55 protein-coding genes and 1 tRNA gene (2 of these 56 running past the window's edge) are annotated in these 56328 nt (G+C 65.3%); 24 read left to right on the top strand and 32 right to left on the bottom strand.

Going from position 1 to position 56328, the window contains the following annotated elements:
* Positions 1–188 carry the end of a GNAT family N-acetyltransferase gene (locus AB7M16_RS19455; RefSeq protein ID WP_453944931.1) on the top strand. Its footprint begins 439 nt before the window's first position, so the window shows 188 of its 627 coding nt (coding positions 440–627); its start codon lies beyond the left edge, outside the window; its stop codon occupies positions 186–188.
* Positions 189–225: 37 nt separating this feature from the next.
* Here AB7M16_RS19455 and AB7M16_RS19450 read toward each other — a convergent pair whose 3' ends face one another.
* The 12 genes from AB7M16_RS19450 to AB7M16_RS19395 all read right to left on the bottom strand — a co-directional run bounded on the left by AB7M16_RS19450 (position 226) and on the right by AB7M16_RS19395 (position 14985).
* On the bottom strand, positions 226–1065 hold the full coding sequence (locus tag AB7M16_RS19450) for an outer membrane protein (protein WP_172788619.1): 840 nt from the start codon (positions 1063–1065) through the stop codon (positions 226–228).
* Between the two features lie 226 nt (positions 1066–1291).
* Positions 1292–2311 (bottom strand): glycoside hydrolase family 5 protein, encoded by a 1020-nt coding sequence (locus tag AB7M16_RS19445; RefSeq protein WP_453944929.1) that lies wholly within the window; start codon positions 2309–2311, stop codon positions 1292–1294.
* A gap of 13 nt (positions 2312–2324) precedes the next feature.
* Positions 2325–3614: an O-antigen ligase family protein gene (locus AB7M16_RS19440; RefSeq protein WP_453944927.1), complete on the bottom strand. Its 1290-nt coding sequence runs from the start codon at positions 3612–3614 to the stop codon at positions 2325–2327.
* 33 nt (positions 3615–3647) lie between these two features.
* Positions 3648–6860, bottom strand: a complete 3213-nt coding sequence (locus AB7M16_RS19435) for an autotransporter outer membrane beta-barrel domain-containing protein (protein WP_453944925.1) — start codon at positions 6858–6860, stop codon at positions 3648–3650.
* Positions 6861–7074: 214 nt separating this feature from the next.
* Complete coding sequence (ptsN, locus tag AB7M16_RS19430) at positions 7075–7536, bottom strand: PTS IIA-like nitrogen regulatory protein PtsN (protein WP_063681444.1); 462 nt, start codon at positions 7534–7536, stop codon at positions 7075–7077.
* Between the two features lie 229 nt (positions 7537–7765).
* Complete coding sequence (gene hpf, locus AB7M16_RS19425; protein WP_260381515.1) at positions 7766–8371, bottom strand: ribosome hibernation-promoting factor, HPF/YfiA family; 606 nt, start codon at positions 8369–8371, stop codon at positions 7766–7768.
* An 81-nt stretch (positions 8372–8452) separates the two neighbouring features.
* Positions 8453–10075, bottom strand: coding sequence for an RNA polymerase factor sigma-54 (gene rpoN / locus AB7M16_RS19420; protein WP_453944923.1), 1623 nt, complete (start codon positions 10073–10075; stop codon positions 8453–8455).
* Between the two features lie 89 nt (positions 10076–10164).
* Positions 10165–11169, bottom strand: coding sequence for an LPS export ABC transporter ATP-binding protein (gene lptB / locus AB7M16_RS19415; RefSeq protein ID WP_172788625.1), 1005 nt, complete (start codon positions 11167–11169; stop codon positions 10165–10167).
* Between the two features lie 205 nt (positions 11170–11374).
* A complete protein-coding gene (locus tag AB7M16_RS19410) occupies positions 11375–12082 on the bottom strand; it encodes an LptA/OstA family protein (protein WP_212257743.1) in 708 nt (235 codons plus the stop codon).
* A 5-nt stretch (positions 12083–12087) separates the two neighbouring features.
* Positions 12088–12819: an LPS export ABC transporter periplasmic protein LptC gene (lptC, locus tag AB7M16_RS19405; RefSeq protein WP_172788627.1), complete on the bottom strand. Its 732-nt coding sequence runs from the start codon at positions 12817–12819 to the stop codon at positions 12088–12090.
* 163 nt (positions 12820–12982) lie between these two features.
* Positions 12983–13597, bottom strand: coding sequence for a ribonuclease D (locus AB7M16_RS19400; RefSeq protein WP_260373487.1), 615 nt, complete (start codon positions 13595–13597; stop codon positions 12983–12985).
* A 110-nt stretch (positions 13598–13707) separates the two neighbouring features.
* Positions 13708–14985, bottom strand: coding sequence for a UbiA family prenyltransferase (locus AB7M16_RS19395; RefSeq protein ID WP_453944920.1), 1278 nt, complete (start codon positions 14983–14985; stop codon positions 13708–13710).
* 308 nt (positions 14986–15293) lie between these two features.
* Here AB7M16_RS19395 and AB7M16_RS19390 point away from each other — a divergent pair, with 308 nt between their 5' ends.
* Positions 15294–16559 (top strand): MFS transporter, encoded by a 1266-nt coding sequence (locus AB7M16_RS19390; RefSeq protein WP_439401885.1) that lies wholly within the window; start codon positions 15294–15296, stop codon positions 16557–16559.
* Between the two features lie 141 nt (positions 16560–16700).
* Positions 16701–17144: a lysozyme inhibitor LprI family protein gene (locus tag AB7M16_RS19385; protein ID WP_246571451.1), complete on the top strand. Its 444-nt coding sequence runs from the start codon at positions 16701–16703 to the stop codon at positions 17142–17144.
* A 161-nt stretch (positions 17145–17305) separates the two neighbouring features.
* On the opposite strand, the gene AB7M16_RS19380 is transcribed toward AB7M16_RS19385, so the two are convergent.
* Positions 17306–17392, bottom strand: a tRNA-Leu gene (locus tag AB7M16_RS19380).
* Positions 17393–17543: 151 nt separating this feature from the next.
* On the opposite strand from AB7M16_RS19380, the gene AB7M16_RS19375 reads away from it, so the two are divergent.
* Positions 17544–18509, top strand: coding sequence for a complex I NDUFA9 subunit family protein (locus AB7M16_RS19375; protein WP_453944917.1), 966 nt, complete (start codon positions 17544–17546; stop codon positions 18507–18509).
* A gap of 149 nt (positions 18510–18658) precedes the next feature.
* Here AB7M16_RS19375 and AB7M16_RS19370 read toward each other — a convergent pair whose 3' ends face one another.
* The 3 genes from AB7M16_RS19370 to AB7M16_RS19360 all read right to left on the bottom strand — a co-directional run bounded on the left by AB7M16_RS19370 (position 18659) and on the right by AB7M16_RS19360 (position 21643).
* Complete coding sequence (locus tag AB7M16_RS19370) at positions 18659–19399, bottom strand: SDR family oxidoreductase (protein ID WP_453944915.1); 741 nt, start codon at positions 19397–19399, stop codon at positions 18659–18661.
* Positions 19400–19402: 3 nt separating this feature from the next.
* Positions 19403–20728, bottom strand: a complete 1326-nt coding sequence (locus tag AB7M16_RS19365; protein WP_453944913.1) for an FAD-binding protein — start codon at positions 20726–20728, stop codon at positions 19403–19405.
* A 108-nt stretch (positions 20729–20836) separates the two neighbouring features.
* Positions 20837–21643: an undecaprenyl-diphosphate phosphatase gene (locus tag AB7M16_RS19360; RefSeq protein WP_172789490.1), complete on the bottom strand. Its 807-nt coding sequence runs from the start codon at positions 21641–21643 to the stop codon at positions 20837–20839.
* Between the two features lie 169 nt (positions 21644–21812).
* Here AB7M16_RS19360 and AB7M16_RS19355 point away from each other — a divergent pair, with 169 nt between their 5' ends.
* The 3 genes from AB7M16_RS19355 to AB7M16_RS19345 all read left to right on the top strand — a co-directional run bounded on the left by AB7M16_RS19355 (position 21813) and on the right by AB7M16_RS19345 (position 24609).
* Complete coding sequence (locus tag AB7M16_RS19355; RefSeq protein WP_212257801.1) at positions 21813–22505, top strand: glutathione S-transferase family protein; 693 nt, start codon at positions 21813–21815, stop codon at positions 22503–22505.
* Positions 22454–23629: a tRNA epoxyqueuosine(34) reductase QueG gene (gene queG / locus AB7M16_RS19350; RefSeq protein ID WP_453944910.1), complete on the top strand. Its 1176-nt coding sequence runs from the start codon at positions 22454–22456 to the stop codon at positions 23627–23629. Before AB7M16_RS19355 ends, queG begins: the two co-directional genes overlap by 52 nt.
* A 182-nt stretch (positions 23630–23811) precedes the next feature.
* Positions 23812–24609: an acyl-CoA thioesterase domain-containing protein gene (locus tag AB7M16_RS19345; protein WP_453944908.1), complete on the top strand. Its 798-nt coding sequence runs from the start codon at positions 23812–23814 to the stop codon at positions 24607–24609.
* 91 nt (positions 24610–24700) lie between these two features.
* Here the strand turns inward: AB7M16_RS19345 and AB7M16_RS19340 are convergent, their stop codons facing one another.
* Positions 24701–25186, bottom strand: a complete 486-nt coding sequence (locus AB7M16_RS19340) for a nuclear transport factor 2 family protein (protein WP_453944906.1) — start codon at positions 25184–25186, stop codon at positions 24701–24703.
* A 191-nt stretch (positions 25187–25377) separates the two neighbouring features.
* On the bottom strand, positions 25378–26166 hold the full coding sequence (locus tag AB7M16_RS19335) for an alpha/beta hydrolase (protein WP_453944904.1): 789 nt from the start codon (positions 26164–26166) through the stop codon (positions 25378–25380).
* Between the two features lie 251 nt (positions 26167–26417).
* On the opposite strand from AB7M16_RS19335, the gene infC reads away from it, so the two are divergent.
* Complete coding sequence (gene infC, locus AB7M16_RS19330) at positions 26418–26957, top strand: translation initiation factor IF-3 (RefSeq protein WP_080134054.1); 540 nt, start codon at positions 26418–26420, stop codon at positions 26955–26957.
* Between the two features lie 65 nt (positions 26958–27022).
* Here infC and AB7M16_RS19325 read toward each other — a convergent pair whose 3' ends face one another.
* A complete protein-coding gene (locus tag AB7M16_RS19325; protein WP_439401879.1) occupies positions 27023–27427 on the bottom strand; it encodes a hypothetical protein in 405 nt (134 codons plus the stop codon).
* Positions 27428–27701: 274 nt separating this feature from the next.
* Between AB7M16_RS19325 and rpmI the strand changes: the two genes are divergently transcribed.
* The 5 genes from rpmI to AB7M16_RS19300 all read left to right on the top strand — a co-directional run bounded on the left by rpmI (position 27702) and on the right by AB7M16_RS19300 (position 32871).
* The gene (gene rpmI, locus AB7M16_RS19320; RefSeq protein ID WP_008539890.1) at positions 27702–27902 is read left to right on the top strand and encodes a 50S ribosomal protein L35; all 201 of its coding nucleotides are present in this window, start codon (positions 27702–27704) and stop codon (positions 27900–27902) included.
* A 79-nt stretch (positions 27903–27981) separates the two neighbouring features.
* Complete coding sequence (rplT, locus tag AB7M16_RS19315; protein WP_027550107.1) at positions 27982–28341, top strand: 50S ribosomal protein L20; 360 nt, start codon at positions 27982–27984, stop codon at positions 28339–28341.
* 216 nt (positions 28342–28557) lie between these two features.
* Positions 28558–29640 (top strand): phenylalanine--tRNA ligase subunit alpha, encoded by a 1083-nt coding sequence (gene pheS, locus AB7M16_RS19310; RefSeq protein ID WP_453944901.1) that lies wholly within the window; start codon positions 28558–28560, stop codon positions 29638–29640.
* Positions 29637–32045, top strand: coding sequence for a phenylalanine--tRNA ligase subunit beta (pheT, locus tag AB7M16_RS19305; RefSeq protein ID WP_453944899.1), 2409 nt, complete (start codon positions 29637–29639; stop codon positions 32043–32045). Before pheS ends, pheT begins: the two co-directional genes overlap by 4 nt.
* Before the next feature lie 55 nt (positions 32046–32100).
* Complete coding sequence (locus tag AB7M16_RS19300; RefSeq protein WP_453944897.1) at positions 32101–32871, top strand: sulfite exporter TauE/SafE family protein; 771 nt, start codon at positions 32101–32103, stop codon at positions 32869–32871.
* Here AB7M16_RS19300 and AB7M16_RS19295 read toward each other — a convergent pair whose 3' ends face one another.
* Positions 32872–34260 carry an FAD-dependent oxidoreductase gene (locus AB7M16_RS19295; RefSeq protein WP_439401876.1) on the bottom strand — a complete coding sequence of 463 codons (1389 nt, stop codon included), beginning with the start codon at positions 34258–34260 and terminating at the stop codon, positions 32872–32874. It lies immediately after the preceding gene.
* 192 nt (positions 34261–34452) lie between these two features.
* On the opposite strand from AB7M16_RS19295, the gene AB7M16_RS19290 reads away from it, so the two are divergent.
* Entirely contained in the window at positions 34453–35418 is a 966-nt protein-coding gene (locus AB7M16_RS19290) for a YiiX/YebB-like N1pC/P60 family cysteine hydrolase (protein ID WP_453944895.1), read from the top strand.
* 270 nt (positions 35419–35688) lie between these two features.
* On the opposite strand, the gene AB7M16_RS19285 is transcribed toward AB7M16_RS19290, so the two are convergent.
* On the bottom strand, positions 35689–35964 hold the full coding sequence (locus AB7M16_RS19285) for a metal-sensitive transcriptional regulator (RefSeq protein WP_260381501.1): 276 nt from the start codon (positions 35962–35964) through the stop codon (positions 35689–35691).
* A 63-nt stretch (positions 35965–36027) separates the two neighbouring features.
* Here AB7M16_RS19285 and AB7M16_RS19280 point away from each other — a divergent pair, with 63 nt between their 5' ends.
* The 3 genes from AB7M16_RS19280 (at position 36028) to AB7M16_RS19270 (ending at position 40109) form a co-directional block, all read left to right on the top strand.
* Positions 36028–38502: a heavy metal translocating P-type ATPase gene (locus tag AB7M16_RS19280; RefSeq protein ID WP_453944893.1), complete on the top strand. Its 2475-nt coding sequence runs from the start codon at positions 36028–36030 to the stop codon at positions 38500–38502.
* 197 nt (positions 38503–38699) lie between these two features.
* Complete coding sequence (gene nikR, locus AB7M16_RS19275; RefSeq protein ID WP_453944891.1) at positions 38700–39146, top strand: nickel-responsive transcriptional regulator NikR; 447 nt, start codon at positions 38700–38702, stop codon at positions 39144–39146.
* A 222-nt stretch (positions 39147–39368) separates the two neighbouring features.
* Complete coding sequence (locus tag AB7M16_RS19270) at positions 39369–40109, top strand: sulfate transporter family protein (protein ID WP_271510322.1); 741 nt, start codon at positions 39369–39371, stop codon at positions 40107–40109.
* A 22-nt stretch (positions 40110–40131) separates the two neighbouring features.
* Here the strand turns inward: AB7M16_RS19270 and nth are convergent, their stop codons facing one another.
* Positions 40132–40884 carry an endonuclease III gene (gene nth / locus AB7M16_RS19265; RefSeq protein WP_453944889.1) on the bottom strand — a complete coding sequence of 251 codons (753 nt, stop codon included), beginning with the start codon at positions 40882–40884 and terminating at the stop codon, positions 40132–40134.
* 22 nt (positions 40885–40906) lie between these two features.
* On the opposite strand from nth, the gene AB7M16_RS19260 reads away from it, so the two are divergent.
* Both AB7M16_RS19260 and AB7M16_RS19255 read left to right on the top strand, forming a co-directional pair.
* Entirely contained in the window at positions 40907–41440 is a 534-nt protein-coding gene (locus AB7M16_RS19260; protein ID WP_453944887.1) for a DUF2244 domain-containing protein, read from the top strand.
* A gap of 54 nt (positions 41441–41494) precedes the next feature.
* On the top strand, positions 41495–42391 hold the full coding sequence (locus AB7M16_RS19255) for a bifunctional helix-turn-helix domain-containing protein/methylated-DNA--[protein]-cysteine S-methyltransferase (RefSeq protein WP_271510317.1): 897 nt from the start codon (positions 41495–41497) through the stop codon (positions 42389–42391).
* Positions 42392–42522: 131 nt separating this feature from the next.
* Here AB7M16_RS19255 and AB7M16_RS19250 read toward each other — a convergent pair whose 3' ends face one another.
* The 8 genes from AB7M16_RS19250 to dnaK form a co-directional block, all read right to left on the bottom strand.
* On the bottom strand, positions 42523–43146 hold the full coding sequence (locus AB7M16_RS19250) for a 2,3-bisphosphoglycerate-dependent phosphoglycerate mutase (protein ID WP_453944885.1): 624 nt from the start codon (positions 43144–43146) through the stop codon (positions 42523–42525).
* Positions 43147–43170: 24 nt separating this feature from the next.
* A complete protein-coding gene (dapB, locus tag AB7M16_RS19245) occupies positions 43171–43986 on the bottom strand; it encodes a 4-hydroxy-tetrahydrodipicolinate reductase (RefSeq protein ID WP_172789470.1) in 816 nt (271 codons plus the stop codon).
* A gap of 252 nt (positions 43987–44238) precedes the next feature.
* A complete protein-coding gene (locus AB7M16_RS19240; RefSeq protein ID WP_036003256.1) occupies positions 44239–44550 on the bottom strand; it encodes a DUF1330 domain-containing protein in 312 nt (103 codons plus the stop codon).
* Positions 44551–44575: 25 nt separating this feature from the next.
* Complete coding sequence (gene pyrF, locus AB7M16_RS19235; protein WP_453944882.1) at positions 44576–45286, bottom strand: orotidine-5'-phosphate decarboxylase; 711 nt, start codon at positions 45284–45286, stop codon at positions 44576–44578.
* A gap of 6 nt (positions 45287–45292) precedes the next feature.
* A complete protein-coding gene (locus AB7M16_RS19230) occupies positions 45293–45871 on the bottom strand; it encodes an NADPH-dependent FMN reductase (protein WP_172787785.1) in 579 nt (192 codons plus the stop codon).
* A 56-nt stretch (positions 45872–45927) separates the two neighbouring features.
* A complete protein-coding gene (locus tag AB7M16_RS19225; RefSeq protein ID WP_172787786.1) occupies positions 45928–46527 on the bottom strand; it encodes a class I SAM-dependent methyltransferase in 600 nt (199 codons plus the stop codon).
* 88 nt (positions 46528–46615) lie between these two features.
* Positions 46616–47752, bottom strand: a complete 1137-nt coding sequence (dnaJ, locus tag AB7M16_RS19220) for a molecular chaperone DnaJ (RefSeq protein ID WP_172787787.1) — start codon at positions 47750–47752, stop codon at positions 46616–46618.
* A 242-nt stretch (positions 47753–47994) separates the two neighbouring features.
* Positions 47995–49896 (bottom strand): molecular chaperone DnaK, encoded by a 1902-nt coding sequence (gene dnaK / locus AB7M16_RS19215; RefSeq protein ID WP_036003245.1) that lies wholly within the window; start codon positions 49894–49896, stop codon positions 47995–47997.
* A gap of 395 nt (positions 49897–50291) precedes the next feature.
* Here dnaK and AB7M16_RS19210 point away from each other — a divergent pair, with 395 nt between their 5' ends.
* Together AB7M16_RS19210 and pncA are read left to right on the top strand one after the other, a co-directional pair.
* Positions 50292–51233, top strand: a complete 942-nt coding sequence (locus AB7M16_RS19210) for a hypothetical protein (protein ID WP_453944879.1) — start codon at positions 50292–50294, stop codon at positions 51231–51233.
* A gap of 302 nt (positions 51234–51535) precedes the next feature.
* Entirely contained in the window at positions 51536–52258 is a 723-nt protein-coding gene (pncA, locus tag AB7M16_RS19205; RefSeq protein WP_172787789.1) for a bifunctional nicotinamidase/pyrazinamidase, read from the top strand.
* Between the two features lie 148 nt (positions 52259–52406).
* Here pncA and grpE read toward each other — a convergent pair whose 3' ends face one another.
* Both grpE and hrcA read right to left on the bottom strand, forming a co-directional pair.
* A complete protein-coding gene (grpE, locus tag AB7M16_RS19200) occupies positions 52407–53027 on the bottom strand; it encodes a nucleotide exchange factor GrpE (RefSeq protein ID WP_172787790.1) in 621 nt (206 codons plus the stop codon).
* 107 nt (positions 53028–53134) lie between these two features.
* The gene (gene hrcA / locus AB7M16_RS19195) at positions 53135–54223 is read right to left on the bottom strand and encodes a heat-inducible transcriptional repressor HrcA (RefSeq protein WP_091882505.1); all 1089 of its coding nucleotides are present in this window, start codon (positions 54221–54223) and stop codon (positions 53135–53137) included.
* Positions 54224–54391: 168 nt separating this feature from the next.
* On the opposite strand from hrcA, the gene rph reads away from it, so the two are divergent.
* The 3 genes in view from rph to hemW are tightly spaced (at most 16 nt apart) and all read left to right on the top strand, a layout consistent with a single transcriptional unit that may run on beyond the window.
* Positions 54392–55105 carry a ribonuclease PH gene (gene rph, locus AB7M16_RS19190; RefSeq protein WP_172787791.1) on the top strand — a complete coding sequence of 238 codons (714 nt, stop codon included), beginning with the start codon at positions 54392–54394 and terminating at the stop codon, positions 55103–55105.
* Positions 55106–55116: 11 nt separating this feature from the next.
* A complete protein-coding gene (gene rdgB, locus AB7M16_RS19185; protein ID WP_453944876.1) occupies positions 55117–55752 on the top strand; it encodes an RdgB/HAM1 family non-canonical purine NTP pyrophosphatase in 636 nt (211 codons plus the stop codon).
* 16 nt (positions 55753–55768) lie between these two features.
* On the top strand, positions 55769–56328 hold the beginning of the coding sequence (gene hemW, locus AB7M16_RS19180) for a radical SAM family heme chaperone HemW (protein ID WP_453947227.1). Its footprint extends 625 nt past the window's final position; the window shows 560 of its 1185 coding nt (coding positions 1–560); it begins with the start codon at positions 55769–55771; the stop codon falls past the right edge of the window.

Raw genomic sequence — 56328 nt, 5'->3', positions numbered from 1 at the left:
CCATCCAATATCTGTCGAAGCTCGGATGGACGCTCGAGCCAGAACCCGACAATCCCGTGCGATCGCACACGGATGGATCGCTTCTGGTGCTGCGTCGGATGAGCTGGGACAGGCCAGGTTTCCAAGCCTGGTTGAAGAGCCCGATCGGGCAGCGGATCGTGAATCGCATGGAAGCGGCGCGAGGTTAGAGCCCCGGCCGCTCCCTTTATCTGCTGACGCGATCAATCAGTACTTCGCCACGACGGGTGATCCGCCGAACCGATAGTTGATGCCTACCTTCACGATATCGATGTCCTGACGAATATCGATCAACGCGGTGGTGGCGGCGACTGGATTGGCGAACCCCACGCGCTTGCTGTCGAAGCCGTAGTGAGTGTACTCGATCAAGGCCGACCAGTTCGGGGCGAAGGCCCACTCGACACCGGCACCTGCCACCCAGCCGACACGATCGGTGCTGGCGCTTGAATTACAGGGCTCAAAAACGAGGAATCCCACACCGGGACAAACGAAGCCGCCAATCGTCGTGAAATTGTTCAGATTGTACCGGTCATGCGCAAACCCGACGCCGCCCTTGCCATAAACCAGGAAGCGATCCCATGTGTAGCCGATCCGACCCGTGACGCTGGCGACCCAGTCGGTGCGGCTCGATAGAGTGGCGGGCGCGCCGGTCTTTCCGGCGAAGAAGGGATCGTTGGCGGTGCCGTGAAGATCGGTGGCCGTGAAATCGCCGGCAATCCCGAGCACCCAGTTGCTGGCAAATTGGTAATCGCAACCTACCTGAACGCCTCCTACAATTCCGACGTCTCCGTTCACCCCAATGCGATCACCAGGGACATTGCCTATGGTCATTGCCGGCGCGATGAGCGCCCCCGTTCCGATGCCGGGATCCGTGAAGCCCGTTCGGCTCGCACCGCCGCCGACATGACCCCCGACATAGCAGCCGGTCCAACTGAAAGGCACGGCCGCCGCAACCGGCGCTTTCGTGTAGGGACGAGCTCCCAGATCGGCACCTTGAGCAGAGCCTGCGACAATCAGAGCCGACGTCGCCAGCAGCAGTCGTTTCATTCGTCACCCCCAAAGCAATCAGCGATAGAAATCTCCAGCCAAGGTACATCGGCCGGCCTCCGCGCGCTGTATTCGGGCAGCAACACTCCGATACATTTGGTAATTGGGTATTGGTCAAAAGTGAACGCAAGGCGCCGCCTCTCGGCGTCTTAAGCCGGAAAACGGCGCGTAAGGCGGAGCAGGATCGCATCGCGCGGTCGAGTTCAGGTCACGTAACATTCGCGTTTCAGCGTGCGTTTGGAATCAGCGCCCGGATGATCTCCGGCTTCCAGGTTTGCCGCGCGCTGTCGAAGGCCGCGAAATCGTGGTCGAACTGCCAATAGGCCCAGGCCCAGCCGAGCCGCTCCGCACTTCGCGCCATGAACGACAGATATCGCGTTCGGGCTTCGGCTGGAGCGGCCTCGTACACGCCGAACTCGCCGAGATAGACCGGGCGCTTTTCCCGTTCGGACCAGGACCTGACCTTCTCGAAATCGGCGCGCGCCTTCTGCTCCTCCTCCGGCGCGCCCCAATCGAGCGGGCCGATTTGCGAGAATTTCGGCGACCATGGTGCGCCCTGATGGGTGAAACGGAGCGGCGCGTAATAGTGAAACGTGACGATGAGGTTTCGATCATCTGACGGCAGGACCAGCTCCTCGACGGGCATCTCGTCGACGTTGAGGACCGCAGCGATCACCGACCGCCGGGGGTTGGTGGCGCGGATGATGCCGAGACACTCGTTCAGAAGGGCGTTCCAGGCGGCGGACGTCATCTGCCCGCCCGGCTCATTGAGCACCTCGAAGACAAGCCTCGGATATTTCCCGGCATAGCGCGCGGCGATTTGCGTCCAGAATGCTTTCAGCTTCTCGGCGCAGCCGGAGACGTCGCGCTGACAGACATGGGTATCGTGCTCGTCCAGGATGGGGATGAGATTCCGGGCGAGCACCTCCTCGATGACGGCATCGAGCCGCCTCAAGACCACTTCGTCCAGCGCATTCCCCGGGTTCATGAACTTGAAGCCGAAGAAATTGATCCGAACGTGCGAGAACCCGGCGCGCCTGATCGCAGTGAGATTGTCCAGACGAAATGGCGCGTTCCGGCCTCCCTCCCAGATGCCGTCGTAGCCAAGGATGTTGATGCCGCGTCCCAATTTTGGGGGAGCGGATTTGGCCTGCCCGGCTGCCTCTGCCGGGGAGCAGATCGCAAGCACCGATAGCGCCAAGGCGAGACCGAAAGCTGCCGCCCAGCGGGCGCAGATGGCGTTCATCCTGCCTGCTCCATCATTGCTGAGAGCCTTGCTGCGGCACCGGCCGACACACGGCGAAGAAGAATGCGACGAGCAGCACCGAGGTGAACATCGTGGAGCGAAGGAACATCGTCTCGGTGAAATTCGATTGAAAGCTGAGGACGACAAATCCGATCACGAGAGCGCAGTGGCGACGATCGATCGACCGGGTGGCGATCAAGTACAGGACCTTTTCCGAGAACAGATAGACGCTCGCGACGAACAGCACGTATCCCAGGAAACCCGTCTCCATCGCCACCGCAATGTAGCCGCTATGGTAATTGTCGAGCACCCAGCCGTGGTTCTGGTTGAAATAGTCGTAAATCGCAGGGCGCGTCCAGAATCCGTTGATGCCGAAGCCCAGCAGCGGCGCGTCGTTGAAATGGCTGATGGCGTACTGCCAGATGAACGTCCGCTCGGTCAAGTTGATGGTCGATTCGCCGAGATGGATTGAATCGTACCCGGTGACGTAGAAATACAGGATCAGAAGTGCAGCCAGGATGCACATGATGACCGGCAGCACCGCGTAGATCCTCATGCAGCGAATCGACCACATCGAGGTCACGAGCAGTGCGCCCGCGGCAATCGCGACTGCGCCGGCACCACGGGATTCCGAGGCGATGACGCATGCCGATGCCAGGAGAAACGTCAGGAGGAAGACGATCCAGCCCTGGCCCGTCATCTTCTGATAGAAGGCAAAGAACATCAGATAGGCGCTGATGAAGCCGAGCGTCTGCTTCGATTCGTAGATTCCCTGCCACTGGCCGCTGTGCATCCAGCTCTGATCGACGCCGATCTCGGGCACGAAGACCGCACACAGGGCCGAGGCGGCGACCAAGATGAAGAGCCCCAGCGCCGTCGCTCCGACGATCTCGTCGATATCGATCCGCGTGATGAGGCAGTACGCACCGAAGGTCGTGACCACGAGGGCCGCGCTCTTCATGATCGCCGCAGTGGCGAGGCCGCTCCAGAGCACGGAAACAGCGGCGAGAGCATAGAATGCGACGAGCGCGATGAAATCGGGATTGGGCTGCACGCGCAGGCAGGGACGCACGAAGGCACTGGCGTAGATCAAGATGACCCACATCAGGAGCGCAACGACCTGTTGCACAAAGCTCCATTCTGCGGGAAGCAGCGCGGGGTGGAGGACACCCATCGACGCGATCACATTGACCGTGATCGAGCAGCGCATCACGTTTCCGGCCAGCTTTTCCACGCCGACGCTGGGCGCTTGCCAGATCGCGCTTTCGGCTTCCTCGGAATCGTCGGTGTGCAGGCTGGTCACGAGCTGACCGCTCTCACCGGCCCCGCACGGGCATCACCACGCATATCGTACGGCGCCCTTGCCGGCGTAGCTGCGCGTGACGTTCGAGAACTCACCTTCAAAGGTTGCAGCCGCGGACCAACCGTTCAGCCATGCCTTCTCCGCCGACGCGCTGACGAGCACGGCATCGGCGGCCTGTGCGGCGCCGTTGACCACGAAGCTCGAGCCGGGCAGCGCCTGGAAGGTTGCTCCGATCGAGCGATCAGGGTTGAAATCATGCGCCCAGGCAAGACGGCCGCGCAGCGTGGCAATGCCGTCGGCCATGCCGAAGGACTTGTCCGTGCGCAGGCCGAGTTCGCTGCGGCTGGCGGTGACAATCTTCGAAGCGTAGCTGAGCGCAAAGGTGTCATTGCCGGTGATCGCCCGCTCCGTATAGGCCGGCAGGTCGAACGCCGTGAACTGGGCCGCGGCATAGGGCGTGATGCCGACGCCGCCGATCCAGGGCGCGACGAAGCGATATCCACCTTCGAGCCGGCCGGAATAGGCGTTGGCCTTGAAGCGCGCCTGGAGATGGTCGGCACCGGCGATGATGACCGTGCGATCGGTAGTAATGTCCTGCCAGCCATAGGCGAGCGCGCCCGTGACATAGGCCGCGCCTGCATTGTGCCGCACGAACGCACCGGCCTGGAACAGGTCGGAGCGGCCGGTGCCGCCATTGGCCACCGAGAAGCTGGTGCCCCCGCCGGCGAGCGCGAAGCCCGCAACGGTATGCGGCGAGAGCCAATAGTCGGCGCCGGCGACTGCGCCGGCGATGCGGCTGGTTGCATTATTCGAGCCGATTTGCACGTTGCCGTCGGTGGTCTGCGAGCCACCAAAGCCTGCGGCCCATGCACTCCAGCGGGATTCGAAGGTCTGCGCGGGCGGCGCCTTGCGGGAGATCGCCGCGTAGGCGTCACGCTCGGCACCGCTGCGCTTGCGGCCACCGGCATACGCCGGCGGATCGCCAGCGTATCCCGTCACACCGGCTGACGCGTGAGGATCGCCGCGCCCGGCCAGGAACGGGTCGGTCAGCGTGCCCATGAACTGGCTCATGGCGTTGAAAGTCGTCTGCTGCGAGCCGGTCGCAGTCTCGCCCGAGGCCTGCGTCAGGGCGTTCATCAGAGGCGTACCGGCCATTGCGAACAGGGCATTGAAGCCCGCCGGCAAGCCTGCGCCTGTTATCAATGGCGCGTCGATCCCCGCCGCAACGTTCCGCACATTGACGCTGGCATTGCTGGGGAGCGAATACGACAGCAGGCCGGGATCGAGCGTCAGCAGCACGTCGTTGCCGACATAGCTCAGCCGGGCGTTGCGCGCGAAGCTGTTTGCGGTCAGGAAATCCACCCCCGTGAAGGTGCCGCTCACGTTGCCTGCGCTCGCGATCGTGTAGGTCGTCGTCGTCGCCAGGCGCGCCAGCGGATCCACCACCACCTTGCCGCCGAGGCCGGCCGTGCCGGTGACGTTGAGCCGGTCGGCGCTGTGACCGGCGGCGTCCACGTCCACCATGAACCTGCCGCTCGCGCCCTGAACGAAATCGCCGGTCAGCGTCGTGGTGCCGACCGCGCCGACCCCAAGCGGAGCCAGCATGCCGCCGTTGCTCAGCAGATTGCCGGCGCCGAGATCCACCGTCGCGCCGCTGTTGAACACGCTGCCGGACAGGTTGTTGAAGGCGTTGCTGCCGCCGCCGAGCACGACATTGCCGCTGACGATACCGGAATTGTTCACGGTGTCGTTGCCGGTGCTCGCCAGAACTGCATCGAGACCGCCCATGATTCTGGCCGTCGCATCGATGCTCACGGTATTGGTTGCGCCGCCGTCCAGCCGGATGCCCGCGAGCGCGCCCGACACGACGCCGCCGCTGGCCGTGACCTCGAGATTGCCTCCCCCGCTCGCATAGATGGCGTTGCCCGACCCGGACGAAACCGTGCCGGTGCTGTTCACGGTGACATTGCCGGGCGCGTAAGCGCGGATGCCGTCGGCAAATGCGCTGATGGTCCCGCGGCTGGTGACGGAGGTCACTCCAGCAACCGTTTCGGCGTGAATTCCTTCGCCTGCGGAGGAGACGATGTCGCCGGCACTGTCCACAGTCGTAAAGTATCCGAACAGGTTCGTCATGCCCGCAAAGATACCGTAGGTGGACCCGCTTACGTTTCCACGGCTGGTGATTCCCACGGCCTGCTGCCCGATGATGTACATCCCGGCGCCGTTGCTCACGGCGATGTTGCCGATGCTGTTCACGCCGACGCCGCCGCCGGTCGCCGCGATGCCGGTGTCATGGGCGACGAGATCGCCGCGGCTGGTGATGCTGACGCTGTCCGCCGCCGCGACGAAGATGGCGTTGCGTCCAGCCGAGATATTGCCGTTCTGCGTGACCGTCGCAGAACCGCTCGAGGTACTCACAAAGATGCCGTCGAGAGTGGCGGCGACGTTACCGCGTTGCGAAACCGCGATGTGGCCGAAGATGGAGAACGCAAGGATGCCTGCGGTAGCTGCGATGTTTCCCGTGCTGTTGACGGTAACGTCAAAGTCGGCGGTTGCCTCGATGCCCCCAAGGGCCGCGTTGATGTTGCCGACGGTAGTGACGTTTACGGTGTTGGAGAGGGTCAGCGCGGAAACCCCATAGGTCGTCCTCGACGTTATGTCGCCAGTGTGCGCAATGACGACGGGGCCGTTGGACAAAGCGGTCTGTACCCACGCATGAATGCCGTCACTATACGCGTCGATCGTGCCGCTACTGGTGATGCTGATGTCGGTGATACCGCCGGCGAACCCACCGACCGTCGTGAAGTAGATGCCGGCGCCGCCGGCCGAGCTGATGTTGCCGGCGTGATTGATGGTCACGCTGCCGTTGACTGTGCCGGTAATTGCGTCGGTGATTCCGGTCGCGTGGATGGCATACGGCCCGAGGTCGCTGTTGATGGTGACGTTGCCGTTGCCCTTGTTGAAGGAAATCGCGGCGACGCCGGAGCCCGGCGCGATGTCGGTCGTCAGCGCATTGACGTTGAGCGTGCCGACCACGCCTGGGTTGAAATCGGCCGCACCGATCCCGGCCGATTGATCGCCGCTACAGGTGGCGGTGTCGCCGACAACCGTGCAGCTGCCCGGTCCGGCCTGCGCCGGCTCCAGTTCGGCCAGCCAGAATGCACCGCTTGCCACCGTGCCGAGGAGCGCCATCCGCAAGCGCCGGCGCCCATGGAGCCGTTCTTCCGCCGCCGCGCCGATGCGCAACGGCGCCCTTCCATTCCGCATCACGTCCACTCAGTCCAAATGGTCTCGAGCGACTCTTAGCGGACCTTGACACCGGCCAATGTGCCGTGCGTCTCAGGCGGGAAGATTTTCATACCGTCTACCTTGGAGATCACCGGGGCGTGGCGACACGGCCCAACGCGCGATCCAGGAGCCCGAGCGGATCGGACCCTCGACAGGCTGGAAGAAGGCGACGTTACGCCGCCGTTGCGGGCGGCAGCGCCAGCACGGAATAGATCGCCTGGGCGTCGCGCGAGGCGCGGAGCTTCTTGGCGATGTCCTGGTCGCGGAGCAGGCGGGCGATGCGGGCCAGCGCCTTGAGGTGATCCGCGCCGGCGCCTTCGGGGGCGAGCAGCAGGAAGACGAGATCGACCGGCTGGCCGTCCATCGCCTCGAAATCGATCGGACGATCGAGCCGCGCGAACAGGCCGAAGATCTTCTCCAGCTTGGGCAGCTTGCCGTGCGGAATGGCGACGCCATAGCCGACCGCGGTGGTGCCGAGCTTCTCCCGCTGCAGCAGCACCTCGAACACCGCGCGCTCGTTCTGGCCGGTCAGCTCGGCGGCCTTGGCCGCGAGCTCCTGCAGGGCCTGCTTCTTGCTGTTGACTTTCAATGCCGGGAGAATCGCCTCGGGTGCGACCAGATCGGTAATCGGCATGGAAGCTTTCCGAGGTGAATTAAACCGTCAGGTTCCGATTTGGCTGGCTTGATAGACCAAGCCCGGCCGGCGTCAATAACATGAAGCAGGAGGGGGACTTAGCCCAAGCCCTACCAAGTCCAGATGTGGGGGGCTTCTACTCCAACGCAATCCCGGTGCCAACTCCCGCGTGCGGCTTCGCCCCTGTCATTGTTAAGGGCCGGGATGGTACGGGTGCCGGCCCACGGGCCTAGCCGCCGGCCTGGCCGTCCACCTTGGCTCCCGGCGGGTCGATCCAGCCCACATTGCCGTCCGCCCTGCGGTAAATGATGTTCACCCGGCCGGACGAGCCATGCTGGAATACCAGGCAGGGTGCCCCGCTGAGGTCGAGTTCCATGACGGCTTCGCTGACCGAGAGCCGCTTTAGCGACGTGGTTTGCTCGGCGATGATGACGGGGCTGTAGCCGGCGACTTCGTCCTCGCCCTCTCCGGGCGCTTCCAGCACATAGCTGGTGGCGTCGAGCGCAGCCATCGCCTCGGAGGCGGCATGGGCCTTGCGCGCGGAACGGTCCTTGAGCCGGTTCTTGTAGCGTCGCAGCCGCTTCTCGATCATCAGCAGCGCCTGGTCGGCACTGGCATAGGCATCCGGTGCGTTCGAATCGGCTTCCAGCGTGATTCCCGAATCGAGATGCAGGGCGCAATCGGTGCGAAAGCCGAAGCCGTCCTTGCTCAGCGTGATGTGGCCGGAATAATTGCCGTCGAAATATTTGCGCAGCACCTCGTCGGTGCGGTCGGCAACGCGGCCGCGCAGGGCCTCGCCGACGCTGATGCTCTTGCCCGAGATTCTGAGAGTCATGTGATGCCTCGCTTGGTTGGTGCCCAGCTTGGATCGGTCTCGATGGGGCATCGAGAGTAGCGCGATTTGGCGCCAGCGCAATCAGGCCGGTTCGGGATTGCGGGAGCGATCGGACAAGGCGGTAGAGAGGACGTTACCAAGAGCACTCTGCTTGTCGCGGCGGCGTTGCACCGAGGAGGGTATGCGCATGGCTTCGCGGTACTTCGCGACCGTGCGGCGGGCAATATCAATGCCCGAGGCGCGCAAGCGTTCCACGATGGTGTCGTCCGACAGGATCGCGGAGGGCTCCTCCGAATCGATCAGCTGCTTGATGTGGTGACGCACGGCTTCCGCCGAATGCGCTTCGCCGCCGTCGGCCGAGGCGATCGAGGCCGTGAAGAAATATTTCAGCTCGAACGTGCCGCGATTGGTCGCCATGTATTTGTTGGCGGTGACGCGCGACACCGTGGATTCATGCATCTGGATGGCGTCGGCGACCGCCTTCAGATTGAGCGGCCGCAAATGCGCGACGCCATGGGTGAAGAACCCGTCCTGCTGGCGCACGATCTCGGTTGCCACTTTCAGGATGGTGCGGGCGCGCTGGTCGAGCGCGCGCACCAGCCAGGTCGCGTTCTGCAGCGCATCGGTGAAATAGGACTTGTCGCCGTCCTTGCCGATCTTCTTCGACAGCTCGGAATAGTAGGTCTGGTTCACCAGCACGCGCGGCAGGGTGTCGCTGTTGAGCTCGACATGCCAGCCGCCGTCGGGACCCGGACGGACATAGACATCGGGCACCATGGTTTGCAGGCGCGCCGAGCCGAACTTCATGCCGGGCTTGGGATTGAGGCGGCGGATCTCGCCGATCATGTCGGCGATGTCCTCGTCGTCGACGCCGCAGATCTTGCGCAGCGCCGCGACGTCGCGCTTGGCGAGCAGATCGAGATGCTCGACCAGCGCCTGCATCGCGGGGTCGTAGCGGTCGAGCTCGCGCAGCTGGATCGCCAGGCATTCGCTGAGAGAGCGCGCGCAGACGCCGGGCGGATCGAACTTTTGCAGCACGGCGAGGACGTTTTCGACCTCGGCCTGCGTCGCGCCCAGACGCTCGGCGGCCTGGCCGAGATCGGGCGGCAGATAGCCGGCCTCATCGACGAGGTCGATCAGGTACTGACCGATCATGCGCTGCGCGGGCGCGGTGAAGGCCACCGAGAGCTGCTCGGCGAGATGGTCCGACAACGTTGTCTCGGCCGCGACAAAGGCCTCGAGATTGTAGTCTTCGTCACCGGAGGCGCCGCCGCCCCATTCGGTATAAGTGGTCGGCGCCGCATCCTGGGCGTTGCGCGCCGCAGCCTCGGCCGGCTCCTCGGAGAAGACGTTGTCGAGGCCGGTGTCCAGGGTCTGCTCGATCTCGGCGCGGGTGCCGAGATCCTTGCTCATCCATTCTTCCTGGCCCGGCTCGAAACCCTCGGCACTGCCGCTGAAGCCATCCTCGCCCTGGCCATCGCCTTGGCCACCCTCGGAATCGCCGTAACTGCCGGCCTCGGCCGGGGCTTCTGTGGGGGCCTCGTCACTGGCCCGCTCCAGCAGAGGGTTTCGCTCGAGCTCCTCTTCCACGAAGGTCGTGAGATCGAGATTGGACAATTGCAGCAGCTTGATCGCCTGCATCAGCTGCGGCGTCATGACCAGTGACTGCGATTGCCGGAACTCTAATCTCTGCGTAAGCGCCATGAAGCAAGAACCGTTCCCAAAAATGGTCCGATTTTTGCTTATCCTAGTCCGAGCCCGATGTACACGTCTTGACGAAACGCAAAAACGGGCTAGAGGCGGAATTCCTCGCCAAGGTAAAGGCGGCGCACATCCGGATCAGCCACGATCTCATCCGGAGTTCCCTCGGTCAAGATTTCCCCGGCATAGACGATATAGGCACGGTCGGTGAGGCCGAGAGTCTCGCGGACATTGTGGTCGGTGATGAGCACGCCGATGCCGCGATTGGTGAGATGGCGGACGAGGTCCTGGATGTCGCCGACCGCGATCGGGTCGATGCCGGCGAAGGGCTCGTCGAGCAGCATGTAGTTCGGCCGCGTCGCCAGCGCACGCGCGATCTCGACGCGGCGGCGCTCACCGCCCGACAGCGCGATCGACGGTGATTTTCGCAGGCGCGTGATGTTGAACTCGTCGAGCAGCGAGTCAAGCTGCTGCTCGCGCTTCTTGCGCGAGGGCTCGACCACTTCGAGCACGGCGCGGATGTTCTGCTCGACGGTGAGGCCGCGGAAGATCGAGGCCTCCTGCGGCAGATAGCCGATGCCGAGCCGCGCGCGCTGATACATCGGGAGTTTCGTGACGTCGTGGCCGTCGAGCTCGATCGCGCCGCGATCGGCCTTGATCAGGCCGGTGATCATGTAGAAGACGGTGGTCTTGCCGGCGCCGTTCGGGCCGAGCAGGCCGACGGCTTCGCCGCGGCGCACATAGATGCTGACGCCGCGCACCACCTGGCGGCTGCCGAAGGCTTTTTCCACGCTATGCACAGCCAGGAAGCCGGGCCGCTTCAACAGCTGCGGCCCGCCGCCACCGTTGGGCCTGGCGACAGTCCGGACCGGATGAACCGCCTGCGGGCGCGGCTCGGCCGGATAGTCGGCCTCGTAGTCACCTTGGAACTGGTCGGCCGCGCGCGGCTGGTCGCGGCCAATCGGTGGGGCGTCCCTAACAGGACTGGGCACGAGGCCGCCGACGCTGTCACCGAGCGCGGTGATGTCCTGACGCGCAAATCCTGGCCGGCCGCGCTTGGCGGGGCGCCGACGGAACATGCTGAAGAGATCGACCATCCCCGCCTTCTAGCCTTTCGCGATCATCACGGCTGCCGTGCCGGCCTCGATTCGCCGGCGCACCATGAATGAAGGGATGTCTCATGCCCAGTGAAACACGCCCGAAAAGCGGCAGACCCCGCTTCAAAAGCCCTGCGCGCTAGATACAGGCTCGCCCGCCAAGCTTCAACCTCGGATCGGGAGCACCCGATCCAAGTTGTTGAATTCACTTTTGTTTAGTTGCGCCCGGCAATTGCAGAGGCGGCGGCGCGCCGGGTTTGGCGCCCTGGCCGCAATCATTGCTGCCGCCCTGCGGCAGCAATGCCTGCACCCGTCCGTTGTCGGCTTCCACGCGGGACACGCCGGTGGTCATGTCGACCATCAGACGATCACCGCGCAGCACGTTCTTGCACTGGGTCAGGACCACCTGGCCGCCCGCGCCGCCGAGCATGGTGATGAGATTGGTCTTGGTGTCGAACACCGCGGTCTCGCCCGTCACGACCTGGTCTTTCTGGGTGACCACGACATTGCCGCGCGCCTCGAGCCGCTTGATCGAGGAGCTGCCGCCCGGACCCGGCTGCGCCGACTGCATCGGCGCCGATTTCGCGCCTTTCGCTGCGGGCTGCGGCGCGGCCGGCTTGTCGCCGCCGCCCGATTCGTAAAACACCACCAGCGTCTTCGAGGTCATGGTGGTGTCGCCCTGCACGACCTTCACATTACCGGCGAAGGTCGCCTCCTTCTTCTTGTCGCGCATCTCGAGCGAGGCGGCTTCGATCTGGATCGGCTGATCGCGGTTCTGCGAAAAGCCCTGCATCGCATTGGGCACGCCCTGCATCGTGCTCTGCGCAAGCGCCGCACCGGTGACGAGCAGTGCGAGGCCGATTGCGAGCGCGGCCTTGCTGACAACAGCGTCACGCGGAAAACAGGTCATCATGAAAATCACTTCGAATTGGCAGATTTGTTCTGAGGCGTGCGTGTCTTCGTCGGCGCAGGCTCGGGCGGTGCAGGCTGAACAGCGGCGGGCTCATCCAGCTTGTCCAGATGCATCACCACATTGCCCTCGAAGCGGATGACGTCGCCGCCTTCGGTAATTCGCAGGCGATCCGCGCTCAGCGTGCCGTTGGTCAGCTTGACGTCGACGCGCTCGTCCGAGGAGACCGTGCCCTTGCCCATGTCGACGAAAGCCGAGTTCAGCCGCGCCTCATAGCCGGTCGAGGTGCGCAGCAAGATGTCCTTGCGCAGATCGAGCTGCTGCTGCTTGTTGTCGAAGCGGCCGGTGCGGGCGTCGAGGAACAGGGTCGATTGATCCTCCATCAACACCTTCGCGCGCAAGTCCTTGAGATCGACATGGTCAGGATCGGTGATGTCCTGCGTCGCGGTCTTGGCCCAGAGCTCGTAGGGCCGCTGATCGGGCGTGTAACCAGCGAGGTGCGGCGATTCCATCGTGATCTTGGTGCCCGACACCACCAGATTTCCGCTATCGACCGGCAGCTTCGGTATCAGCATGCGGAACGGATTGAAGATCGAGACGCCGACGATGGCGGCCATGGACAGCAGCACCGCACCCGGCACCGCGATGCGCAGAATCCGCACCAGGCGGCTGTGGCGTGCCGCGCTGGCGAACTTCGCCGCGAGCGCGGCGTCGTAGGTGGGATTCTGGGCCGAATTCACCTTGGTTCCTGCTTGCCTGGCTCCTGACGAGGAGCTCGCCGTGTCCGGTCGAGGGGGGCACCCCATTCTATCCGGCGCCGCCCAAATATGCAGCCGGCGACAGGCCGTTACGAAAGTGTCCGAAACGGGGCGGCAAGGCCCGGCCAATCGCCGCGCCGGGCGTTCAGGAATGCGCGAAAATGTCCTCTTCCGCCCAGCCCTGGAGGTCGAGCAGGGCGCGGGTCGGCAGGAAGTCGAAACAGGCCTGCGCCAGCTGGCTGCGGCCTTCCCGCACCAGCATGGCATCCAACCGCTCGCGCAAGGCATGCAGATGCAGCACGTCGGAGGCGGCGTAGGCGAGCTGCGGCTCGGTCAGGCTGTCGGAACCCCAGTCGCTGGACTGCTGCTGCTTGGAGAGGTCGATGTTGAGCACCTCGCGGACGAGGTCCTTGAGGCCGTGGCGGTCGGTGTAGGTGCGGGTCAGGCGGGAGGCAATCTTGGTGCAATAAATCGGCCCGGTCATGACGCCGAAGGTCTGGTACAGCACCGCGACGTCGAACCGCGCGAAATGGAAGATCTTCGTGACCGCCGGATTGGCGAGCAGCGCCTTCAGGTTCGGCGCGTCGGTGTGGCCCTTGGGGATCTGCACCACGTCGGCGCTGCCATCGCCGGGCGAGAGCTGCACCACGCAGAGCCGGTCGCGGTGCGGGTTCAGCCCCATGGTCTCGGTGTCGATCGCCACCGCTCCGGTGTAGCGGGACAGGTCGGGCAGGTCGCCGCGGTGCAGGCGTACGGTCATGAAAACCTCGGGTCGAATCGGTGCGTCGATATCATAGGCTAGTCGAATGGATCGCGATGTAGCCAGTCGCAGCAGGTCACGCAAGCGGCGGCCGCGACCTTACGGGCCGGTCAGATCGCGGCGAGCATGATGCAGACCATCGCCGCGACGGCGATGCGGCTGGGACCGTCCCGGAAAGCGTACAGGATCGGATCGTCCGGCATCTCGCGGCGATGCGCCATCATCAGGGCACGGCCGAACCAGTACAGCAGCAGCGGCGTGAGCAGCCACAGCATCCAGGGCCGGCTGTAGAGCGGCGTCACCGCCGAGGACGAGACGTAGAGCGAGAACACGGTCACCGCGTTCATGGCGCTCGCCGCCGCCATCGCGGCGATGACGTTAAGGTCGGTAACGCGATAGTCGCGGTTGGCGGGATCGGCGAGGCCCGCGCTCTCGCGCATGCTGAGCTCGCTGAAGCGCTTGATCAGGGCGAGCGAGGTGAACACGAACAGCGAGAAGATCAACAGCCATTCCGACAGCACCACGCCGACACCGACGGCGCCGGCGACGATGCGAAGCGTGTAGAGGCCGGCGAGCGTGACGATGTCGACCAGCATCTTGCGCTTGAGCGCGAGCGAATAGGCGATCGTGGTGACGAGATAGAGGCCGAGCACGCCGAGGAACAGCGGCGAGATGCAGAGGCTGGCGGCCAGCGCGAACAACCACAATGCGGGAACGGCCGACAGCGCCGACGAGATCGGCAAGTCGCCGGCCGCGAGCGCGCGGTGGCGCTTGGTCGGATGCTGCCGATCGGCAGCGAGATCGAGCAGATCGTTCATCAGATAGGCGCCCGAGGCGCAGGCCGAGAACGCCAGGAACGCGAGCAGCGCGTAGCCCAGCACCGAAAGGCTCATCTGATGCGCCGTGAGCGCGGGCACGAACACCAGCGTGTTCTTGGCGTATTGATGGACCCGCAGCGCCTTCACCCAGATGGCGAGGTCAGCTCTGCGGACCTCGCGATTTTCGACGCGCGCGATGGAGGCACGATCGAACGGCGCGTTGCCCGCGGCGAGATCGGCCGACGTGACGACGCCATCGAAGCCGAGATGCGCTGCGATCGCCGCGGCGTGAGCGGCGAGCCGATCCGCGACGAGATAGATCTTCGCCCCGCGCGCCCGTGCCGCCAGCGCCCGGTTCATCACATCGGAATCATAGGGCAGATGGGCGTAATCGATCTCCGCCCGCGCCAGGATCTTCGTGAGCGCCGCCATCCCGGCCCGTCCGCCCGCGCCGAAGCGCGCCAGCAGGCGGCCGGGGCTGGAGAACAGCGCCTCCAACAGCAGCTCGGACCGCAACAGGGCGCCTTCGAGGTCGATGACGAGGGTCCGGGCCGCCGACGGCTCGGACACGCCAGGATCATACTGGGAGGCACGCTGCTCCATCGGAAAACGCTCTGACTTGCCGCGACATGACCGGCAATTCGGCCGGGGAGCAGGAAATGGACGGCCAACCCTATGGGAACATTCGCTAAAGGCGGCTTAATTCGGTTGGAGAGGTGGGGACGGCTTCCGCCCCAGGCGCTGTTGCCCGGATCCCACAATCCGCCGCGAGCTTCCTGTCCCGGCAGAACTTTTGCTTTCCGCGCCGTGGACATCGTCCCCGCCCACCCTATCTGCCAATTTCCCTCCCCGGGGCTCCCCACCGTGAATCAGATGCCATGACCGAACAAACGCTCGCTGCGCCGATCGACGACCAGCGCCCGCGCGGATTCTCGCGCTACCAGGCGCTCCTCATCGCGCTGCTGGCGCTGACGCAGTTCACGATCATCCTCGATTTCATCATCATGTCGCCGCTCGGCGCCATCCTGATGCCGTCGCTCAACATCACGGCGGGGCAGTTCGGCGTCGCGGTGTCGGCCTACGCGTTCAGCGCGGGAGTGTCGGGCATCCTCGCCGCCGGCTTTGCCGATCGCTTCGATCGCAAGCGCCTCTTGCTGTTCTTCTATGTCGGCTTCGCGCTGGGCACGCTGCTGTGCGCGGTGGCGCCGAACTACCATGTGCTGCTGATCGGCCGGATCGTGACCGGATTGTTCGGCGGCGTGATCGGCGCGGTCGTGCTCGCCATCATCACCGACCTGTTTCCGCTGCAGATGCGCGGCCGCGTGATGGGAATCATCCAGACCGCGTTCGCCGCCAGCCAGGTGCTCGGCATTCCCGCCGGCCTGTTTCTCGCCAATCACTGGAGCTGGCATGTCTGCTTCGTCGCGATCGTCGTGCTGTCGATCGTGACGATCGCGATCATCGCCTTCGCCATGGAGCCGGTCGACGCGCATCTGAAGCTGAAGCAGGACAGAAACCCGTTCCACCATCTGGTCGCGACCATCGGCGAGCCGCGCTATACGCTGGCCTTCGCCGTCACGACGCTGCTGGCGACGGGCGGGTACATGCTGATGCCGTTCTCCAGCGCCTACACGGTGCATAATCTCGGCATCGACATCACGCATCTGCCGACGATCTATCTCGTCTCCGGCCTGTTCAGCATCGTCACCGGGCCGCTGGTCGGCCGCGCCAGCGACGCCTTCGGCAAATATCCGACCTTCGTGTTCGGCTGCGCCATGACCGTCCTCATGGTGCTGATCTACACCCATCTCGGCCACGTCTCGCTCGCGACCGCGATTCTGGTCAACGTGCTGATGTTCGTCGGCATCTTCTCGCGCATGATCCCGTCGCAGGCGCTGATGTCGGCGATTCCCGATGCGAGCCAGCGCGGCTCGTTCAGCGCGGTCAGCGCTTCGCTGCAGCAGCTCTCCGGCGGACTCGGCTCGGTGCTCGCGGCTGCGATCATCGCGCAAGGCGCGGACGGCGCCCTGCTCCATTTTGACCGGATCGGCTACGTCGTCGTGACCACGACGATCGTCACGCTGGTGATGATGTATTTCGTGCAGAAGGCGGTGGCGGAGCGGACGGGGAAGCGGGTGGTGTGAGGGAGCGGCTCCTGCTCCACATTCGGATGAACCCACGCCGGGCCTTCGGTGACCAAGGTTGCATCGATGCGCGAACGGAGATTTCCAGTGAAATTCAAACTTGCCGCCGCGATCCTCGCCGCAGGCCTCACGCTGGCATCGATGGCTTTCGCGCAAGACACCACCCAAAGCACCGCGCCAGCCGACCTTGCCGTGATCGATGCCTGCCTGAAGAAGGTGGAGAAAACCGGCGGTTTCGGCGGCACCTGCGTCGGGCTCGTCGCCGACCCCTGCATCAAGGCGGCAGAGGGCGCGAATGACGATGTCGCCAGATGGAAGGCCTGCGCGGCGCGCGAACTCGCCGTCTGGACGCAGAAAACCAGTGAGGCGCTGAAGAAGGTTCAGGCCGGCGGGTTCGCCGACGCGATCAAGGCGGTCAATGACTCGCAGAAAATTTTCGCCGCGTCGCGTGATCGCCTCTGCGCGGTCTTCGACAACGTCGACCCCGGCATGTACCGGGGCGGCGCGAGCTACTGCCGCCTGCGCGAGACCGCGAACCGCTCGCTGAGCCTGATCAAGCTCGGCGCTGCGGTCAACGAGCACTGAGGCCTCCTAGGGGGGGGCTCGGGGTCACCGGCCTTGCCGGCATCTTCCGACGTGGCGACGACGGCCATTCGGCGCGCCATGAGCGCTGTGCTTCGGAGTCGTGGACCGGTCAGCAGCTCGATGTCCTGCGGATGAGCGATTTCAGTCGCTTGAGCAAGGGATGGTGCCCAGGAAAGGACTCGAACCTTCACGGCCGTTAAGCCACTGGCACCTGAAGCCAGCGCGTCTACCAATTCCACCACCTGGGCATGCCGTTTGGGGCACGGAGGCGGTTACTACGGTTCGGTGACGCCGTTGTCAATTCATGCGTGAGGCCGGGCTCGGGATGCCGATTGCGCATCGCAAACCGGCCCGATACAAGCCTGACACGACGCACTCTTTTCCGCAGGAACGGCTCCCATGGCATCGAATCTGGACACGCTCGTCACGGTTTTCGGCGGATCGGGGTTTTTGGGCCGCAGCGTCGTCCGCGCCCTGTGCAAGCGGGATTACCGGGTCCGGGTCGCGGTGCGGCGGCCGGAACTCGCCGGATATCTCCAGCCGCTCGGCCGGGTCGGGCAGGTCCACAATGTGCAGGCGAATCTGCGCTATCCGGCCTCGGTCGAGGCGGCGCTGCGTGATTCGCATGTCGTGATCAACCTCGTCGGCGTCCTCACCGAGGGCGGCGCGCAGACGTTTGACGCCGTCCAGGCCAAGGGCGCCGAGACCGTCGCCAAGGCGGCCGCCGCCGCCGGGGCCCAGCTGGTGCATGTCTCGGCGATCGGGGCCGATGCGCAATCGCCCTCGCGCTATGCCAGGGCCAAGGCGGCCGGCGAAGCGGCGGTCCTGGCCGCGGTTCCCGCCGCCACGATCTTCCGCCCCTCCGTGATGTTCGGCCCCGAGGACCAGTTCACCAACCGCTTTGCCGCACTGGCCCGGATGTCGCCGGTGCTGCCGCTGATCGGCGGCGAGACGAAGATGCAGCCGGTCTATGTCGGCGACGTCGCCAGCGCGATCGCGGATGCCGCCGACGGCAAGGCCAAGGCGGGCGCGACCTACGAGCTCGGCGGGCCGGAGGTGCTGAGCATGCGCGAGATCATCGAGGCGATCCTCGAAATCACCGACCGCAAGCGGATGCTGGTGCCGCTGTCGTTCGGCCTCGCCCGCTTCCAGGCCAACTTCCTGCAATTCGCGCCGGGCGCGTTCAAGCTGACGCCCGACCAGGTCACGCTGCTCGAGCGCGACAATGTCGTGTCGGAGGCGGCGAAGGCGGCCGGGCTGACCCTGGAAGGCCTCGGCATATCAGCCGATTCGCTGGAGGCGATCGCCCCGCAATATCTCTGGCGCTTCCGCGCGGCCGGTCAGTTCCAGCGCATGAGCGTGTGAGTTTCATCTCTCCCGCTTGCGAGAGAGGTCGCCGCGAAGCGGCGGGTGAGGGCTTTCTCGCCATCGGGAGTCTCTCTGTGGAGACACCCCTCTCCCCAGCCCTCTGCCGCAAGCGAGCGAGGGAGCGCACCGAACGTGCGGCAACGGCCTCAAAACTTCAGCTTCTTGAACACCGCTTCCGGCAGCGTCTTGATGATCAGCATCACGAGGCGCCATTTGGCGCTGACATAGACGATGTCGGTCTTGGTCTCGACGGCGCGAAGGATCGCAGCGCCGACGACGGGGGCTTCGACGGTGAGCGGACCGATCAGCTTCATGTCTTCGGTCATCCTGGTGCGGACCAAGCCGGGCTTGACCGTGACGACGTGAACGCCGCCCCGGCTGGCGCGGGCGCGCAGGCCGGACAGGAAGGCGGAGAAGCCGGCCTTGGCGGAGCCATAGACATAGTTGGAGGCGCGGCCGCGATCGCCGGCAACCGAGGACACGCCGACCAGCGTGCCGCTGCCGCGGTTCAAGAACTTCTCCGCGAACAGGCCGAGGATCAGCGCCGGACCCTCGTAGTTGGAGCGCATGATCGCGGTGGCGTGGGCGAGATCGCTCTCGGCCTGTTGTTGCACACCGAGCAGGCCGACGATCGAAATGACGACATCGGGCAGCGCGGGAAGGCCGGCGACGAAGCCTTCGAACGAGGCGGTGTCGAGCACGTCGAAGGTGTGGAGGCCGACCTCGACATTGTAGCGCGCGCGCAGATCGGCGGCGTCAGGCTCCAACGCGGCGAGGTCGCGGCCGGCGAGCCCCACATCGTATTCCGCTTTGGCAAAGGCGCGCGCCGCGGCGCGGCCGATGTCGGATGAGCCACCCAGGACCAGTACAGACTTGCGCGACGTCACGGCCTAGACCTCATCAAACAGACGTTGTGAAAGCTTGGAGCGGATGTTGCCGGCAGGATCGAGCGATTTGCGGATCGCGTTGAAGCGCGACAGCGCGGGATAGCCGGCTCTGAGCGTCGCGCGCGACTGGCGTGCATCCTTGGCGAGATAAAGCCGCCCGCCGGTCGCGACGACGAGACCATCGATCTCGTCGAGAAAATTAAGGATGTCGCCCCGCACCGGGAAATCCAGCGCCAGCGTGTAGCCGGGCAGCGGAAACGACAGGATGCCGTCGCCCTGGCCTAGCTTCTTCAGCACCGCGAGGAAGGAGGCATCGCCGCGCCGCGCGACGCGATCGAGGATCTCGCCGAGCACGTCGCGCGCGCCGTTTTCCGGGATCACACATTGATGTTGCAGGAAGCCGCGCTTGCCGTAGATGCGATTCCAGTCGGCAATGCTGTCGAGCGGGAAGAAATAAGGATAGAGCGAGACCACATGGCTGCGGCCGGCGCGGCGCGCGCCCATGCGGTAATACAGCTCGTTGAAGGCACGGATGCTGAAGCGGTTCAGCGTCATCGAGGGCAAATCGATGGGCACGCCGAGACCGGGATCCTTGCCGGCGGGAAACGCGGCGGCACCGGCGGGAAGCTCGTCCTTGCCGGCGTGCTCGCCGAGATAGATCAGCGAGCGGCCGAGATCCTTGCCGCGCGCGGCACAATCGATCCAGGCCACCGAATAGGTCGCGGCATCGCCTGCATCGAGCGCGCGCATCGCGGCATCGAGATCGGATGCCGAGATCACGCGCTCGCGGATCCATCCCGTTTCGGCCTTGCGCAACCGCATCGTCGCCTCGAGGATGATTCCGGTCAGACCCATGCCGCCGATTGTGGCAAAGAACGCGTCGGAGTTCTGCTCGCGCGAGGCTTCGATCACCTCGCCCTCGCCGATGCGCAGCAGGATGCTGTCGACGTAACGGCCGAAGCCGCCCTCGCAATGATGGTTCTTGCCGTGCACGTCGGCGGCGATGGCGCCGCCGATCGACACGAAGCGCGTGCCGGGCAGCACGAAGGGCAGAAAACCGCGCGGGCCGAAAGAGTCGATCAGATCCGAGAGCAGCACGCCGGCCTCGAGGCGGATGCAGCCGGTCGCCGGATCGAACCACCTGATGCGGTCGAAGCCCGTCATCGCGACGGTCCTGACGGCCCCGATCGCGGCATCGCCATAGGCGCGGCCATTGCCGCGCGCCACGGTGCCGGACACCATGGCTTCAGCAACGGCCTCCAAGGACCGCGGCCGCAGCACGTCGCTATCGACGACCGGGAAACGGCCCCAGCCGCTGACGAGGGTCATGGTTCAGCTCCTGTGCCGGGCGCACCGCCCTGCATTGCGAAACTGAGTACCGATCAAAAGCTTATATTGCGTTGAAGGCGCGGCAGGCGCGTAGATGGGGTAACGGGCCTACCGTCCCAACGCCAGCGCGATCAGGCCGAGCGTGCCGACGATGACGCGCCACCAGGCGAACAGCACGAAGCCGTGGCGGGTGACATAGGTCAGGAACGTCTTCACCACGATGATAGCAGTGATGAACGAGACCACGAAGCCGATCGCGACGATGTTCATGTGATCCATCGTCATCTCGGCGCGGTTCTTGTAGAAATCGTAGGCGAACGCGCCGATCATGGTGGGGATGGCGAGGAAGAACGAGAACTCCGCCGCCGCGCGCTTGTCGGCGCCCAAGAGCATCGCAGCGACAATGCTGGCGCCGGAGCGCGACACGCCCGGGATCATCGCCACGCATTGCGCGATGCCGATATAGAGATACATCAAGAGCGGAAACTTGGTGGCGTCGTGCTCGCGCGGCTTGAGATCGAGCTTGTCGACCCAGAGCAGGATGGCGCCGCCGACGATCAGCGTGAAGCACACGACCCACGGATTGAACAGCAGGGTCTTGATGTATTTGCCGGCGACGAGGCCGACGATCACGGCAGGCAAGAACGCCACCAGCACGCCGATCACGAAGCGGCGCGCATAGGCATCGCCCGTGAACAGGCCGATCACGACATCCCAGAGCTTCCTGAAGTAGAGCCCCACGATTGCGAGGATCGCGCCCAGCTGGATCAGGACCGTAAACGAATCCCAGAACGCACCTTCGCCGAGATGGAAGAAGCGCTCCGCGAGCAGGAGGTGGCCGGTCGAGGATACGGGAAGGAACTCGGTCACACCCTCGATGATGCCGAGGATCACTGCCCGTATTGCGTCTGACATATTTACGGTCCATTTCGGCTGGAAAAGCGGGGCTCTTCTCGCCTATTCGCCCCCATGCCGCAATCGCAAAATGCGACATCACGCCCTTGCTTCGCGGTTTTGAAGGGCTAGTGTGGCGCCGCACAAACATTGATGGATTCTTAAGCACCATCAAATAGTCAAAGGCTTCATGTTTACGCTGTTTCATCATCCGTTCTGCCCGCATTCGCGCTTCATCCGCCTGATCGTGGGTGAATACGGGCTCGACCTGAAGCTGGTCGAGGAGCGCAGCTGGGAGCGGCGCGAGGCGTTTCTGCTGCTGAATGCGGCCGGCACCACGCCTGTGCTGGTGGACGAGGAACAGCCGCCGATCCCGGGCGCGGCCATCATCGCCGAATATGTCGACGAGGCCTATGGCGCGGGGATGGGCGTCAAGCGCCTGATGCCGGAGACCACCTTCGAGCGCGTCGAGGTGCGCCGGCTGATGGCCTGGTTCAACGAAAAGTTCTTCGAGGAGGTCTCGCACCCGCTCGTCACCGAGCGGATCTACAAGCGCTTCATGAGCGAGGAGAACGGCGGCGGCCCGCCTTCGGCGGACGTGATGCGCGCAGCGAAAGCCAATGTGCGCTATCATCTGGCCTATATCGGCTGGCTGGCGCAGACGCGCAATTTCCTCGCCGGCGACCGGCTCACCTACGCGGATCTCGCCGCCGCGGCGCATCTCTCGGCGATCGACTATCTGGGCGACGTGCCATGGAGCGAGGACGACGCAGCAAAGGCGTGGTACGCGCGGGTGAAATCCCGCCCGTCGTTCCGTCCGCTCCTAAGCGAATGGCTGGCCGGCGTGCCGGCGTCGCGGACCTATGTGGACCTGGATTTCTGAGCTCCGACCCGACTGAGCTGAAGGCGGCGCTGGCGCGCGAAGCGCACGCGCTCGGCTTCGACTGCATCGGCGTCACCGCGCCGGGCACGATCGATGCGGCCGGAAAATACTTCCTCGAATTCATCGCCTCGGGCGGCCATGGCGACATGGACTGGCTGGCGAACCAACCGGAGCGCCGCGTCGATCCGCGCGGGCTGTGGGCCGACGTGCGCAGCGTGATCATGCTCGGCGTCAATTACGGTCCCGACTCCGATCCGCTCGCGGTCCTGAAGCAGCGCACGCGCGCGGCGATCTCGGTCTATGCGCAAGGTGACGACTATCATGACATCATCAAGAAGCGGCTGAAGGCGCTGGCGCGCTGGCTGGTGGCGACCGTGCCGTCGGACGTGAAGGTGTTCGTCGACACTGCGGCGGTGATGGAAAAGCCGCTGGCGCAGACCGCGGGCCTTGGCTGGCAGGGCAAGCACACCAACCTCGTCTCGCGCGAGTTCGGCTCGTGGCTGTTTCTCGGTGCGATCTACACCACGCTCGATCTGCCGCGCGATGCCGCCGAGATCGATCATTGCGGCTCGTGCCGGGCCTGTCTCGACATCTGCCCGACCGCGGCCTTTCCCGCGCCCTACAAGCTCGATGCGCGGCGCTGCATCTCGTATCTCACGATCGAGAACAAGGGCGCGATCCCGCGCGAGTTTCGCAAGGCTATCGGCAATCGCATCTATGGCTGCGACGATTGCCTCGCGGCATGCCCCTGGAACAAGTTCGCGCAAGAGGGGCGCGAGGCCAAGCTCGCCGCGCGCGACGAATTGCGCGCGCCTGATCTCGCCGAGCTGGCGCGGCTCGACGATGCCGCGTTTCGCGCGCTGTTCACGAAGTCGCCGGTGAAGCGCATCGGCCGCGACCGGTTCTTGCGGAATGTGCTGATTGCGATCGGCAACTCAGGCGAGGCGGCACTGGCGGACGAGGCGCGGCGGTTACTCGATGACTCAAGCCCACTGGTACGCGGGGCGGCGGTGTGGGCGCTGGGGCAGTTGGTGTCACGAGAAGAGTTTGAGGCGATGAGATCTGCTGCTGCGCGCAAGGAGCACGACGATAGCGTGCGTGAGGAGTGGCGAGCTGCGTCCTAATTCTCTGCTGTCATTCCCCGCGAAAGCGGGGAATCCAGTACGCCGCGGCCTGTCGATTCAACCACAACCGCCGCGGAGTACTGGATCGCCCGGTCGAGCCGGGCGATGACACCTTTTGTATGGTGAGCACACACGCCCTCACCACGCTTGATTTCCCCGCCCATTCCCGCAATCTCGCGCGCATGACAAACATGCCTTTCTTTACCCGCGATGGCGATACATTCCATCCGACGGAAGTCGCCAACGGTCCATGGGATCCGAAATCGCTGCACGGGCGCGTCATCATCGGCCTGCTCGGCTTCGTCATCGAGGAGCGTCATTCCGGGCCCGAATTCGTGCCGGCGCGGCTCACGGTCGACATGTTCCGGCTGCCGACGATCGACAAGCCGATCGAGGTGAGGACGCGGCTGGTGCGCGATGGACTGCGCATCCGCGTGGTCGAGGCGGAGTTTCTTTCCGGCGGCGTCGGCATGGCGCGCGCCTCGTGCCAGCTGCTGCGCAAAACGCAGAATCCCGATGGCAATGTGTGGTCGCCGCCGAACTGGGATGCGCCGAAACCATCCGACATTCCCAAGCCGACCGATCCCCGGCTCGGCATGAACGGCAAATGGGCGACGCGCCCCATCGTCGGCCATATGGGCTCGCTGGGGCCGCGCCGGCTGTGGATGAGCGAGGTGCGCGAGCTCGTCGCCGGCGCCGCGATGACACCGTTCGTCCATGTCGCCACCGGCGCCGATTTTGCCAGCCCGTTTGCCAATGCCGGCGACCAGGGGCTCGGCTACATCAACAGCGACGTCACGATCTATCTGCACCGCCTGCCGGTGACGGAGTGGATCGGCTTCGAGGTGGTGAACCACCACGCCACCGACGGCGTCGCGATCGGCGAATGCTGGCTCTATGACGAAGCGGGCCCGATCGGCACCGCGACGGTGGCCGCGCTGGCGCAGCGCAAACCGATGGCGAATCCGTCGAAGCGTTAGCTCACTGCCGTTATTCCGGGGCGTGACGAAGTCACGAGCCCGGAATCCATCGGACGGCAGAGTTGGTGGAGGAATGGATTCCGGGTTCGCGCTACGCGCGCCCCGGAATGACGGCTAGATGCCGCTGCATCTCCGGCCGCGCCTTGAGCTCGGCGCCCTGCTTTGCGACGATCTTCGCGATCCGCTCCGGCGCAAATCTCAAGTCGACAAACGCCGGCGCGGTGTTGGCGACTTCATGATAGCTCGCGATCCTGCCGTCCTTCAGCGTCATGATCGCAACGCCCTCGAACATCGCGCGCGCGCCGTTCGCTTCCGGCAATGTCGACTTGTAGCTGAAGGTGTAGCGCGCATAGAGCGTGGTGCCGTCGGTGACGGGGTCATGCATGTCCCAGCGGAAATCCGTCGCCGTGCGATAGAACCAGTCGTCGATCATCGCGGCGATCTTCGTGCGGCCGGCGAAGGCACCGTAGAAAACGTCGTGATAGACGCCGTCCTCGGTGAAGAGCTCGGCGAAGGCTTTGCCGTTGCGCTGCTCGACCGCGTCGCAGAAGGCCCGCAGCATGGCGGTGGTGGTCATTGGCGTTGCCTCCTCAGTGTTCTTTTTTCCCTCTCCCCTTGCGGGAGAGGGTGGATCAATCGCGCTTCGCGCGATTGAGACGGGTGAGGGGTCTGTCTCCGCGAGTCCGACTCTCATTGGGACTCGCGGAGACAACCCCTCATCCGGCGCTTCGCGCCACCTTCTCCCACAAGGGGAGAAGGAAGGGCATCTCACCCGATCTCCGCCACCGCGGCAAGAATGCGCGCGATGTCCTGCGGGCGGGACAGGCGGTGATCGCCGTCCTGGATCATGGTCAGCACGACGTCGTCGGCCGGCAGGCGATGGGTGAGCGCAAACGCGTGCTGCCACGGCACATCGGGATCCTTCGCGCCCTGCAGGATGCGGACGGGGCAGCCGAGATCGATGGCGCTGCCGAGCACGAGGTGATTGCGCCCCTCCTCGATCAGGTTCCGCGTGATCGGATAGGGCGTGCCGGCGCCGTACTCCGACGGGCGCAGCCAGAAGCCCCTGGTCTCGATCTCCTTCTTCACCGCGGGCGAGAAATTCTTCCACATCAGCTCTTCGGTGAAATCGGGCGCCGGTGCGATCAGCACGAGCCCTGCGAGCGACGCTTTGCCGGCACGCTTCTTGATCTCGCGGGCGAGCAGCAGCGCCATCCAGCCGCCCATGGAGGAGCCAATCAGGATTTGCGGGCCGTCGCAAAAGCGCTCGAACACCGCAATACTGTCCTCGAGCCAGCTGCCGATGGTTCCGTCGGCGAAATCGCCGCTGGATTCGCCGTGACCGGAATAGTCGAACCGGACCACAGCACGGCCGCGCTCGTGGGCCCAGGCATCCAGCGCCACGGCCTTGCCACCCTGCATGTCCGACTTGAAGCCGCCCAGCCAGACCAGGCCGGGGCCTTTTCCGGGACGGCGGCGCACCGCGATCCGGCGTGCGGACGGCCCTTCGCCCACATCGATGAACTCAAGCGCGGCATCGGGAATTGCGTCGGTCATGGAACGTTTACTCTGGCTGTGCGGTTTGAGCTGTCCGGACCTGTTCCGAAGACACGACCGGCATCGCTATTGGTCCTTTGGGACGCTTGCGGAACAGAGGCAAGGTGTCTATGTCGGTCAGCGTGCCGAGGGCCGTGACCAAAATGCCTCGCATTTGAGGGTTTTTCGCGCCTCGTACCAGCGACTTGCTTGCCGGCAAACGCATCTTCCTTCAAAATAGCCGCTTCTTTCACAACTTTGGAGAACCACCCATTCGCCGTCCTAATAAAGCTCCGCCCGCTGCCAGCAAAGACGGGCCGCGCATCAATGATGATATCCGCAATGCGCAGATCCAGCTGATCGACCAGACCGGTGACAACAAGGGCACGGTCGAAACGGTCGTCGCCATCCGGATGGCCCAGGAAGCTGGCATGGATCTGGTCGAGATTTCGCCGAATACCAGCCCTCCCGTCTGCAAGATCATGGACTACGGGAAGTACAAGTATTCCGCCCAGAAGAAAGCCGCGGAAGCCCGCAAGCGGCAGAAGACCGTCGAGATCAAGGAGATCAAGCTCCGTCCGATGATCGACGATCACGATTACGACGTGAAGATGCGCGCGATGCAGCGGTTCTTCGAAGAGGGCGACAAGGTGAAGATCACTTTGCGCTATCGCGGCCGCGAAATGGCGCACCAGGAGATCGGCACCAAGCTGCTCGACAAGATCAAGACCGACGTCGCCGAGCTCGCCAAGGTCGAGCAGGACGCGCGGTTCGAAGGTCGCCAGGTCGTCATGGTGCTGGCGCCGCGCTGACGCGCAACGCTTTGGGACTTGAGAATGCAACGGCCCGTCCGGATCCCCGGCGGGCCGTTTGTGTATCAGGTCCGCGTCGCCTGCCAGGTGCCGCTGCACTGGTCGCCCAAAATGATGCCCTTCCACGACCCGGCGCCGTTCACGCGGGCGAGCCGGCCACCGCCGCTGGCGTGGGAGGCGCCGACCGAGACCTGGACGGCGACAGCGCCGGAACGATTGACCCGGCCCGAGACCCGGCCGCCGCCGGCGGAGGAGACGCGGGTGCCTGTCACGGTGAAGGGAACGCTGTAACCCGAGCTGCAATTGCCGCGGGTGGTGGCGAAGGTGACGTTCCAGATGCCGTCATAGCGGCCGGCGCGGGCATCGGCGGCCTGAGGCAGCGCAGCCGCGGCGAGCACGGCGAACAGCGCCAGACGGCGCGGACGGGCGAAATCGGCCAGTGAAATCAGAAATTGCGGGAAATGAGCCATTTTGGACCTGCTTCAGGCGAGAAGGCTTGGACATGAGGGTACCAGCGTCCAATAGTCGGCGGGGTGGTTTCGGCGGTTCATCGTTGCCAATTGGCCTGTCCTCTGTCATAAGCCCAGCCTTCATCGCCCGGCTGATTTACGGGCTGCCGTGGCGGTGTCTCGTGCGGGTTTCGCGCTCGTTCGCAAAACCTGAGCACAATCAACGCTCTAACGAGCATTTTTGACGGTCCAGCCGCCTTCGCGGGCGGATCTCTGTGGCCATTAGGAGAGCCAAATGCCCAAGCTGAAGACCAAATCGGGCGCTAAAAAGCGCTTCAAGGTGACTGCCACCGGCAAAGTGATGCACGCCCAGCGCGGCAAGCGTCACGGCATGATCAAGCGGACGAAGAAGCAGATCCGTCAGCTCCGCGGCACCCGCGTGCTGTTCAAGACCGACGGCGACAACGTCAAGAAGTACTTCTTGCCGAACGCCTGATCGCGTCCACGATCATTGCCATCCCTGCCGCGTCCGCGCGGCGATCCGATAACCAAAGTCATCTCTGAAGGATTTCGTCATGTCTCGCGTCAAACGCGGTGTGACCGCCCACGCCAAGCACAAGAAAGTCTACAAGGCCGCCAAGGGCTTCTACGGCCGCCGCAAGAACACCATCCGCGCCGCCAAGCCGGCCGTGGAGAAGGCCCAGCAATACGCCTTCCGCGATCGCAAGCGTCGCAAGCGCACCTTCCGCGCGCTCTGGATCCAGCGCCTCAACGCTGCCGTCCGTCCGTTCGGCCTGACCTACAGCCGATTTATCGACGGCTTGGCCAAGTCGGGCATCACCGTGGACCGCAAGGTGCTGTCGGATCTCGCGATCCGCGAGCCTGCCGCGTTCCAGGCGATCGCCGAGAAGGCCAAAGCCGCGCTGGCGGCGTAAGCCGCCCAACTGCGCAACTTGCGCAGCATTGAGCTTGTGATGGCCCGGGCAGAGGCGCGTCTCGCGCTGATCGCCCCGGCCGTCATCTCTCGCCTAAGCACAACTTCTCCGACGTGGATGCCCGGCGAATCTAACGCGAAGACGCGCTTCGCGCTTTTGGGCCGGGCGTGACGGGCTAGGATCATCGGCTCAGCATCCTGGCCAAAAGGGATTGCCATGACCGATCTTGCCCAGCTCCAAGCCCAGATCATCACCGACATCGCCGCGGCTGCCGACGAGGCTGCGTTAGAGGCCGTGCGCGTTGCAGCCCTCGGCAAGAAGGGCTCGATCTCGGCGCTGCTCGCCACGCTCGGCAAGATGTCGCCGGACGAGCGCAAGACGCAAGGCGCGGCGATCAACCAGGCCAAGGACGAAGTCAGCCAGGCGCTTGCGGCGCGACGCGACGTGCTGAAGTCGGCCGCGCTGGATGCGCGGCTGGCGTCCGAGACCGTCGACGTCACCCTGCCGCTGCGCGATACGGCGGCGGAGGCTGGCCGCATCCATCCGCTGAGCCAGGTCTGGGACGAGCTCACCACCATCTTCGCCGACATGGGATTCTCGGTGGCCGAAGGCCCTGATATCGAGACCGACGACTACAACTTCACCAAGCTGAATTTTCCGGAAGGCCATCCGGCGCGCGAGATGCACGACACGTTCTTCTTCCATCCGAAGGAGGACGGCTCGCGCATGCTGCTGCGGACCCACACCTCGCCGGTGCAGGTGCGCACCATGCTGAGCCAGAAGCCGCCGATCCGCGTGATCTGCCCGGGCCGCACCTACCGCATCGATTCGGACGCGACCCACACGCCGCAATTCCATCAGGTCGAAGGCCTCGTCATCGACAAGGGCTCGCATCTCGGCCACCTCAAATGGATCCTGCACGAGTTCTGCAAGGCGTTCTTCGAGGTCGACCACATCAACATGCGCTTCCGGCCCTCGTTCTTCCCGTTCACCGAGCCGTCGCTCGAAGTCGACATCCAGTGCCGCCGCGACAAGGGCGAGATCCGCTTCGGCGAGGGCGAGGATTGGCTCGAGATCCTCGGCTGCGGCATGGTGCATCCGAACGTGCTGCGCGCCTGCGGCATCGATCCCGACGAGTACCAGGGCTTCGCCTGGGGCATGGGCATCGACCGCATCGCCATGCTGAAATACGGCATCGCCGACCTGCGCCAGCTGTTCGACAGCGACGTCCGCTGGCTGTCCCATTACGGCTTCAAGCCGCTCGAAGTACCAACGCTTGCCGGAGGGCTGAGCACGTGAAATTCACCCTCTCCTGGCTGAAGGATCATCTCGAGACCGACGAGCCTTTGGACAAGCTCGCCGACAAGCTCACCATGATCGGGCTCGAGGTCGAGAACATCGAGGACAAGGCGAAGGCGCTGAAGCCGTTCACCATTGCGAAGGTGATCTCGGCCGAGCAGCATCCGAATGCGGATCGCCTGCGGGTCTGCATGGTCGATACCGGCGACGGTGGTGCGCCGGTGCAGGTCGTGTGCGGCGCGCCGAATGCGCGTACGGGCCTCGTCAGCGTGTTCTCACCGCCCGGCACCTACATTCCCGGCAAGGACATCACGCTGGGCGTCGGCACCATTCGCGGCGTCGAGAGCCGCGGCATGCTGTGCTCGGCGGCCGAGCTGCAGATCTCCAACGACCATGACGGCATCATGGAATTGCCGGCGGACGCGCCGATCGGCGCGGCTTACGCCGAATGGGCCGGGCTCGGCGATCCCGTGATCGAGATCAATCTGACGCCGAACCGGCAGGACTGCACCGGCGTGCATGGCATCGCGCGCGATCTCGCCGCCGCCGACATGGGCAAGTTCAAGGACCCTACGATCAAGCCGATCAAGGGCGAATTCCCCTGCCCCGTGAAGGTCACGGTCGAGGATGCCACGTTGTGCCCAGGCTTCGCGCTCCGCCTCGTGCGCGGCGTCAAGAACGGACCGTCGCCGGAATGGCTGCAGAAGCGGCTGACCGCGATCGGGCTGCGTCCGATCAACGCGCTGGTCGACATCACCAACTTCATGACCTACGACCGTGCGCGCCCGCTGCACGTGTTCGACGCCAGGAAGGTGAAGGGCAATCTCGTCGTGCGCCGCGCGCGCGAGGGCGAGAGCCTGCTGGCGCTCGACGGTCGCACCTACAATCTCGATTCCTCGATCTGCGTGATCGCCGACGAGCACGGCGTCGAATCGCTCGCCGGCATCATGGGCGGCGAAGCCTCGGGCTGCGACGAGAACACCACGGACGTGCTGATCGAGTCGGCGCTGTGGAACGAGATCAACATCGCCCAGACCGGCCGCAAGCTCGGCATCAATTCGGATGCGCGCTACCGCTTCGAGCGCGGCGTCGATCCGGCCTTCATGGTGCCCGGCGTCGAGCTCGCGACCAAGCTGCTGATGGAGATGTGCGGCGGCACGCCGTCCGAAACAGTCGTGGTCGGCAAAGCCTTCGCCGACGACCGCGTGATCGACTTCCCGGTCACGGAGGTGAAGCGCCTCTCCGGCATCGAGGTGCCGCAGGTCGAGATGAAGCGCATCCTGACCCATCTCGGCTTCATGATGGCGGGTCCCGGCCCGGTGGTGAAGGTCGCGGTGCCCTCGTGGCGCTCCGACGTGCACGGCAAGGCCGACATCGTCGAGGAGATCGTCCGCATCTTCGGCGTCGACAAGGTGCCGATGACGCCGTTCGAGCGCGGCGAGGACGCGCGCAAACCCGTGCTGACCCCGCTGCAGCTGCGCACCCGCCGCGCGCGGCGCGCGCTCGCAAGCCGCGGCATGGTCGAAGCCGTCACCTGGTCGTTCATCGCAAAGCCCGCGGCCGAATTGTTCGGCGGCGGACAGCGCGAGCTCGAAGTGGCGAACCCGATCGCCTCGGATCTCTCCGACATGCGCCCGACCCTGCTCGCCGGCCTGATCGCGGCGGCGCAGGCCAATGCCGATCGCGGCTTCGGCGATGTCGCGCTGTTCGAGGTCGGCCAGGTGTTCAAGGGCGATCGCCCCCAGGACCAGTTCATGGCGGCGAGTGGCGTGCGCCGCGGCCTTGCTTCATCTGAAGGTCTCGGACGGCACTGGTCCGGCTCGGCGCAGGCCGACGTGTTCGACGCCAAGGCCGATGCGTTGGCGGTGCTGGCGGCCGCCGGCGCGCCGATGCAGGCGCTGCAGATCGTGGCGGGTGGTCCCGGCTGGCTGCATCCGGGCCGCTCCGGCACGATCCAGATCGGGCCGCAGAACGTGCTCGGATATTTCGGCGAAGTGCACCCCAGAGCGCTCGAAGCGCTCGGCGCCGACGGGCCGCTTGTCGTGTTCGAGGTGATCCTCGACCGCATCCCCGAGGCCAAGAAGAAGCCGACGCGCGCCAAGCCCTTGATCGAGCTCTCGGCGTTCCAGCCGGTGTCGCGTGACTTCGCGTTCATTGTCGACCGCAGCGTCAAGGCCGGCGACATCGTCCGCGCCGCGCAAGGCGTCGACAAGAAGCTGATCACCGGCGTCAACGTCTTCGACGTCTACGAAGGCAAGGGCATCGATGACGGCAAGAAGTCGATCGCGATCGCGGTCACGCTTCAGCCGCGCGAGAAGACCCTGACCGATCAGGAGATCGAGGCCGTCGGCGCCAAGATCGTGGCCGAGGTGACGAAGAAGACCGGCGGCACTCTGCGAGCATGACGCCGAAAAGTGTGAAGCGGTTTCCGGACAACGTCATGCTTGGGAGCCATAGAGCATGACGCTGGCGGACTTCCTTCCGAAGGACATCAGCCTTACGATTGCGGCGGCGCTCTGCGCCGTCGCTTTCGTTTCGGGCACCGCACGCGGCTTCTCCGGCTTCGGCGCGGCGCTGATCTTCATGCCACTGGCAAGCAGCTTCGCGGCGCCGCGGCTCGTCGCAGCCCTGCTTCTCGTCATCGACTTCGTCGCGGCCGCGCCGCTGCTGCCCGAGGCCTGGCGGAAGGCCGATCGCAAGGCCACCGCGGTCATCGTGCTGGGCGCGCTGATCGGCGTACCCATCGGCACTTATTTCCTCAGCGTGCTCGAACCCGTCACCACGCGCTGGATCATCTCCTGCTTCGTCGCGGCGCTGTTGCTGCTATTGCTGTCGGGGTGGCGCTATCGCGGCAAGGACCACGCCTTGCTGTCGGTCGGCATCGGCGGCCTCTCCGGCTTCTGCAGTGGCCTCGCGCAGACCGGCGGCCCGCCGATCGTCGGCTATTGGCTCGGCCGCCCGATCGCCCCGATCGTCGCGCGCGCCAACATCGTGCTGTTCTTCGGCGCGTCGGATTTCTTCTCGATGGTCAGCTACGCAACCACCGGCCTGATCAGCCGCGAATCGCTGGTGCTGTCGCTGATCGTCGGCCCCGTCTACGCCCTCGGCGTCGCCTTCGGCGCCTCGCTGTTCGGGCGCGCGAGCGAGAAAGTGTTTCGCGGCATCTGCTACGCGCTGATTGCGATGGCCGTGATCTTTGGGCTGCCGGCGTTGGACGGCGTGTTGCGGTAACTACTGCCTCGGCACGCGCCGCTTCTTGGTCGACTGCGTCGGCACATCCGCAGGCTCGTCCTTCAGCGCGCCGATCTTGCGCAGGGCTGCATCCGCGGCGCGTTCGCCGCTGTCCCAGGCGCCATCGACGGTGCCCCAGAGCGTCTCGTGCGTGGCTTCGCCGGCGAGGAAGACATTGCCGATCGGCTCGGTCAGAATCTTTCGCGAGAGCTGGCCGCCGGGCGCAGACGCCGACATTGCGCCCATCACGTAGGGCGAGGCATTCCAGCGCGTGGCGCTGGTCTTCTGCACGGCGGAAGCAGCTTCGCTGCCGAACAGCTTTGCGATCCACTCCTTGGCAAAGGCCACCATCGCCTTCTCGCCCTGCTCCGAGAGATCGCGGCCGAACGAGCCGCCGACATCGATCGAGCACAGCGAGGAGCCGCCGATATTGGCGAACATCAACGCCGTGCGGGTCGAATTGCTCTGCTCGATGAGGATGTCGTCGCGCGAGAGGCCGAGCGGATTGCCCGGCAGCTGCAGCACGATGCGATCGTAGCTGCCGAGGCTGAGCTTCGATGCCGCATCCAGCGTCCGCTTGGGAATGTCGGGGGCGAACTTGATGGCGCCCGATGTCAGCACGTTGGTCGAGACCGTGACGATGGCGGCGCGCGCGGTGATCTTGCCGGCCTGCGTCTCGACGCTGACGTCGCGGTTGCTCCAGGCGATGCGGCTCGCCGGCGTCGCCAGCGCCACCGGCGCCTGCTCGGCGAGCCTGGCGATCAGCGTGCCCAGGCCCTGACGGCAGGCGATCGCTGCGTTGCGGTCCTGCGCGCGTCCCTTGTCGATCGCGGACAGCTCCTTCAGGTCCTTGCCGGCGAAGCTCGCGCCGAGCATGAACTCGGCCGCGCCGGCCCAGTCGCCGAGATCCTTCGGCAGCACGGCGGCACAGGAGGTATCGAGCTTGCCCCGCGCGGCCTCGTCGATGGCACGGTTGGCGCGCACCAGGGCGGCCAGGAACTGCTCGGTCTCGCCTGCGCGGGCGTTGCGGCGGCCGATGCGCATCTTCTGGCCCGAGGGCGCCGGCAGCACGTCGAGCCCGGCGCTGCGCGCCAGCCGGATCATCGGGTTGGTGTCGGGATTGTGCATCCAGCGCGCGCCGCGGTCGAACGGGGTGTCGAAGGTCGTGCTGTCGGTGATGCAGCGGCCGCCGACTTGCGATGCTGCTTCCACCACGATGACCTTGCGGCCCGTTGCCATGATACGCCGCGCCGCGGCAATTCCCGCAGCCCCCGCACCGATCACCACGATGTCGGCCTCGCGCGGCAGGGGCGCGGCGGATGCGCGCAGCACCGGCATCGCCGCAAGGACCGCGGACGCCGAAAGGAAGCCGCGGCGCGTGATTGTCATGTCATGGTTTCCGGGGACTTGCGGCGAACGGGAACAGCCCGCGAACCTTGCCGTATCTGATGTTGCGCAGCAACCATCATGGTGAATCAATCATGCTTGATCTCACAGAGCGATGAACCGAATTGCAACACGTTTCGACCATGATAGAGAAGGGAAAAAGACGGCCGGAAAAGGCCGTGGGGGGAGTTCGAGATGGGGACGGTCCTGGATTCTGTCGGCAAGCTGATTGCCGCGTACCTCTCAAAGGAGGTGCCGGGCTATGAGCCGTTCACGCCGAGCGACCCGGAGCATCTGCGCGGCGTCATCGCGCCCGGCGACGTGCTGCTGGTCGAGGGCAACAACCGCATCTCCGGCATCATCAAATACCTGACGCAGTCGACCTGGTCGCATGCCGCGCTCTATGTCGGTCCGATCGAGGGGGCAGAGGAGCCCAACGGCGAGCCGCATGTTCTGATCGAGGCCAATATCGGCGAAGGCGTCACCTCGGCACCGCTGTCGAAATATTTCCCCTATCACACCCGCCTCTGCCGCCCCGTCGGGCTGTCTTATGAGGACCGCACCACGGTCTGCCGCTATGCGATCAACCGCATCGGGTTCGGCTATGACACCAAGAACATCGTCGACCTCATGCGCTATCTGTTCCCGCTGCCGATACCGCAGCGCTGGCGCCGGCGCATGATCGCGATCGGCTCGGGCGACCCGACCAAGATCATCTGCTCGGCGCTGATCGCGCAGGCCTTCGACGCCGTGCGCTACCCGATCCTGCCGAAGATCACCAAGGCCGGCAGCCGCGCTGCCCGCCGCGAGATCCTGCACATCCGCGATTCCTCGCTTTACATGCCCCGCGACTTCGACATCTCGCCCTATTTCGAGGTGGTCAAGCCCACCATCGTCAATGGATTCGACTACACCGCCCTGCACTGGGCCGACAAGCAAAAGCCGCTCGAGGAGGTGGCGGGCACGTTCAGTGTGTTTCCAGAAACGCTCCGTGCGCCGCCGCTCGTTCCTGAGGCGATTGACGAAGAGACGCCGCTTGAGATTCCGGCTGAAGAAGTGAACGCGCCACCCGCGCAAGCCAGCGTGGCGTTCTCCGAGCACTTTGTGCTGCTCAGCGAGCTCGCGGTGTACCGCGCGCAGACGCGGGAGATGGCGGCTTAGGTTCGCCGTCTTCCCGGCGAGGGCCGGGACGACGTGCGGAGAGTTCTCGCTCCGTCTCGTAGTCTCGTAGGGTGGGCAGAGGCGCGAAGCGCCGTGCCCACGTTCTCACGCGGTCCCTGAGGATGGTGGGCACGCTCCGCTTTGCCCACCCTACGAGACTTCTCCACCGTCATTGCGAGGAGCTCTTGCGACGAAGCAATCCAGACTGCCTCCGCGGTAAAAGTCTGGATTGCTTCGCTGCGCTCGCAATGACGGCGGAGAGCGCGAGGGTTACCGCTCCGCCCGTCCGATCACCGCCATCAACTCCGCGATCTTGGCGCGCTGGTCGGCCTTGTCGCCGCTCGCGATGGCGTGCTCGACGCAATGGGCGACGTGATCCTTCAGGACCTCTTCCTCGACCCGGCGCAGCGCGGCGCGCACCGCCGCGATTTGCGTCACGATGTCGATGCAGTAGCGGTCTTCCTCTACCATTTTCGAGAGGCCACGAACCTGGCCCTCGATCCGGCCGAGACGTTTTCCGACGGATACCTTGATGTCCTTGCGCATGGCGTCTATATACCCCTACCGGGTATAGGTTTCAAGACCAGGCGCAAAGGCCGGATCATGGCAATGAACAACAACGATCACGAGCATCGTCACAGCGCGGAAACGCCTGCCGGGTGCGGCTGTTCCACGAAAGCTCCGGCCCCGGCGGCCAAGCCCGAGGCGTCCTCGTGCTGCGGCGGCCACGGCGATCATACCGGCCATGGCCATCATCACGCCCACGATCATGGCGACGCCGCAACCAAGGTCAAAGACCCCGTCTGCGGCATGAGCGTCGATCCCGCGACCTCGAAGCATCGCTTCGAACATCATGGCGAGACCTTCCATTTCTGCTCGGCCGGCTGCCGCACCAAGTTCGCCGCCGATCCCGCCAAGTATCTTGCCAAGTATCTTGCCAAGGACAAGGCGCCCGAACCGGAGATGCCCGCGGGCACGATCTACACCTGTCCGATGCACCCGCAGATCCGCCAGGTCGGGCCGGGCACGTGCCCGATCTGCGGCATGGCGCTGGAGCCTGAGGTCGCAAGCCTGGAGACCGGCCCCAATCCGGAGCTCGCGGACATGATGCGGCGGTTCTGGATCGGCGGCGTGCTGTCGCTGCCGCCGGTGGTGCTGGAGATGGGCGGCCATCTGGCAAGCCCCCACAGCTGGATCGATCCGACCCTGTCGAACTGGATCCAGCTCGTCTTCGCAACGCCCGTGGTGCTGTGGGCCGGCTGGCCATTCTTCGTCCGCGGCTGGCAATCGCTGCTGACGCGCAATCTCAACATGTTCACGCTGATCGCGATGGGCACGGGCGTTGCCTATGTCTACAGCGTGCTCGGCACGGTCACACCGCAGATCTTCCCCGCCACCTTCCGCGGCCATGAGGGCGCGGTCGCGGTCTATTTCGAGGCCGCCGCCGTCATCACCGTGCTGGTGCTGCTCGGCCAGGTGCTGGAGCTGCGCGCCCGCGATGCGACCTCGGGCGCGATCAAGGCGCTGCTCCAGCTCGCCCCGAAGACCGCGCGCCGCGTCGATGCCGACGGAAGTGAACATGAGGTCGAGATCGACACGCTGCACGCCGGCGATCGCCTGCGCGTCCGTCCCGGCGAGAAGGTGCCGGTCGACGGCATCATCCTCGAAGGCCGCTCGTCGCTCGACGAATCGCTGGTGACAGGCGAATCCATGCCGGTCACCAAGGAGCAAGGTGCAAAAGTCATCGCCGGCACGCTGAACCAGTCCGGCAGCTTCATCATGCGCGCCGACAAGGTCGGGCGCGAGACGCTGCTGTCGCAGATCGTGCAGATGGTCGCGGACGCACAGCGCTCGCGCGCGCCGATCCAACGCCTGGCCGACCAGGTCGCCGGCTGGTTCGTGCCATCAGTGATCGTCGTCGCCGTCGCCGCCTTTGCCGCCTGGGCCTGGTTCGGACCGGAGCCGCGGCTCGCCTTCGGCCTCGTCGCCGCCGTCAGCGTGCTGATCATCGCCTGCCCCTGCGCGCTGGGCCTAGCCACCCCGATGTCGATCATGGTCGGCGTCGGCCGCGGCGCGCAAGCCGGTGTCCTGATCAAGAACGCCGAGGCGCTGGAGCGGATGGAGAAGATCGACACGCTGGTAGTCGACAAGACGGGCACGCTGACCGAGGGCAAGCCCAAGGTGGTCTCTATCGTGCCGGCGTCCGGCTTTGCGGAGGATGACATCCTGCGCATTGCGGCCACCGTCGAGCGCGCCAGCGAGCATCCGCTGGCCGACGCCATCGTGCGCGCGGCCAAGGAGAAGCAGCTCAATCTCGGGCAAGTCGAGCAGTTCGATTCACCGACCGGCAAGGGGGCGACCGGCAACGTCGACGGCAAGACCGTCGTGCTCGGCAATGCCAGATATCTGTCGTCGATCGGCATCGATACCCAATCGCTCGACGCCGCAGCCGAACGGCTGCGCGGCGACGGCGCCACCGTGATCAACATGGCCGTCGACGGCCGGCTGGCCGGCCTGTTCGCGATCGCCGATCCGGTCAAGGCCTCGACGCCGGAGGCGCTGAAGGCGCTCGCGGGCGAAGGCATCAAGGTGATCATGCTGACCGGCGACAACCGCACCACGGCCGAGGCCGTGGCACGCCGGCTCGGCATCGCCGACGTCGAAGCGGAGGTGCTGCCGGACCAGAAGAGCGCAGTGGTGACAAAACTGCAGAAGGCCGGCCGCAGCGTCGCCATGGCCGGCGACGGCGTCAACGACGCGCCTGCGCTGGCGGCGGCCGAGGTCGGCATCGCCATGGGCACCGGCACCGACGTTGCGATGGAGAGCGCCGGCGTGACGCTGCTCAAAGGCGACCTCGTCGGCATCGTCCGCGCGCGGAAACTGTCTCAGGCGACGATGAGCAACATCCGGCAGAACCTGTTCTTCGCCTTCATCTACAACGCCGCCGGGATTCCGATCGCGGCCGGCGTTCTCTATCCGGCGTTCGGTCTGTTGCTCTCCCCGATCATCGCCGCGGCGGCGATGGCGCTGTCCTCGGTGAGCGTCGTCGGCAACGCGCTGCGGCTGCGTGCGACGCGGCTGTGACCGCTTTGGCTGCGAGGTCGGTGCGCTCCCTCGCCCGCTTGCGGGGAGAGGGTTGGGGTGAGGGGGAGTCTCCACAGGGACGGTGACAATTGGATTCGCGGAGAGTCCCCCTCACCCGGAATTCAAGCTACGCTTGAATTCCGACCTCTCCCCGCAAGGGGGCGAGGTGAGAGAGAGCGGCGCCCGCGGAGGACCTGATGCAGCGGATTACGATCACGATCGAGGACGATCTCCTGGCGGAGATCGATGCCGCAGCTGAAGCGCGCGGTTACCAGAACCGCTCCGAGATCATCCGCGACCTCGCGCGCGCCGGCCTGCAGCAGAGCGCCGAGGATACCGCGCAGACCGGCCAATGCGTCGCCGGCCTCGTCTACGTTTATGACCACGCGGCGCGCGATCTGTCGAAACGGCTGGTGCAGGAATTCCACGGCCACCACGACCTCGCGCTGGCGACGCTGCACGTCCATCTCGACGACAACAATTGCATGGAGATGACGGCGCTGCGCGGCGCGGCCGCCGAGGTCAGGCATTTCGCCGACCACATCATTGCCGAGCGCGGCGTGCGCTACGGCCGCGTGGTGATGATCCCGACGGGCGACGGCAAGCCGGCGAAGGCGCGCAGGCACGGGCACCGGCACGAGTAGCTGAGACTTGCGTGCCCCGGACGCAGTGCAGCGCTTTCTTCAGCGGTGCGCTGCAGAGCCGGGGCCCATCCCGCCGCAGGCTTCTGGGTCCCGGCTCAGCAGCGCGTCATTTCATGCCGCGCCGCGTCCGGGACACGATCGCCTCTTGGGCAGCCCCACGCCCTTGCCGAAGTCGCCCTGCATCTCTACCTCTCGCAGGTCGTTTACCTCCGAGGGTCCCCCATGCTGGATGCCGCCATCAAGGCGCTGTCGCAAATGATCTCGCCGCCGATGCGCTCGATCCTGTGGCGGTCGATCGGGCTTGCGCTGGTGCTGATCACCGTGCTGGCGATCGGCTTGCAGCGGCTGCTCAGCTGGTTTGCGACCTCCGGCGAGGTGTGGCTGGAAGGCCTGCTCGGGCCGGGCTGGCATTCCTCGCTCGAGGTTCTCTCCTGGATCGTCTCGATCGCGGCGGGCCTCGGTGTGGTGTTCGGCGGCATCTTCCTGATGCCTGCGATCACCTCGCTGGTGGCGAGCTTGTTCGTCGACGACGTCGCCGAGATCGTCGAGCGCGAGCATTATCCCGCCGAGCGGCCGGGCGCCGCGCTGCCGTTCAGCCAGGCGATGCTCGAGGGCATCAAGACCGCGCTGCTGACGATCCTGGTCTATCTGATCGCTCTGCCGCTGGTGCTGTTCGCCGGCGCCGGTTTCCTGATCTTCTTTGTCGCCGCGGCGTGGCTGCTCGGCCGCGAATATTTCGAGCTCGCCGCGATGCGCTTCCGCCCGCCGGAGGAAGCCAAGGCGATGCGGCGCGACAATGCCGCGACCATCTTCACCGCCGGTCTGTTCATCGCCGCCTTCGTCTCGATCCCGATCGTCAATCTGGCGACGCCGATCTTCGGCATGGCCTTCATGGTCCACATGCACAAGCGCCTGTCAGGCCCGCGGCCCGAGCTGATCGAGCCGGCGCGGCAGGTGCGATAAATGCACCCGGCACGGCGCTGTCTCAGACCGTCTTCTCCGGCCAGCGACAGAGATCGTTGATCAGGCAGACCTCGCAGCGCGGCTTGCGGGCAAGGCAGGTATAGCGGCCGTGCAGGATCAGCCAATGATGCGCGTGCAGCATGAACTCGGCCGGGATCACCTTTTCGAGACCGAGCTCGACCTCGAGCGGTGTCTTGCCCGGCGCAAGTCCGGTGCGGTTGCCGACGCGGAAGACGTGCGTGTCGACCGCCATGGTGTGCTCGCCGAAGGCCATGTTGAGCACGACGTTGGCGGTCTTGCGTCCTGCACCGGGCAATGACTCGATCTCGGCGCGCGTGCGCGGCACCTCGCCGCCGAAATCGCTGAGCAGCTTGGCCGACAGCGCGATCACGTTCTTGGCCTTGGTGCGGTAGAGGCCGATGGTCTTGATGTAGTCGCGCAAGCGCTCCTCGCCGAGATCGAGCATCTTCTGCGGCGTATCGGCGACCTCGAACAACGCCCGCGTCGCCTTGTTGACGCCGGCATCGGTCGCCTGCGCCGACAGCACCACGGCGACCAGCAGCGTGAACGGATTGACGTGCTCGAGCTCGCCCTTCGGCTCCGGATTGGCCTTGCGGAAACGGCTGAAGACCTCGCGGATCTCGGCGGGAGTCCAGGGTCTGGTGGCTTTGAGCGATTTCTTCGCGGGCGCTTTCGGCTTGGTAGCGACCGGCTTTGCCTTTTTCTTCGGCACGGCCGCTTTGCGCGGGACCGGCTTGCGGGTGATTTTCGCCATGATCGGGATATACTGATGGACGATGAGCACAGGCAACGAAATTGCGTGGCCGCGATCTGAAAGCGAGGACGAGCCTCAGATCTTCTCCGCGCTGCTGACGCCGCACCGCTCGCTGAACCGCACCGGCTTTCTCGCCGTGATGCTGTTCCTGAGCGCCGTCAGCTTCGTCACGGGCGTCGCTTTCCTGATGATGGGCGCCTGGCCGGTGTTCGGCTTCTTCGGTCTCGACGTGCTCGTGATCTGGTGGGCCTTCAAGGTCAATTTTCGCGCGGCACGGGCCAGCGAGGAGATCGTGGTGACGCCGACGGAATTGCGGGTGCGACGCGTGAGCCATCGCGGCCAGGTTGCCGAATGGACCTTCAATCCGCTCTGGGTCCGGCTCGACCAGGAGGTCGACGAGGAATACGGCATCGAGCACCTCTATCTGATCTCCCGCGGCCGCCGCCTGCGCATCGCAGGCTTTCTCGGTCCGGAGGAAAAAGCGAGCTTTTACAATGCCTTGGTTGTCGCCCTGAACGCCGCGCGGCGTGGCCCGACCTATAATCCGGTGACCTGAGGACAGTCGGAAATCGGGTGGTTTCGCGCCGCCCCCTCCCCTACATTTCCGGTCATGATGACCCTTGCGATACATGACCAGCGCCTGACCAAACCGGGCACCCAGAACGCCGCGTTGCGCGACTATGATTCGGTGCGGCGGGCGATCGCCTTCATCTCGGCGAACTGGCGCGCGCAGCCGACCATCGAGGCGATGGCGGATGCCGCCGGCGTGACCCCGGATGAGCTGCACCATCTGTTCCGCCGCTGGGCTTCGATCACGCCGAAGGCTTTCATGCAGGCGCTCACCCTCGACCACGCCAAGAACCTGCTCAGGGACTCCGCCAGCATCCTCGACGCGGCGCTCGACTCCGGCCTATCGGGGCCGGGCCGGCTGCACGATCTCTTCGTGACGCATGAGGCGATGTCGCCGGGCGAGTGGAAGAACGGCGGCGCCGGCCTCACCCTGCGCTACGGCTTCCATCCCTCGCCGTTCGGTACCGCAATCGTGATCGCCACCGACCGCGGCTTGTCGGGCCTCGCTTTCGCCGATCACGGCGAGGAGAAGATCGCGCTCGCCGACATGACGCGGCGCTGGCCGAACGCCACCTATGTGGAAGATCACGACGGTACCGCGCCGCTCGCAGCGCGCATCTTCGATCCAAAATTGTGGCGGCCGGATCAGCCGCTGCGCGTGGTGCTGATCGGCACCGATTTCGAAGTGCGGGTGTGGGAGACGCTCTTGAGAATTCCGATGGGGCGCGCGGTGTCCTATTCCGACATCGCCTGCAACATCAACAATCCGAAGGCCTCGCGCGCCGTCGGCGCGGCCGTCGGCAAGAACCCGGTCTCCTTCGTCGTGCCCTGCCACCGCGCGCTCGGCAAGAGCGGCACGCTGACCGGCTATCATTGGGGCATCACGCGCAAGCAGGCGATGCTGGGCTGGGAAGCCGGGCAGCTGGGGCTGCAGTAGGCGCAACAAGCACACTGCCGTAAGGTCGGCAAAGGCGCATAGCGCCGTGCCCACCATCTCTCTTAAACCGCTGACGCTGCGTGGGCACGCTGCGCTTTGCCCACCCTACGGCACCGCGTGTGTGGCGAAACTCAGCCCGCCAGATCCAGCTTCGAGGCCACGGTCGAGTCGGCGTTGAGGCGGTAGATGATCGGCACGCCGGTCGCGAGCTCGCGCTTCAAAATGCCTTCGGGCGAGAGCTTTTCCAGCACCATGATCAGCGCGCGCAGCGAGTTGCCGTGGGCGGCAACCAGCGTGCGCTTGCCGTTGAGCACGCCGGGCAGGATCTCCTGCACGTAATACGGCAGCGCGCGCGCGAGCGTGTCCTTCAGGCTTTCGCCGCCGGGCGGCGGCACGTCGTAGGAGCGGCGCCAGACATGGACTTGCTCCTCGCCCCATTTCTTGCGGGCGTCGTCCTTGTTGAGACCGGAGAGATCGCCGTAGTCGCGCTCGTTGAGCGCGAGGTCCTTCGACGTCGGCAATCCGGTCTGGCCAAGCTCGGCAAGAATGAGATCGAGCGTGTGCTGCGCGCGCGTCAGCACCGAGGTGAAAGCGACGTCGAACACCAGGCCCTGTGCCTTCAGCTTGCGGCCGGCTTCCTTGGCTTCGTTCACGCCGAGCTCGGTGAGGTCGGGGTCCTTCCATCCCGTGAACAGGTTCTTCAGATTCCATTCGCTCTGGCCATGGCGCACGAGCACGAGAAGACGTTCGCTCATCAACTGCTTTCCGTGTTGTTCAGTTTAGATGTCGGATAGGCCGAGCACGTCGGCCATGGAGTAGTGCCCCGGCTTCTTACCATGCGCCCATAGTGCCGCCTTCAGCGCGCCATGTGCGAACAGCATGCGGTCCTCGGCCTGATGCGACAGCGTCAGGCGCTCGAACGCGCCGAGGAAGGTCACGCTGTGATCGCCGGCGACGGTGCCGCCGCGCAAGGAGGCAAAACCGATATGGCCCGGCTTGCGCGCGCCGGTGATGCCGTCACGCCCACGCTCGGAATGGTCATCGAGGCTGACGCCGCGGCCACTGGCTGCGGCCTGGCCCAGCATCAGCGCCGTGCCCGAGGGCGCATCGACCTTCATGCGGTGATGGGTCTCGACGATCTCGATGTCAAAGCTCTGGTCGAGCGCCTTGGCGACGCGCTTGACCACGGCGGCAAGCAGGTTGACGCCGAGGCTCATATTGCCCGACTGCACCACGACGGCGCGGTTGGTGACGCTCTTGATCACCGCATTGTCGGAGCCGGACAGCCCGGTGGTGCCGATGACGTGCACGAGGCCGCGTTCGGCGGCGATCGCGACATTGGCGATGGTCGCCGCCGGCACGGTGAAATCGAGGATGCCGTCGGCGTCCTTGGACATCGCCCAGAGATCGGCGGAAAGCTTGATGCCATTGGCCGGCAGGCCGGCGAGCACGCCGGCATCCTTGCCGAGCAGGTCGGAGCCCGGCGCCTCCAGCGCGCCGGCCAGCACCGCACCCTTGCTCTCGGCAATTGCCCGCACCAGCGCCCGGCCCATCCGGCCGCCGGCTCCCGCAACAATCAACCGCATGTCGGACATGGTGTGATCCTCTTCGGAGCCGTTGTAGCGGGGGGAGGCAGTTCCGGCAACCGAGGGGGATCTGGGGCGGTGACGCGCTCTTACCCTCCCCTGGAGGGGGAGGGTCGATCGCGCGCAGCGCGAGCGGGGTGGGGTGACGGTCCCTCCGCGACGAACAGTGCCCGCGTGGAGAGATCACCCCACCCCGCTGCGCATTCCGCTTCGCTCCATGCTCAGCGACCCTCCCCCTCCAGGGGAGGGTAAGAAAGAGCCTCAGCCGTCCTGCGGCTGCGGGCCGTCATAGCCCTCGATGACGATGAGGTCGGCGATCGAGTGCGGCTGGCGCACCTTGATGTTGGCCTGGTATTCCGGCGAGTTGTAGCAGGCGAGCGCTGTCTCGTAGTCCGGGAATTCGATCACGACGTTGCGGTTGCGGCTCGCACCTTCGACGGCGGTGAACTTGCCGGCGCGGACGACGAAACGGCCGCCCCATTTCTTGAAGATCGGGCCGTTGGCGATCGCGTAGGGCTTGTAGCCCTCGTCATTGCTGACGTCGACACGCCCGATCCAGTAACCCTTTGCCATTGTTCTTCTCCCTGTTGTTGGTGGGTTAACCGAGCGCCTGCGCGATCTCGGCGTGGATGGCTTCGGCTGTTGCCTTGGGATCGACAGCCTCGATCACGGGTCGCGCAACGACGAGATAGTCAGCACCCGCAGCGATCGCGCGCCCGGGGGTCATGATGCGTTTTTGATCGCCAGCGGCCGTGCCGGCGGGCCGGATGCCTGGGGTGACGAGACTCGTCTGGTGCCCCACGACCTTGCGCAGATTGCCGACCTCCTCCGGCGCGCAGACAATGCCGGCAACGCCAAGCGCCTGCGCTTGGGCCGCCCGCGCTTCAACCAGTTCGGAAACGTGGAGTCGATAGCCCGCCGCATGCAGGTCGTCGTCGTTGTAGGAGGTCAGCACAGTGACGGCGAGAATTTTCAACCCGGAGCCCGCGCAACCTTCGACCGCCGCCTTCATCGTCTGCGGATAGGCATGGACGGTCAGAAAGGTAGCGCCGAGCCTGGTGATGCTCTGAACACCCTGCATCACCGTATTGCCGATGTCGTGCAGCTTGAGATCGAGAAAGACCTTCTTGCCGCTGTCGGCAAGCTTGGCGACGAGGGGCAGCCCGCCGGCGTAAGCGAGGCGATAACCGATCTTGTAGAAGGTGACGCTGTCGCCGAGCCTTGCGACCATCGCCTCCGCGGCATCCACGCTGGGCAGATCGAGGCCTACGATCAGGCGGTCCCTTGGGGCGATTTCGGCTGGCGTCATGTCACCTCACATCATGCGTTGGGAAACGTCGATCAACTGCGCGACCAGCTCCTTCAAGGCGGCGATATCGCCCTCGTTCTTCAGCCTGTCCATATCGTCATAGGCCTGGTCGGCAAAGGCGAGCGTGAGCTGGCTCGCAATCACATTGGCGTGGCAGGAGGAGAGGATCAGCCGCAGCGCCTGCAGCGCGCGGGCGGCACCTAACCGGCTCTGGGACGCGCCGGCAAGCGCGAAGACGCGGTTGCGGAACACCTCGCCGCGCGCCTCGTGCAGCTCGTGCACGCGGCTGACCCAGTCGATCGCGTTCTTCAGCAGCGGCGGCACCGAGGCGTTGTATTCGGGCGAGACGATGAGGACGCCGTGATGCGCGCCGATCATGCGCTTCAGATTGATCGCGTGCTTGGGCACGCCGGATTTGGCCTGGAGATCGCCGTCGTAGATCGGCAGCGGAAAATCGGCGAGCGAGATGCGGGTGACGTCGACGCCGGCCTGCGCGAATTCGTAGGCCGCCACCGCCGCCAGCTTCGCATTGTGCGAGCCGGTGCGCAGCGAGCCGGGAATGATCAGGATCTTGGGAGCTGGCATCCAATCCCACGCGTTCGGCGAAACGAGCCCGCCGCGCAAAGGAGGAGCCGGCGGAATTAATGCTTGCGATACACCCAGACGCGGGCCGGCGGAAGGTTCATCCAGATCCGTTCCGAGGCCTCTGTGGACACGCCGGGCAGCGATTTCGGGATCGGCGGCACCACCGCATAGGTGAACTGGATGAACGGCGCACCAGGTGCGAGAGCGGTGAAGGCATCGCGGACGAGCCGCAGCCGCGTCAGCATCGGTTTTGTGACGAGCGGCAGGCCGGACACGACCGCACTGGCCGGCGCGCTCAAGACATTCCAGAGCGTATCGCGCAGGCGATAGGCATCGCCCTGCACCACCTTGGCTTGCGGGTAGCGGTCGCGCAGCAGCGCGCAGAAGCCGGGATTGTATTCGACGAGAACGAGACGCTTCTGGTCGACCCCGCGCTCGATCAGCGCGGAGGTGATGGCGCCCGTGCCGGGTCCGAGTTCGACCACCGGTGCGTCGGAATCGGGATCGACATAATGCGCCATGGTCCGCGCCAGCAGCTTGCCGGACGGCATCACCGCGCCCATGTGCAGGGGCTTTTCGATCCACGACCTGAGAAAGCGCACCTCGTCGTCAAGACGAGGCTTCTTCAACGCACGCGCGGACGATGGCAATGGCATGTCGGGACCGGACGGAACCGCGGGACCGCGGCGTGTCAGAAAATGGTCATAAAGACGTATAGGCCGGAGGCGATACGGTCAAGACGAGTCAATTCGCCCGATTGCCGAAGAAATCCTTGACCTTGGCGAAGAAACCCTCGGCTTCCGGCTGGGTGTTGCCGGAGGAGAGCTTTTCGAACTCGGCCAGCAATTCCTGCTGCTTCTTGGTCAGGTTCTGCGGGGTCTCGACCATGACCTGAACGTACATGTCGCCCATCTGGCGCGACCGCAGCACCGGCATGCCCTTTGATGCAATGCGGAATCGGCGTCCCGACTGGGTGCCGGCGGGCACCTTCACCTTGGTCTTGCCCTTCTCGATGGTCGGCACCTCGAATTCGCCGCCGAGCGCGGCGGTGACCATCGAGATCGGCACGCGACAATGCAGGTCGGCGCCGTCGCGCTGGAAGAACTGGTGCTGGGCCAGCGACAGGAAAATGTAGAGATCGCCGGGCGGCCCGCCGCGGACGCCGGCCTCGCCCTCGCCGGCGAGCCTGATCCGTGTGCCGTCCTCGACGCCTTGCGGAATGTTGACCGAGAGCGTCCGCTCGCGGGTCACCCGCCCTTGTCCCGAGCAGGACGGGCAGGCGTCCTCGATCATCTGGCCGCGGCCCTGACAGCCCGGGCAGGTCCGCTCCAGGGTGAAGAAGCCCTGCGACTGCCGCACGCGGCCGGCGCCGCCGCAGGTCGAGCAGGTCTTCGGCTTGGTGCCGGCCTTGGCGCCGATGCCCGAGCAGGCCTCGCAGGTGACCGAGACCGGAATCTCGATCTGCGCGGTCTTGCCGCCAAAAGCTTCCTCGAGGGTGATTTCCATGTTGTAGCGCAGGTCGGCGCCGCGCTCGCGGCCGCCGCGGCCGCGCTGTCCGGCCATGCCGAACAGATCCTCGAAGATGTCAGAGAAAGAGGAGGCGAAGCCCGCACCGAAACCGGCGCCGCCGCCGAAGCCGCCGCCCTGCTCGAACGCGGCGTGGCCGTAGCGATCATAGGCGGCGCGCTTGTCCTTGTCCTTCAGGACCTCGTAAGCCTCGTTGATTTCCTTGAACTTGACTTCGCTGGTCTCATCCCCCGGATTGCGGTCGGGATGGAATTTCATTGCGAGCTTGCGGAACGACGATTTCAGCTTGCCTTCGTCGGCGTCGCGTTCGACTTCGAGGGTCTCGTAATAGCAGCGCTTGGTGGACGTGGACATGTGGGACTCGGTCTATCCAATCGCGATTCAAGTTGGAGCAAAACGACGTCGCCAAGCGACGATATAGGCAGCCTTCCGCCTTGCGGCAGAGGGCACCGTGCCTGCGTTCAGCATAACGGTCGGGAATTGATTGATCGTAACGGGCGCCTCGCCCCGTCCCGACACGACGGCCTCCCCCGCGAGGGAGGAGGCCGGTAGCGTGTGTGGGGTCCAAGCCGTCCGCATCGTCACCCTCTCGGGGCTTAAGCGGACTTCTTGTTGTTCTTGTCGTCGTCGACCTCGGTGAATTCCGCGTCGACGACGTCGTCCTTGGCCGCGTCCTTCTTGGCGTCGGCCTCGGCCTGCTGTTTGTACATTGCCTCGCCGAGCTTCATCGAAGCCTGCGCCAGCGTCTGGGTCTTGGCCTTGATCGCCTCGGCATCGTCGCCCTTCAGCGCTTCCTTGAGGTCGCTGACGGCATCCTCGATGGCGCGGCGCTCGCTCTCGGCAACCTTCGAGCCGTGCTCGGCCAAGGCCTTCTCGGTCGAATGCACCAGACCATCCGCCTCGTTCTTGGCGGTGACGGCCTCGCGGCGCTTCTTGTCGGCCTCGGCATTGGCCTCGGCGTCCTTGACCATCTTCTCGATGTCGGCTTCCGACAGGCCGCCCGAGGCCTGGATGCGGATCTGCTGCTCCTTGCCGGTGGCCTTGTCCTTGGCCGAGACGTTGACGATGCCGTTGGCGTCGATGTCGAAGGTCACCTCGATCTGCGGCATGCCGCGCGGGGCCGGCGGAATGCCCATCAGGTCGAACTGGCCGAGCATCTTGTTGTCGGCCGCCATTTCACGCTCGCCCTGGAAGACGCGGATGGTGACGGCATTCTGATTGTCTTCAGCCGTCGAGAACACCTGGCTCTTCTTGGTCGGGATCGTGGTGTTGCGGTCGATGATGCGGGTGAACACGCCGCCCAGCGTCTCGATGCCCAGCGACAGCGGGGTCACGTCGAGCAGCAGCACGTCCTTGACGTCGCCCTGGAGCACGCCGGCCTGGATCGCGGCACCGATCGCCACGACTTCGTCCGGATTGACGCCCTTGTGCGGCTCCTTGCCGAACAGCTGCTTCACGACTTCCTGGACCTTCGGCATGCGCGACATGCCGCCGACCAGCACGACCTCGCCGATCTCACCGGCGGTGACGCCGGCGTCCTTCAGCGCCTTGCGGCAGGGCTCGACGGTCTTCTGGATGAGGTCGTCGACCAGCGCCTCGAACTTGGCGCGGGTGAGCTTCATCGTCAGATGCTTCGGGCCGGTCTGGTCCGCGGTGATGAAGGGCAGGTTGATCTCGGTCTGCGTCGTCGAGGACAGCTCGATCTTGGCCTTTTCAGCGGCTTCCTTCAGACGCTGCAGGGCAAGCTTGTCGTTGCGCAGGTTGATTCCCTGCTCCTTCTGGAATTCGTCGGCGAGATAGCCGACCAGGCGCATGTCGAAATCTTCGCCGCCGAGGAAGGTGTCGCCGTTGGTCGACTTCACCTCGAACACGCCGTCGCCGATTTCGAGAATGGAGATATCGAACGTGCCGCCGCCGAGGTCGTACACCGCGATGGTGCCGGCCTTGGTCTTGTCGAGGCCATAGGCGAGCGCGGCCGCGGTCGGCTCGTTGATGATGCGCAGCACTTCAAGGCCCGCGATCTTGCCGGCGTCCTTGGTCGCCTGGCGCTGGGCGTCGTTGAAGTAGGCGGGAACGGTGATGACGGCCTGCTCGACCTTCTGGCCGAGATGGGCTTCCGCGGTCTCCTTCATCTTCTGCAAGATGAACGCCGAGACCTGCGAGGGCGAGTAGGTCTGGCCGTCGGCCTCGACCCAGGCGTCGCCGTTGGAAGCCTTCACGATCTTGTAGGGAACGAGCTTCTTGTCCTTCTCGACCATCGGGTCGTCGTAGCGGCGGCCGATGAGGCGCTTCACTGCGAAGAAGGTGCGCTCGGGATTGGTGACGGCCTGGCGCTTGGCCGGCTGGCCGACGAGGCGCTCACCGTCATCCGTCACGGCGACGATCGAAGGCGTCGTGCGCATGCCTTCGGAATTCTCGATGACTTTGGCGTTCTTGCCATCCATCACGGCAACGCACGAATTCGTGGTGCCGAGGTCGATCCCAATGACCTTTCCCATGGTCCTGATATCCTTCTTTTTGCGGCAGGTTGGCTGGGCCCAAGAGGCACCCGAACCGAAACCCCCTAAGATCAAACATCCGCGATATTGCGATGATTGAGGCTCATATAGGAGGGGGGGAGGGGCCCGCAAGGACCGAAGCTACGTTTCTGCCGCTAAAACATTGGGTTTTGGAAGGTGATATCCGGGCTCAACCGCCCTTGCGGGTGAGGAAATATTAACAGGTTCGGGCCTCTGCAAGCCCCTGCACCCGCGGGCCCGGGTCGCCCTGTTACCGCAAGCCCAAACCCGGTAAAAGGCGGACCGGCCGGGCAGCCGCGAGCGCTGCTTCGCGCGACAAAGCGGCCCGGTGGCCAACCATCGAACGGCCTCAATGTGAACCAATCAGAGTGCCCATGAAGCTGATCCGCCCCCTCGCCGCGCTCGGCCTCCTCGCCGCTTCCGCGCTTCCGGCCTGCGCCGCCGACGCCGTGTTTCCGCCCGGCTTGCGTCTCGGCATGGTGCCGCTGATCGGCCTCAGCACGGCCAAGACCTTTCCGGGCTTCGAGAGCGAGGACGGCAGCGTCAAGGTGCTGGTCACCGAGCTGCCGCCGGCGGCCTATGGCGAGGTCGTGAGCGCCTTCAATTCCAATCCCGGCGGGACGGGCGGCGTCAAGCAGGACAAGGTCGAGACCCCCGCGGGTCTAGCCTATTTCACCACCGAAAGCGGCAAGGCCGGCGATACGCCGGTGAAGCGCTATTCGATGATCGTGCCCGGCGCCGGCTTCTCCGGCTATGTCGCGGTGCAGATCCCGGAGAATGCGACCAAGATCTACACGGACGAGGCGGTGCGACAGATGTTCGCCAGCGCCACCACGCGCAGGCAGGTGTCGGCCGAAGAGCAGCTCGCACTGCTGCCGTTCAAGATCACTGATCTCGCCGACTTCAAGGACGTCCGGACGCTGGCGCCGGGCTCCAGCATCATCCTGGCCGACGGTGACGAGAGCGCCGGCTACGAGTCAAAGCCGTTCATCATCCTCGGCCTGATCGGCGCCACCCCGCAAGCCGCAGACGACCGCGCCCGCTTCGCCCAGGAGGCAGCGCGCCAGATTCCCGGCGTGCGCGAGTCGCGTATCACCATGTCCGAGCCGATCCGCATCAACGGCCAGCAGGGTTTCGAGACCCGGATCGACGGCGTCAGCGGCAAGGACAAGACCCCGGTTACCGTGGTGCAGTGGATCCGTTTCTCCACCGGTGGCACCTCGCTGCGCATCATCGCCAGCGCCCCGCGCGACCAGTGGCAAGCGGCCTTCACCCGCTTCCGCGCCGTGCGCGACGGGATTCAGCCGAAGGGGTGAGGCTCGAGGCTTCAACACATTCAGTGCCATCCCCGCCTAGTGCGCAATTGCGCACGGGGGCGGGGATCCATACCGCGTGACCTCACGGTTGCAGTCCGATACAGTACCGACGAAGAGTTTTCGCCAAAACTAGTCTCTGGGGTTATGGATCCCGGGCTCGCGCTTTGCGCGCCCCGGGATGACGATGATGTTGGGGCGATCAGCCCAACCGCTCATCAAAGCCGGCTGCATTTTCGGGCTTCTGTTCGTACACGAACGGAACTAGGCTTCCTCCCGTTGGATCATCCTGGAGGGAGGCATACATGCTGGTTCGGCGACAAGTCTTGGCAATGCTTGGAACGACGGCGCTGGCGACGCTGGCGCCAACCGCGCTGCTCGCGGCCGCATCGATCAAGCCGGACGATGCATCCGCGCTGCTCGTGATCGACGTGCAGAACTGCTTCCTGCCCGGCGGTAGCCTCGCGGTGAAGGAAGGCGAGCAGGTGGTGCCGGTCATCAACAAGATCTCGAAGGCATTTGCGAACGTGGTGCTGACGCAGGACTGGCACACGCCGGGCCACGTTTCGTTTGCGTCGGTTCATGCCGGCAAGAAGCCGTTCGAAACGGTCGATCTTCCCTACGGCAAGCAGGTGCTGTGGCCGGACCATTGCGTGCAGGGCACCGACGGCGCGGCGCTGTCGAAGGACCTCTCGATCCCGCACGCCGAGCTCATCATCCGCAAGGGTTTTCACAAGGACGTCGACAGCTATTCGGCCTTCCTCGAAGCCGACGGCAAGACCTCGACGGGGCTCGCCGGCTACCTGAAGGGCCGCAAGATCAAGCGCGTCTTCGTCGCTGGCCTCGCGACAGACTTCTGCGTCGCCTGGACCGCGCTCGACGCACGCAAGGCGGGCTTCGAGGTCTATGTGGTGGAAGACGCCTGCCGCGGCATCGACACGCAGGGCTCGCTGGCAAAGGCCTGGGCCGATATGGCCAAGGCCGGCGTAAAGCGGATTCAGTCTGCGGATATCGCGGTGAGCGCGTAAGCAGCGCGCAACACTGGAAGACCCTCATCCTGAGGAGCGCGCTTCTTCGCGCGCGTCTCGAAGGATGAAGGCCGAGCTGCCAGAGCCGGGCCTGCATGGTTCGAGACGCCGCGCAAGGGCGCGGCTCCTCACCATGAGGGTCTGAGACTCAGTTCGCCGCGCCGCTCTGCTCGTTGTTGTTGTTCGCCGCAGACGCAGCCTTTGCGCCGCCCTTGGCGACGCCGACCAGCGCCGGGCGCAGCACGCGATCGCCGATGGTGTAGCCGGCCTGCATGATCTGCACCACGGTGCCCGACGGCACCGACGCATCGGGCACTTCGTACATCGCCTGGTGGAAGTTCGGGTCGAACTTCTGGCCCAAGGGATCGAGCTTCTTCACGCCGTGCTTTTCCAGCGCGTTGAGCAGCGAGCGTTCGGTGAGCTCGACGCCCTCGATCAGCGCGATCAGGCCGGGATCGGCCGCGGCACGCGCTTCGGCCGGAACGGCATCGAGCGCACGCTGAAGATTGTCGGCGATATCGAGCACGTCGCGGGCGAAGCCGGTGATGCCGTAGAGGCGGGCGTCGGCGACCTCCTTGCTGGTGCGCTTGCGCAAGTTCTCCATCTCGGCCAGCGTCCGCAGCATGCGGTCGCGCGCCTCGGCGGCTTCCTTCTGCAACGTCTCGACCGCGCCGGGCTCGGGATCGTCGGGCATGATGTAGGGTTTCGACACCACGGGCTCGCCGGTCGCTGCAGTCGTGTCTTCGGGTTGCCGGTCTTGCTCGGTCATCGGCTCTGGTCTCGAACTCGTTTCAGGGATGTTGGCCCGGATATCGTGCTTAAGCCCACGAAAATCAAGCGCCCGTGATCGGCGGAAAGGCCGGTCAGCCCCCCAAATCAGCCCCCTAAGAGGCGGCTGACGATGCGGGCGGCGTAGTCCACGGTCGGGATCACGCGGGCATAATTCAGCCGCGTCGGGCCGATCACACCGAGAACGCCGACGATGTGGCCGGCGGCATCCCGATAGGGCGAGATGATGGTGGACGACCCCGACAGCGAGAACAGCTTGTTCTCACTGCCGATGAAGATCCGCACGCCTTCGGCGGTCTCGGCCCGGCCGAGCAGGTCGATCACGCCGCGCTTGGTCTCGAGATCGTCGAACAACAGCCGCACCCGCTCCAGATCCTCCAGCGCATGCAGGTCTTCGAGCAGATTCGCATGCCCGCGGACGATGAGCTGGCGGTCCTCGTTCTCGCCGCCGGACCAGCTGGCGATGCCGGCCGAGATCACTTTCTGTGTCAGCTGATCGAGCTCGGCTCGGGCCTCGCCGAGTGCGGTCTCAAGCTCGAGCCGCGCCTCGGCCAGGGTGCGGCCGCGGATCCGCGCATTGAGGAAATTGCCGGCCTCGGTCAGCGCCGAGGAGGGAACTCCAGGCGGCAGCGTCAGCACGCGGTTTTCGACCTGGCCGTCCTCGCCGACCAGGATGACCAGCGCTTTTTCCGGTTCCAGGCGGACGAATTCGATGTGCTTCAGCCGGGCATTGGATTTTGGCGTCAGCACGACGGCGGCGGCCCGGGTCAGGCCGGAGAGCCGCATCAAGGCTTGGTCCAGCGCCGCCTCGACCGATTGCGCCTCGCCGACGGAGGAGAGCTGGCTCTGGATCGACTGCCGCTCGGCCTCATTGAGGTCGCCGACCTGCATCAGGGCGTCGACGAAGAAGCGAAGGCCCAGTTCCGTCGGCAGCCGGCCGGCGGAGGTGTGCGGGGCATAGATCAGGCCGAGCTGTTCCAAATCGGCCATGACGTTGCGGACCGAGGCCGGCGACAGCGGCATGGCGATCAGGCGGGAAATATTGCGCGAGCCGACCGGCTCACCGGTCGCGAGATAGCTTTCGACAATTTGACGAAAGATGTCGCGGGAACGCTCGTTGAGCTGGGCAAGGCCTGCGCGCGGCGCGATCAGATGGATCGGATCGTGATGGGCCACAGACGGTAACTCCTCTCAGATACTTATAATTTGTCCATCCGGGCCGCTTCTGACAAGCGTGGCGTTTGCGGGCTCGACGTCAGGGGGTGAATAAGCCCTTGCCGCCCACCCCCGCCCCACCTACAAGCACCGCGAACAGCCTTTTCCCGTGAGTTTTGGAGATTTCCCATGCGGCCAAGCCGCCGTGCGCCCGACGAATTGCGCCCCGTGACGCTGGAGCGCGGCGTGGTCAAATATGCGGAAGGCTCGTGCCTGGTGAAATTCGGCGACACCCATGTGCTGGTCACCGCCACGCTGGAGGAGCGCCTGCCGCCGTGGCTGAAGGGCCAGGGCCGCGGCTGGGTCACCGCCGAATACGGCATGCTGCCGCGCGCGACCTCCGAACGCACCCGCCGCGAGGCCTCCGCCGGCAAGCAGAGCGGCCGAACCGTCGAGATCCAGCGCCTGATCGGCCGCTCGCTTCGCACCATCGTCGATCTCGAAGCGCTCGGCGAGCGCCAGATCACGGTCGATTGCGACGTGCTCCAGGCCGACGGCGGCACCCGCACGGCCTCGATCACCGGCGCCTGGGTCGCGCTTGCCGATTGCCTCAACTGGATGAAGGCGCGCAACATGGTGAAGACCAACGTGCTGCGTGACAACGTCGCCGCGATCTCCTGTGGCATCTACAACGGCACTCCGGTGCTCGATCTCGACTATGCCGAGGATTCGGAAGCCGAGACCGACGCCAATTTCGTCATGACTGGCGACGGCCGCATCATCGAGGTGCAGGGCACCGCGGAACGCGAGCCGTTTACGCAGGACGAGTTCCTGAAGCTGATCGCCCTGGCGCAGAAGGGCATCGCGCGCCTGGTGGACTTGCAGAAACTGGCCGTGGCGTAGTCAATAGGCCCATGCACCGCCGAATCACCGACAAGCTCGTCATCGCCACCCACAATCCCGGCAAGCTCGCCGAGATGAGGGAGCTGCTCGCGCCGTACGGGATCGAGGCGGTGTCGGCCGGCGAGCTCGGCCTGGACGAGCCCGAGGAAACCGGCAACGATTTCCGCAGCAACGCCGCGATCAAGGCGATCGCCGCGGCGCAGGCGACCAAGCTTCCCTCCTTCGCCGACGATTCCGGCATCGTCGTCGACGCGCTCGATGGCGCGCCGGGAATCTACAGCGCGCGCTGGGCCGGTCCATCCAAGGATTTCAACGCGGCGATGACGCAGATCGAGCGCCTGCTGCAGGAGCGCGGCGCCACCACGCCGGACAAGCGCAAGGCACACTTCGTCTCCGCGCTTTGCGTCGCCTGGCCCGACGATCATCGCGAGGAGGTCGAGGCGCGCGTCGACGGCACGCTGGTCTGGCCGCCGCGCGGCACCGCCGGCTTCGGTTACGATCCGATGTTCCTGCCGGACGGCTACGATCGCACTTTCGGCGAGATGGAAAGCATCGAAAAACACGGCCTGCCGCCGCTTGGCCTAGGCCTGTCGCATCGCGCCCGCGCCTTCGTGAAACTGGCGGAGATCTGCCTTGAGCCGCGCTAGAGCGTTTTCGAGCGAAGTGGATACCGGTTCGCGCCAGGAAAACGCGTCAAAACAAGAATCCGAAGCCTTCGGCGTCTACGTGCACTGGCCGTTCTGCCTGTCGAAGTGCCCCTATTGCGACTTCAACAGCCATGTCCGCCACGCCGCGATCGACGAGGCGCGGTTTGCAGCCGCCTTCGCGCGCGAGATCGCAACGACGGCCGAGCGCGCCCCCGGCCGCGAGGTCACCTCGATCTTCCTCGGCGGCGGCACGCCGTCTCTGATGCAACCTTCGACCGTCGGCGCGGTGTTAGATGCGATCGGCAAGCACTGGACCGTCGCCGGCGACGTCGAGGTGACGCTGGAAGCGAACCCGACCAGCGTCGAAGCCACGCGCTTTGCCGGCTATCGCAGCGCCGGCGTCAACCGCGTCTCGCTCGGCGTGCAGGCACTCGACGACGCCTCGCTGAAGGCGCTCGGCCGCATGCACAGCGCACGCGAGGCGCTCGATGCCGTCGCCATCGCGCGCCGCGCGTTCGACCGCTATTCGTTCGACCTGATCTACGCCCGGCCCGACCAGACGCCGGCGATGTGGGC

This window comes from Bradyrhizobium sp. USDA 372 (assembly GCF_053629095.1).
This window is presented reverse-complemented; position numbering and strand designations above follow the sequence as displayed.

Coding starts and splice junctions, on each gene's coding strand:
- AB7M16_RS19450 (WP_172788619.1), bottom strand. CDS start 1,065: ATGAAACGACTGCTGCTGGCGACGTCGGCTCTGATTGTCGCAGGCTCT.
- AB7M16_RS19445 (WP_453944929.1), bottom strand. CDS start 2,311: ATGAACGCCATCTGCGCCCGCTGGGCGGCAGCTTTCGGTCTCGCCTTG.
- ptsN (WP_063681444.1), bottom strand. CDS start 7,536: ATGCCGATTACCGATCTGGTCGCACCCGAGGCGATTCTCCCGGCATTG.
- hpf (WP_260381515.1), bottom strand. CDS start 8,371: ATGACTCTCAGAATCTCGGGCAAGAGCATCAGCGTCGGCGAGGCCCTG.
- rpoN (WP_453944923.1), bottom strand. CDS start 10,075: ATGGCGCTTACGCAGAGATTAGAGTTCCGGCAATCGCAGTCACTGGTC.
- lptB (WP_172788625.1), bottom strand. CDS start 11,169: ATGGTCGATCTCTTCAGCATGTTCCGTCGGCGCCCCGCCAAGCGCGGC.
- AB7M16_RS19410 (WP_212257743.1), bottom strand. CDS start 12,082: ATGATGACCTGTTTTCCGCGTGACGCTGTTGTCAGCAAGGCCGCGCTC.
- AB7M16_RS19400 (WP_260373487.1), bottom strand. CDS start 13,597: ATGACCGTACGCCTGCACCGCGGCGACCTGCCCGACCTGTCCCGCTAC.
- AB7M16_RS19390 (WP_439401885.1), top strand. CDS start 15,294: ATGACCGAACAAACGCTCGCTGCGCCGATCGACGACCAGCGCCCGCGC.
- AB7M16_RS19385 (WP_246571451.1), top strand. CDS start 16,701: ATGGCTTTCGCGCAAGACACCACCCAAAGCACCGCGCCAGCCGACCTT.
- AB7M16_RS19375 (WP_453944917.1), top strand. CDS start 17,544: ATGGCATCGAATCTGGACACGCTCGTCACGGTTTTCGGCGGATCGGGG.
- AB7M16_RS19365 (WP_453944913.1), bottom strand. CDS start 20,728: ATGACCCTCGTCAGCGGCTGGGGCCGTTTCCCGGTCGTCGATAGCGAC.
- AB7M16_RS19360 (WP_172789490.1), bottom strand. CDS start 21,643: ATGTCAGACGCAATACGGGCAGTGATCCTCGGCATCATCGAGGGTGTG.
- AB7M16_RS19355 (WP_212257801.1), top strand. CDS start 21,813: ATGTTTACGCTGTTTCATCATCCGTTCTGCCCGCATTCGCGCTTCATC.
- queG (WP_453944910.1), top strand. CDS start 22,454: ATGGCTGGCCGGCGTGCCGGCGTCGCGGACCTATGTGGACCTGGATTT.
- AB7M16_RS19345 (WP_453944908.1), top strand. CDS start 23,812: ATGACAAACATGCCTTTCTTTACCCGCGATGGCGATACATTCCATCCG.
- AB7M16_RS19340 (WP_453944906.1), bottom strand. CDS start 25,186: ATGACCACCACCGCCATGCTGCGGGCCTTCTGCGACGCGGTCGAGCAG.
- AB7M16_RS19335 (WP_453944904.1), bottom strand. CDS start 26,166: ATGACCGACGCAATTCCCGATGCCGCGCTTGAGTTCATCGATGTGGGC.
- AB7M16_RS19325 (WP_439401879.1), bottom strand. CDS start 27,427: ATGGCTCATTTCCCGCAATTTCTGATTTCACTGGCCGATTTCGCCCGT.
- rpmI (WP_008539890.1), top strand. CDS start 27,702: ATGCCCAAGCTGAAGACCAAATCGGGCGCTAAAAAGCGCTTCAAGGTG.
- rplT (WP_027550107.1), top strand. CDS start 27,982: ATGTCTCGCGTCAAACGCGGTGTGACCGCCCACGCCAAGCACAAGAAA.
- pheS (WP_453944901.1), top strand. CDS start 28,558: ATGACCGATCTTGCCCAGCTCCAAGCCCAGATCATCACCGACATCGCC.
- AB7M16_RS19300 (WP_453944897.1), top strand. CDS start 32,101: ATGACGCTGGCGGACTTCCTTCCGAAGGACATCAGCCTTACGATTGCG.
- AB7M16_RS19295 (WP_439401876.1), bottom strand. CDS start 34,260: ATGACAATCACGCGCCGCGGCTTCCTTTCGGCGTCCGCGGTCCTTGCG.
- AB7M16_RS19290 (WP_453944895.1), top strand. CDS start 34,453: ATGGGGACGGTCCTGGATTCTGTCGGCAAGCTGATTGCCGCGTACCTC.
- AB7M16_RS19285 (WP_260381501.1), bottom strand. CDS start 35,964: ATGCGCAAGGACATCAAGGTATCCGTCGGAAAACGTCTCGGCCGGATC.
- AB7M16_RS19280 (WP_453944893.1), top strand. CDS start 36,028: ATGAACAACAACGATCACGAGCATCGTCACAGCGCGGAAACGCCTGCC.
- nikR (WP_453944891.1), top strand. CDS start 38,700: ATGCAGCGGATTACGATCACGATCGAGGACGATCTCCTGGCGGAGATC.
- AB7M16_RS19270 (WP_271510322.1), top strand. CDS start 39,369: ATGCTGGATGCCGCCATCAAGGCGCTGTCGCAAATGATCTCGCCGCCG.
- nth (WP_453944889.1), bottom strand. CDS start 40,884: ATGGCGAAAATCACCCGCAAGCCGGTCCCGCGCAAAGCGGCCGTGCCG.
- AB7M16_RS19260 (WP_453944887.1), top strand. CDS start 40,907: ATGAGCACAGGCAACGAAATTGCGTGGCCGCGATCTGAAAGCGAGGAC.
- AB7M16_RS19255 (WP_271510317.1), top strand. CDS start 41,495: ATGATGACCCTTGCGATACATGACCAGCGCCTGACCAAACCGGGCACC.
- AB7M16_RS19250 (WP_453944885.1), bottom strand. CDS start 43,146: ATGAGCGAACGTCTTCTCGTGCTCGTGCGCCATGGCCAGAGCGAATGG.
- dapB (WP_172789470.1), bottom strand. CDS start 43,986: ATGTCCGACATGCGGTTGATTGTTGCGGGAGCCGGCGGCCGGATGGGC.
- AB7M16_RS19240 (WP_036003256.1), bottom strand. CDS start 44,550: ATGGCAAAGGGTTACTGGATCGGGCGTGTCGACGTCAGCAATGACGAG.
- pyrF (WP_453944882.1), bottom strand. CDS start 45,286: ATGACGCCAGCCGAAATCGCCCCAAGGGACCGCCTGATCGTAGGCCTC.
- AB7M16_RS19230 (WP_172787785.1), bottom strand. CDS start 45,871: ATGCCAGCTCCCAAGATCCTGATCATTCCCGGCTCGCTGCGCACCGGC.
- AB7M16_RS19225 (WP_172787786.1), bottom strand. CDS start 46,527: ATGCCATTGCCATCGTCCGCGCGTGCGTTGAAGAAGCCTCGTCTTGAC.
- dnaJ (WP_172787787.1), bottom strand. CDS start 47,752: ATGTCCACGTCCACCAAGCGCTGCTATTACGAGACCCTCGAAGTCGAA.
- dnaK (WP_036003245.1), bottom strand. CDS start 49,896: ATGGGAAAGGTCATTGGGATCGACCTCGGCACCACGAATTCGTGCGTT.
- AB7M16_RS19210 (WP_453944879.1), top strand. CDS start 50,292: ATGAAGCTGATCCGCCCCCTCGCCGCGCTCGGCCTCCTCGCCGCTTCC.
- pncA (WP_172787789.1), top strand. CDS start 51,536: ATGCTGGTTCGGCGACAAGTCTTGGCAATGCTTGGAACGACGGCGCTG.
- grpE (WP_172787790.1), bottom strand. CDS start 53,027: ATGACCGAGCAAGACCGGCAACCCGAAGACACGACTGCAGCGACCGGC.
- rph (WP_172787791.1), top strand. CDS start 54,392: ATGCGGCCAAGCCGCCGTGCGCCCGACGAATTGCGCCCCGTGACGCTG.
- rdgB (WP_453944876.1), top strand. CDS start 55,117: ATGCACCGCCGAATCACCGACAAGCTCGTCATCGCCACCCACAATCCC.